Raw genomic sequence first — 57671 nt, 5'->3', positions numbered from 1 at the left:
GGCAGGCAGAACGCTGGATCTTCGACATCGCCCGCCGACTCGACCGGCTGTACCCGATCGCAGGGGTGCGCGTCGACCACCTGCACTTCCAGGACTACACCGCGCCGTTCGACGCGACCTACCAGCGGCACCGCATCACCCGTGAGAAGTCGTTGGCCGACCACGCGCTCTACATCCGGGCCGATGTCGACCGTGAACGAGCCGCGCAGGTCCTGCGCGGGCTGATCGATCGGACGGCGTCGCCGGCGACGGTGACCGGACCCAAGGAGGACACGATGGCAATGTCGGTCGAGGACACCGGAGTCGAACCCGGCGACGGACCCCTCACGGGCACTCGCGGCTACATCCTGCAGACCGCCCGCAGGCACTACGCGAACCTGATCGATGCCTGGCACTACGGAGGTCGCCCGGCGGACGCCTGGGCGTGCGCCGAGCTCGCGGTCGCCCAGGGCGTCTGGGAACACCCCCTGCAGCGGGCACGGGAATACATCCCCGGCTTGGAGGCCCGCCCGCTGCACGATGCCGGGACGTTCTGGTTCACCGCGCTGCTCGAGCAGCGTTACCCGGAGATCCGCGCGGAGATCGAGTCGGTACTCAACCGACCGGACGACCCCGTACAGCGGACCACCGATGACAACGCTCTCATCCTGGCCGGCGATTGGAAGCAGGCGCACCTGTTCCGGGACGGCGCTTGGCAGGAGGATGTCGCCCGGCATTTCCCCGTCACGAGGGCGATCCTGGACGGCATCCCTGAAGTGACGACATTCAGTCCCGGAGTCATCACCGTCTCCCGGGTGGTGCCCGGCACCCACATCATGGCGCACTGCGGGCCCACCAACGCCACCCTGCGCATCCATCTGCCGCTCATCGTGCCGCCGGGCGTCTGGATCCGGGTGGCCGACGAGAAGCTGACCTGGGAAGAAGGGCGATGCCTGGTGTTCGACGACTCGTTCGAGCACGAGGTCGGGCACGAGGGCGACACCGACCGGATCGTCCTCATCCTCGACACGCTGCATCCGGACCTGGCCGGTCAGCACTCCCAGCGGCTGCTGCAGCGGCGCTTGACCACCGAGGAGCAGATGGTGGCTTTCCTCAGGGACGGCGGATTCGCCGAGGTGCGGCGAGAAGGAGACGACCTGGTGTTCGAGCCGGAGCCCGCACTGCGCGATCTGATCCTGCGGTACATGGAGAACACCGGCGTCACCGGTGCTGAGTTGCGGGGCGACGCCGTTCGCTGGCACCGCCCGGCCGGCGCGGAGCTGGGGTGACGAGGCCGCCCCACCCACCGGGGACGTCGTACACACGGACGCAGCGAAGGGTGCGTACCGCCTACAGCAACCTCATCGACGGCTGGTTCGCAGCCGGGGAGGAGCAGCCGGCGCGCGCTTGCGTAGATCTGGCCGTCCAGCAGGGAGTGTGGGAGCAACCGCTGCAGCGGGATCGGGACCATGTGGACGGACTGACAGCACAACCGCTGCCTGATCCCGGGCAGTTCTGGTTCGTCCACCACCTCGAACGGCACTTTGCCGAGATCAGCGCCGAGATCAGGGCGGTGCTGGGTGGGGTCGACGACCCGGTACGGCCGACGGTCGAGGACGACTGGCTGCTGCGGGCCGGCTCCTGGCAACAGGCGTACCTGTTCCGGGAAGGAGAGTGGCAGGAGGACGTGTGTGCACGGCTACCGGTGACGCAGGCGATCCTGGCCGAGATCCCCGAGATGACGACGCTGAGCCCCGGGGTGATCCTGCTGTCGCGGCTGGCACCGGGTACGCACATCATGCCGCACTGCGGTTCCACCAACGCGGTCCTGCGCGTCCACCTCCCGATCATCCCGGCCGAGGGGGCATCGATCCGCGTCGGAACCGAGACGTCGACGTGGGAAGAGGGCAGATGCCTGGTCTTCGACGACTCCTTCGAGCACGAGGTCTGGCACCGGGGAGAGGAGGATCGTGTCGTCCTGATCATGGACGTGCTCCACCCGGGCGTGGATGCCGCGCACCGGGCGGCCCTGCTGGCCAACCGGCCAACGGTCCAGCAGCGCGTCACCGCCTTCCTCCGGGACCGCGGTCTGGCCGAGGTCCGCGTGGTGGACGGCCGGCTGCAGTGCACGGCCGACGGATCAACGGCGCACAAGGTCGGCCGGTATCTCGACGTGCTCGGCGTTCCGGGGGTGAGGGTCTCGGCGGACGGTTCCTGGCGCCCGTTCCGGGCCGGGGTGGGGGACTAGGCGCCGGTGTGTGGTCTGGTCTGCATCGTCTCGCCGGAGGGCGATCTCGCCTCGCAGGAGCTGGAGCCGGCGCTCCGGGCCCTGCACCATCGGGGGCCTGACGGCACCGGTTCCTGGATCTCCTCCTGTCGCCGCGTGGCGATGGGGCACACGCGACTGGCGGTGATGGATCCCGACGGTGGGGCCCAGCCCATGCACGGCTCCGACGGCCGGCTGCACCTGGTCGCCAACGGTGAGTTCTACGGTCACGAGGTCATCAGGGCAAGCCTCCGGCGCGACGGACACGGGTTCTCGAGCCGGAGCGACAGCGAGATCGCGCTTCACCTGTGGGCGCGCGACGGCGCCGGCGCATTGCCGGAGCTCCGTGGCGAGTTCGCCTTCGCGATCTGGGACCAGGCTCGCGGTGAACTCATCGCCGCCCGGGACCGATTCGGGATCAAGCCCCTCTTCTACGCCCGGCACGCCGGCCGGGTGCTCCTCGCGTCCGAGGTGGGGGCGCTCTTCGAAGCCGGGGTCCCACGGCGATGGGATCGCGGGGCTCTGGCGGAGCACCTGGTGCTCTGCCACCCGCCGGACGGCACGCTCTTCGACGGCGTCCGGCAGGTTCCCCCCGGATGCTGGTTGTGGACCGACGGTCGCGACATTCGTATCCGGAGGTACTGGGACCTCGACTGGCCGACCGAGGACGAGCTGACGAAGGACGTCGACCGGTCGGGGCACCTCGCAGCGGTGCGTGACGCCGTGGTGGACGCCGTTGACGTACGGCTGCGGGCGGACGTCCCGGTGGCCCATCACCTCAGTGGCGGGCTCGACTCCGGAGCGATCGTCGCGCTGGCGGCGCGGCACGGCGCGCCCCGCACCTTTGCGGTCCGATTCGACGACCCCCACTTCGACGAGGGAGCCGCCGCGGAAGCGACGGCGCGTGCGGTGGGCGCCAGGCACTCAGAGGTCCTGGTCGATGCCGGCAGCTCCGCCGGGCGGATGGGGGACATCGTTGCCAAGGGGCAGATGATCCCTGAGAACGCGCACGGCATAGCCCGCCTGCTGCAGAGCGAGGCGATCCGGGCTGCGGGATTCCGGGTCGTGCTGGCGGGCGAGGGAGGGGACGAGATGTTCGCCGGATACCCGCAGACACAGCGGGACCTCCGGCTCAGCACTGTTCCCGGTGACGTTGTGCGAGACGACACCGTGCGGCGCCGCCTCGCCGCGTCCCCGGCCGGGCGTCCGCTCCTCGACATCGCTGACCGAATGGGATTCCTGCCGGGGTTCGTCCTGGACCGCTATCTCGGCGTGGGGGCACCTATCCAAGGGCTGCTCGCACCGGACTTCGCGGCAGAGGTTCTCGCGGCCCAGCCATGCCGCGACATGTTCGCGGACCCGCACGTCCAGAGCCAGCTGTACGGGCGCAGCCCGTTCCACCGGGGGAGCTACCTCTTCGCCAAGACCTGGCTCGCCAACTATCTGCTCGCTGCCGAGCGCCTGGACATGTCGTGCGGCCTCGAGGTGCGGCTTCCGTTTCTCGATCACCGGCTCCACGATGTGGTCCGGCGAACCCCCCTCGCCTGGTTCTCCGGCGGAGTGGACAGCAAGCCCCTGCTCCGGGCCGCCCTGCGGAACGACCTGCCGGCTGTCCTTCAGGCCGGAACGAAGCGGCCCTTCCTGGCCCCGCCGGCCGTGTCCGACGATGCGACGCTCAGCCGAATCCGGGAGGTTGTGGACGGCGGCGCCCTGGACGACCTGGGTTTCTTCCGCCCGAGGCAGGTCCGGGATCTGCTCGAGGACGTGAGGGCTCTACCGCCCGGGCGGCGAGCCGGCCACGAGCGGGTGGTCCAGGTCCTGATGGGGATCGTCGGCCTCACCGACCAGTTCGCGCTCACCGGCTGACGCCGCGGCGGCCTCCACGGCGTCAGCCATGCCGAGGACCGTCGGCGCCGTCATCAGGGCGTAGAGCCCCACGCCGGTCCCCGTCCGGTCCGTCAGCCGAGCGGCCAGGCGAGCGGCGTCCAGGGAGTTCCCACCGAGACGGAAGAAGTTGTCCGACGGCTCCGGTAGGCGGTCCAGTCCGAGGACCTCGGCGACGGCGCGCTGGACTGCCGCCGTCGTACTCGATCCTGGGGAGTGGAAGGCCACGGGACCCGGCCGGTCCTGCACGAAGGCGCGCGGAAGCGGGGGCAGTGGGAGCCCGCCGACCGGCCGTCCGTCATCTGTGGCGGCTGCGCCGAGCAGGGCTGTGAGAGCGCCCTCCAGCGCCACCGTGGAGCACCCCTCGAACATGACGTCGTCCATCTGGATCCTTGCGCCGAGGGGCCCGACCCCCCGGTCGAACACCTCCAGCCACACGTCCGCCTCCGACGTGCCGTGCGAGGAGGGCAACGGCGGAGGAGGAGCAGGGGCCACCGAGTACAGCCGGGGCGCTGCGGCCGGGGTGTTGTGCAGTGACAGTCCCAGTTGCCGCATCGGGCTCGGCTCCCGGTCACGCCCTGGGTCGGTGATCGCCACGAGATCGGCGAACGGCAGGTCAGCGTGATCCAACGCATCAAGGACGACGGCGTTCGACCGTCGGACGAGTTCGCCGAACGACGGGTCGCCGGAGAGGTCAATGCGGAGCACCAGGCACTCGGTGAACAGGCCGACCGTGCGCTCAGCGGCCCGTCCCCTCCGGCCCGCGGTGACCGAGACCATCGTGATGTCGGATTGACCGGTCCACCGAGCGATGACGGCCCCGAATCCGGCAACCAGGACAGGGAACAACGTGGTGCGGCAGCGGCGGGCGAGACCGCGGAGTGCATCGGACGTCGAGAGGTCCAGGGAGAACTCGTGGACATGCGCCGACAGGTTCGGGCGGTCGGGACGGGGACCGTCGGCAGGCAGGGCGACCGGCTGCACGCCGGCCAGGCGCTCGCTCCACCACGGGCGGGAACCCTGGCCGTGACGTTCCTTCCGCCGGCCGGCCAGTTCGGCGGGCTGCGACGGGGCAGGTGGAAGTCCGGCCGGACGGCCGGCGACCGCAGCCTCGAGAAGGGTGCAGAACTCCTCGATGACCAGCGAGACGGACCACAGGTCCGCGATCAGGTGGTGGAGCGTCAACGCCAGGACGTGGTCTGACGCGGACAACCGGATGACGAGCACGCGCCATACCGGGCCCGTCGCCACGTCGAAAGGCCGGCGCGCGCCTGCGCCGATCAGGGCGCCCAGTCGCTCCTCCGACAGGTGCCCGCCCAGCGAAGTCAGGTCGACGACCGTCACGGGGAGCGGCTCCGGTGCCCTCTCCCGGATGGACTGCCGCGCCACGCCGTCCCGGACGGGGAACGCTGTCCGCAGGCTGTCGTGTCGTTCGGAGAGCACCGCCCACGCATCCCGCACTGCCGCGAGCGACAGCGACCCGACGAGCCGGACCACCGTCGGGTCGTCGGAAGACTCCGACTCAGGCTGCAACCGGTCGATGAGCCACTGCCGCTCCTGCTCACCGGTGAGCGGGTGCTCGGTCACTGCCGTTTGCTCAACAGCACACCAGGAAGCGCGAGGTGATCCAGGCCGGTCTGCAGCAGGGTCCCGAGGGCGTCGGCGGGTGTCTCGTCGATCGGGCAGCCGCGCGTGTTCAGGCTCGTGCTGAGCAGCATCGGCAGCCCCGTCAGGTCGTGGAAGCTGTCCAGCACCGTGTGGAAGCCGGGGCTGTCCTCGCTCGTCACGGTCTGGATCCGCGACGTGCCGTCGACGTGGGTGATGGCGGGGACGCCTTCCTTCAGGACCGGGCAGGCCCGGAGCATGAACGGGCTGTCGGTGAGGCCGAACCAACGCTCCGAGTGCTCCGCCAGCACTGCCGGGGCGAAGGGCCGGAACGGCTCGCGGAACTTGATTTCGGCGTTGAGCCGGGTAGCGACCCCGGGGTCACGGGGGTCGGCCAGGATGCTCCGGTGCCCGAGTGCCCGCGGGCCGATCTCACCCGCGCCCTCGAACCAGCCCACCGTGGCACCGCCGGCGATCAGCTCGGCGGCCGCCCGGCCGACGTCGCGGTGCTCCGTGGCAGTGACTCGTCCGCCGTGGGTGGACAGCGCCTCGCGCACCGCTGTCGTGACGTCGGTGGCGCTGGGTCGGGCCGTTCCGTACATGAGCTCGGCGTTCGGCGGTCGGCGTCGCGGGTTGCCCAGGACGTGGTGCCAGTGCCAGAGGGCGGCCCCGATCGCCGTCCCGTCGTCGCCGCACGCCGGATGCAGGTGTAGCCGCTCGAACCACGACGATGAGAAGCAGGCCTGGTTGGCGACGGCGTTCAGGGCCGTTCCTCCGGCCAGGCAGAGGTTGGGCGGCACCCCGTTGCGCCGTGCGACCTCGGCGAGGTCGGCGAGCACGGCGTCGAGTTGGCGCTCCAGGCCGATCTGCACCGCGTAGGCCAGCGAGGCGTTCAGCTCGGCAGCGCCGACGAGGACGGGCACCGGGTGGGCGTCGGCGAGCCGCGTGAGGTCCTCGTACGTGCGGACCGCCGTCCAGTCCGCGGCGTCGATGGCATCGCTGCGACCGTAGGGCGCCAGGCCCATCACCTTGCCCGCGCCGACGATGCTGGACCCGAAGAGCTCCACCGACACTGACGTGTAGCCGACGTTCGCGGTGAACCAGTCGTCGTAACCCCGGCGGAGTTCGTACAGGCGACCACCGCGGCCGACGAACGCGCGGCAGCCGGTGGGGTCGATGGCGAGGCACATCGCAGCGTCGAAGGGAGAGGTGTAGAAGGGTGCAGCTGCATGAATGAGGTGGTGGTCCGGGTTGACCGTGCAGGGGATCACCTGGTCCCGGATGCGGACCCGGTCGGCCAGCTGGTTGACCCAGAACTCCAGCCAGGTCTCCTTGAGGTCCGAACCGTGCAGGTGCTCGACGTCCGGGCTGTCCATCGAGTGCAAGTTGCAGAGCAGGACGTGGCCGACGTCCCTCAGCTCGACGCCGGCGTCGGCCAGGACGGCGTCGAGGTCTTCCTCCCGGAGCCCGGGGTGCTTCTTCAGGCGCGACCGACGCTCGGTGCACACGTACCCCGTCAGCACGCCGTCGACGAGGACGACCGCGGAGCCGTCGTGGTTGAAGTTGATCGCGAGGACGACGCGCACATCTCCGGCGGCGGTCGGCTGCTGCCCCCTCGAGCTCACGCGCGCAGGACCTGGAGGCCGGTCCCGGTCGTGGACGACACATGCCGGATGTAGGCGGAATGGATGGTCGTGGGGTCGAGCCGCAGGCCGTCGGGCTCCTCGATGAAGCGGGCACCGAAATCGGCCAGCATGTCCATCCAGCGCCGGACGTAGGGAGTCGACCGGAGCTCGGCGAAGTCCAACCCGGTGAGTCGACCGAAGCGCTCGTACGACAAGCCGCCGCGGGTCATGAGGGCGCCGCCGACGGGGGCGATGAGGTGCTGTGGATCCTCGAGCGAGAAGTGGTGGTCGAAGCTGAAGGGAAGCGGGTCGCTGACGTAGTCGGCGTACCGGTGGCTCTCGTTGCGCAGGAGATGGTGGCCGATCGTGGACTCCGCACCGCTGCCGAAACCGATCTTGTCGCCGGTCAACTCGTACTTGTACCGGCCGTCGAGGTCCTCGAAGCCAGGCTCCTTGACCCAGTAGGAGTGGCAGTACTCCTGGTAGCCGGCCGACGAGAGCCGGCGCATGGCCAGCTCGTACGCCTCGACCATGTGCATCGCCGTCGCCGACGCGAGGGTCGCCCTTTCTGTCTGCATCGCCATGACCGTGCCCGGAGTGGCGCGGTACGAGTACACGGACAGGTGCGGCGGCTCCAGCTCCAGAACCCGGTCGAAGGTGCGGTCGAGGACGGCGAGCTCTTCACCGGGGAAGCCGGTGATGACGTCCAGGTTGACGTTGTCTATCCCTCCTGACCGGAGGAGCTCCACCGCGGTGCCGATCTGCTCACCGCTGTGTGCCCGCCCTGAGCGCCGGAGCTGTGCCGGGTCGAAGGACTGCGCCCCGATGCTGACCCGGTCCACTCCGAAGCTGCGCAATGCCGACACCTTCTCGGCAGTCAGATCGTTCGGCGTGGTCTCCACCGACCACTGGCCGACACCGGAGAGGTCGAACGACGTGTGCAACGCCTCGGCCACCGAGAGGAGCTCCTCGACGTCCAGTCTGGTCGGAGTTCCGCCGCCCCAGTAGACGACGGTCGGCTGATAGCCCATGCCGGTGAGCACGGGGCCCCAGAAGGCGATCTCGCGCCGGAGCGCGGCCACGTAGGGGGAGCGCTCCTGCCGCGAACTGCGGAGGCGCCCGACGGGTACCTCGCTCACCCAGTCACAGAAGTGGCACTTCGACGCGCAGAAGGGAATGTGCACGTACAGCGCCAGGGGTCGGGGAGCGCCGCTGCTGACGTCGTCGATCGCTTGGACGAGCTGCTCGAGCGGCATGGGGCCCTCCTCTGCCACAGCAGCCAGCGACCTGACATCAGCAGGCTTCCTGCGGTCCCGGCGACCCTATCGAAACAGGCCTGCCTGTCATATCGTTCGCGCCATGTTCGGGTCCCCGGCGCGCCTGGCACGGGTTCTACTCGTTGCTGCGAGCGCTGCCGAGTGACGTCCGCCGGAGCCTCTGGCATGCCCCTTCTGCTCGAGCTCCGCGACCTTCTCGATGCCCTGGCCATCGCCGGCGCGACCGTCCGGGCAGATGACGGGCGACTTCGGTGCTCGGCCCCCCGCGGCGCGCTCACCCACGAACTCGTCATGCGGCTGCGAGATCGGCGTGCGGAGCTGCTCGCACACCTCGCACGGCCGGACGAGGAGGAGGCGCCGCTGGCTCCGGCGCAGGAGGCACTCTGGCGGCAGCACCACCTCCGCCCCGGCGACTCCGCCTACAACATTCCGCTGGAGCTGGCGCTCGACGGGCCACTGTCCCCGGAGGCGCTGAGGGCCGCCCTGCGCACGGTGGCCGTCGCACAACCCGCTCTCCGGACCGTGTACGCCGTCGTGAGCGGCCGCCCTCGCCAGCGGGTGCTGCCCCCCTCGCCGGTTCCTCTGCGACTGGTGGACCTCAGCTGTCTTCCGCCGGAGCTGGCGGCATCTGCTGTCGGCCGGCTGGCCGCTGCAGAAGCCGTCCGACCCTTCGACCTCGCGTCATCGCCCCCGTGGCGCGCCACGCTCGTGCGGCTGGGGCCCGCCACGCACCGCCTGCTCCTGACCCGTCACCACGTCGCCGCCGACGGCTGGTCGTTCGGCATCCTCGCCACGGCGCTGGCCACGGCCGTCCGCTCTCATGGCGAGGGCGCGCCGTCCAGGGTGGCGTCACCTGCCTGGCGGTTCGCCGACCACGCGCGGGTTCAACAGGGCGCCGCGGAGTCCGGACAGTGGTCGGACGGCGCCCGCGAGATCGCCGGGAGCCTCGGGCGTGATCTCACTATCGCCTGCGTGCCCGACGGGCGTCCCAGGCCTGGCAGCGCCGTGGGAACCGTGACCGTGACGGCCGACCACCGCCGGACCGCGGCTGTGCAAGCCATCGCCCGGAGCGCCGGGACGACGACCTTCGCCGTGTGGGCCGCGGCCTTCGGCATCGCGCTCGGGCAGGCGTCGGACCAGGAATCGGTCGTCGTCGGAACCCCGGTCAGCGGGCGGGCACATCCCGCGGCCGAACCGCTTGTCGGTTGCTTCGCGGGTCTGCTGCCGCTCCCGCTGGTCGGCGGACGTCGCTCATCGCTGCGGGACGCGGTACGGCAGGCGCACGCGAGCACGGCGCGGCTCCTCCGCCACCAGGACATTCCCTTCGAGGCCGTCGCGGACGCGGCCAGGGCGGCGGGCCGGCCGATCGGCGGCGCCAACGGGATCCGGGCTGTGCTGACCTTCCAGAACACACCGTCGGCCGCCTTCGAACTTCCCGGCGTCGCCGTCCGGACACTCGACCCCACGTCGCTCGCCGCCAAATTCCCGCTGGCTGTGACGATCACTCCGGTGAACGGCCCTGACGGCCCGGCTGCGTCACTGGTCGCGGAATACGCGACGGATCTCCTCGGTACGGCAGTTGTCGAAGAACTCCTCCAGACCATGTTCGACGCCCTGGACGCGATGCAGGCGACACCCGACCAGCCGTTCGACGCAGTCACCGAGGGCCGAAGCGCTGTGCAGCTGGTGCCACTGGAGCCGCCGCGGGCGGGGGAGACGCTCGCCGACCGGTTCCGCGACGTCGTCGCGAGTCGGCCCGATGCCGTCGCGATCTCCGATCGAGACGGCCAGGTGACCTACCGGGAGCTGTACCGCCGTGCCCGCGCGGTGGCCGCGCGGCTGGCCGGCGCCGGAGCGGCTCCTGGCACCCTCGTGGCCGTGCAGGGCGGGCACGGAGCCCCGCTGGTCGCGGCGGTCGTAGGCGTCGCGATGGCCGGTGCCGTCTGCGTCCCGCTCGACCCGGAGGATCCGCCGGGGCGGGTCGAGCAGGTGATCACCGATGCCGGTGTCGACGTCGTCCTGACCGACCGGGAGAGCGCGCGCGCCCTCGAGTGGTTCGAGGGGCCCGCCGTCCGGATGGACGAGCCGGGTGGGTCCGCCCCGCCGGGGCCCGTTCGACCCATGTGGCGGACGTCCGCCGATGAGCTCGCCTACGTCATCCACACGTCGGGCTCGACCGGCGCCCCGAAGGGCGTCATGGTGCCCCAGGTCAACGTGCTGCAACTGCTGCGCGCGGCCACGGCAATCTGTGACGTCGGGGCCGGCGACGTCTGGTCGATGAACCATTCCCTGGCCTTCGACTTCTCCGTCTGGGAACTCTGGGGCGCTCTGCTGACCGGCGCCCGGCTCGTGCCGGTAGCTCGCGCAGTGGCCCGTGACCCTGCTCGACTGCGCCGGACGCTGGCGGTGCACAGCGTCACCGTGCACAGCGCCACTCCGACCGCCCTGTCGATGCTCAGCGACGGCGCGCCCGACGAGTGGTGGAGGAGGACCGCGCTGAGACTGGTCGTGCTCGGGGGCGAGAGATGTCTGCCGTCGGATTTCGCTGCCTGGCTGACGGGCACCCGGGCCGGGCCGGCGCTGCTGAACATGTACGGGATCACCGAGACGACCGTGCACGTGACCCACCGGTTCCTCTCCTCCGCGGACGCGGCCTCAGGTGCCAGTCCCATCGGACGTCCGCTGCCCGGCGTGGACGCCGCCGTGGACATGCGGAGCGGCGAGCTGCTGGTCGGAGGCTGGGGAACGGCCCGCGGCTACCTGCACCGTCCGGGATGGACCGCCGATCGCTTCCGTCCCGGGGGTGCCGTCCCTGGCGCCCGGCGCTACCGCACCGGCGACCGGGTCCGCGCGGCGGTCGACGGGCTGCACTACCTGGGGCGCACCGACCAACAGGTGAAGATCCGGGGGCATCGCGTCGAGCCGGACGAGGTCGCCGCGGTGATGTCCGGCCATCCCGACCTCGCTGGGGCGGCCGCTGTCGTCCGTGACCGCGCCGGTACGGCCGAACTGCTGGGGTGCCTCGTCCCGGCCGCGGGCCGCACGTGCCCCAGCCCTCGCGAGATGCGGCGATTCCTCGCCGAGCGGCTCCCGGCCCACATGATCCCCGCAGGTTTCGCCAAGGTCGAGCGGTTGCCGGTCACGCGCAACGGGAAGCTCAACCGCGAGGCCCTGCCCAGGACGGCCGACGTCGCCGAGGTGACGGATCCGCCGACGACGCCGACCGAGCGCCGCCTCGCCGCTCTCTGGTGCGAGATCCTCGACGTACCGGAGATCGGCCGGCACGACGACTTCTTCTCCCTCGGTGGGGACAGCCTTCAGGCGACGCGGCTGCACGCCCGGGTCGAGCCCACGTTCGGGGTCGAGCTCCCGCTCGGAGGCCTCTACAAGGCGTTCGACGTCGCGACGATCGCCGCCGCCATCGATGCCGCCGCCACCGCTGTCCCCGGTACACCCGCACGGGTGCGGACCGCGCAGCGATGACGCTCGTGGTGGAGGCGCCTGCAGGCGCGGATCCGGACGAGGGCCATGAACTCAGCGATGCGCAGCGACGCCTCTGGCTGCTGACCGAGTTGGGTCACACCGTCGGGACCACCCTCGTGATGGCCGTGCGGCTCAGGGGCCCGCTCGACGTACCGGCGCTGCGCGCGGCCTTCGGGGAGGTGGTCCGCCGACACGGCGCCCTCCGGACCGCGGTCGTATCGGGGCCGGGCGGACCGGTTGGCGTCCGGGCACGAGATGTGGAGATGGCTGTCCGGCTGGTCGACCTGCGCGGGCTCGGAGCGGTCGACGCGGAGCAGGTGAGGGAGCGACTGCTGGGAGCGCACGTCCAGCGGCCGTTCGACCGGTCCCGCCCGCCGGCCCTGCGGGTGGACCTGGCCATGGTCGGCGCCCATGACCACCTTGCCGTCATCGCGGCAGACCACATCGCGGTCGACGGCTGGTCGTTGGGGGTGCTGGCACAAGAGGTGTCTGCGCTGTACCGGTCGTACCGCGCGGGGTCGCCTGCCCGGCTGCCCCGACCACCGGTGGCAATGGACCCGCCCCCCGGCGGTTCCGGCCACGCCGACCCGGGTGCCCCGTCCTGGCTCGACCGCGTGTGTGCTCCCTCGAAGGACACCCTGCCGGTGGCACCGGCCCGCACAGCCGGGCCGCCTGGATCCGCGGCGGTTCATCGTGTCGTCCTGCCGCCCAGGCTCGCCACCGCGCTGGACGAGGCGCGACGCCGTCAGGGGGCCAGCGTCTTCACGGCCGTTCTCGCCGCCTGGGCAGGCGTCGTCCATCGGCTGGACCGCCGCCGATCCATGACGGTGGCGACACTGACCTCGGGGCGTGATGATCCTGAGCGCGAGCGCGTCGTCGGCCACCTGGGGAACGTGGTTCCGCTCCGGCTGGACATGGCTCCGGACGACTCCCTCAGCGAGCTGTGGCGCAGGGTCCGGGAGACCTCCGCCGAAGCGCTCGCACACCGCGCGGTGCCCTATGAGCTGGTCGCCCAGCGACGACGGGCGGCCGGCGCCACCCCGGTCCCGGCGGTCTGCGTATCGGGGATGGCCCCGCCGCCCGTTCTCGACCTGCCGGAGCTGGAGGTCTCCCTCGTGCACGCGCCACCGGGGGCGGCGCGCTTCGACCTGACGATCGAGGTGGGTGACCCGCGCACGGGCCTCAACGTGGCGCTGCACTACGACAGCAACGTCCTCGACGACGCCACGGTCACGGTCCTCGGCCGGTACTTGCGCACCGCACTGCGTGAGCTCTGCCAGAACCCCGCCGCGGAAATCGGCCGGCTGACCCTCGGCGTGGCCGGTCGAGAAGCCGCGGCCGCCAACACGGAAGACGCAAGCACCCTCCACGGTCTGTTCGAGCAGCAGGTGGCCCGGACGCCCGATGCCGTCGCGCTCAGTTCCGGCGGTCAGGCGTTGACCTATCGGACCCTGAACGAGCGGGCGAACCGGGTGGCACATGCGCTCCTAGGCCGCGGGGTCGGCAGGGAGGACCGCGTAGCGCTGCACCTGCCGCGTGGGCTCGACGCGGCGACGGTCCAACTCGGTGTCCTGAAGGCAGGCGCGGCCTGGGTGCCGGTCGATCCGGCCGATCCGCCGGAACGCCGCCGACTGCTGATGGCCGAGGCCGGCGTCCGCTACGTGGTGTCGGCCGCCCCCGCCCCTCCGGGAGACGACCTCGACTCGCTCGTCGCCGAGGACCTGTGCCGGTCCGAGGGCCGGTGCGACGACCCCCGGCTCCCTGCCCATCCGCTGCAGGCCGCGTACCTGATGTTCACGTCGGGGAGCACGGGACCGCCCAAGGCCGTGGTCGGTCTCCACGGCGCCACGGTGGCCAGGTTGCGCTGGATGTGGACGGCCCATCCGTACGGCCCAGGGGAGCGGGCGTCCCTGAGGGCGGCGCCGGTCTTCGTCGACGCGGTCGCCGAGCTCTTCGGTCCGCTGCTGGCCGGCGTGCCGACCGAGATCCTCGACGCTGAATCGGCCCTGGACCCCAGGAGTCTGATAGCCACCCTGAGCCGGGCCGAGGTGAGCAGGGTCCTCGTGGTGCCGACCTTGCTCGCCGCGCTTCTCGAGCACTTGCCGGCCGACCGGCTGGCTCTACCAGCCGTCACGCACTGGACGACCAGCGGTGAGCGTCTGCAGCCGGCGCTGCTCGATCGGCTCGTCCAGGCGAGCCCGACGGCGCGGGTGCTGAACCTGTACGGCAGCACCGAGGTGGCCGGGGATGCCACCGCTGCCGTGCTGACGCCGGGGTTGCCCATCACCATCGGTACCCCGATCGCTGGTGCCTACGTCGAGGTGCACGACCCCGCCGGCTTCCCTCTGCCGGAGCTCGCCGTAGGTGAGCTCCACGTCGGTGGCGCGGTGCTGGCCCGCGGCTATCACGCGGACCCCTCCCGGACCGCCGCACGGTTCGTGCCCACCGCGGCTGGAGGACGGGCCTTCCGTACCGGCGACCTCGTTCGGCATGGGCTGGCCGGCCTCGACTTCCTGGGTCGATGCGATGCGCAGCTGAAGATCCGTGGCGTCAGGATCGAGCCCGGCGAGGTGGAGTCCGCGCTGGTCGGGCACCCGGACGTCGCGGAGGCGTGCGTGACCGCCATGCCAGACGGCTCCGGCGCTCTGGGGCTGATCGCACACGTGGTGCCGGTTGCGACGGCGGACCGTGCGCGGCTGGCGGAACGGGTGCGCGGCCATGCCAGGGCTCGACTGCCCGCCGTCGCCGTCCCCGTCGTTCTCATCTCCGACGACCCCCTGCCGCGGACCCGTACCGGAAAGCTCGACCGGCTGGCGCTGGGGCGACGAGACCCCGACATCCCGCTACGGTCCGAGGCACCCTTCGACGGCCCTGCCGAGGAGGCGGTCGCCGCGGCCTTCGACTCGCTGCTCCCGGCACGCTGCCGTGGCGCCGACAGCGACTTCTTCGAGCTCGGTGGCCACTCACTGCTGGCTGTTGACCTGATAGAGCGGCTTGCCGACGACCTCGGCGCCCGTCTCACCCTGCGGCAGCTGTTCGACGCCCCGACCGTGCGTGGAGTCGCGGCCCTGGTCAGCGCGGCGGCCCCGCAAGAAGGTCGTCCCCGGGAACGCCGGCTCGAGGCACGGCCGGACGACTGGTACCGCCCGTTTCCCCTTACAGCAGTGCAACGGGCCTACTGGATCGGCCGGGACGGCGCACTCGCCCTCGGCGGCGTGGCGACCCACGGCTATCTCGAGATCGCCGTCGACGATCCGGACGTCACCCGCCTCGAGGAAGCGATCAACGTCCTCGTCGACCGGCATCACTCCCTGCGGACCATCGTGCTGCCGAGCGGCGAGCAGCAGGTGCTGCGCGCCGTTCCGCGGTATCGGATCCCTGTGCGCCGCGCGGTCGCCGGCGACTGGGACGACGTCGTCTCCGGCGTCCGCGCGGAGATGTCCCACCAGGTTCTCCCCGCGGATCAGTGGCCGCTGTTCGACGTCCGGCTCACCTGCCGGGCCGACGGTGTCGCTCGCCTGCACGTGAGTCTCGACGCGCTCATCGCGGATGCACACAGCGCGGCCCTGCTGACCGACGAGCTGGCTCTCCTCTACCGCCGCCCCGACGCTCGGCTGCCCGAGCTGACGGTGACGTTCCGCGACGCCGTCGTCGCCGGCCTCGCCGCACCCCGCGAGTCCGACAGGGAGCACTGGCAGCGGCGAGCCGCGCAGCTCCCGGATGCGCCCGAACTCCCTCTCACCGGCCACGCGGATGGCCGCACACCCGTGTTCCGCCGTCGCTCGAGGACGCTGGACCCGGTCACCTGGCAGGCGCTGCAGGAAGGGGCGCGGCGTGTCGGGGTCACGCCGACCGCCGTGCTGCTGACCGCCTATGCCGAGGCACTGCGGGCGTGGGCGCGGCACCCTCGGTTCACCCTCGTCCTCACCCTCTTCCATCGACCGGCGAGCCATCCCGACCTGTCCAAGGTCGTCGGTGACTTCACCGCGCTTCTTCCGTTCGCCATGGACGTGCCGACTGGCGCCACGTTCCGGACGCAGGTCCGCAGAGTTCACCAGCGACTGTGGGAGGACCTCGACCGCGACCCGGCGGGTGGTGTCGAGGTCCTCACGCAGCGCGCTGCCTCCGGGGCAGCGCGTGGCTTCCCGGTCGTCTTCACGAGCACCCTCGGTCTGCCGGTGGTCGGCCGCGACCGTGAGCGGGTGGCACCGCTCGGCACGATGGTCCACAGCGTGTCCCAGACACCGCAGGTCTATCTCGACCACCAGGTCGGCGAGGGTCCCGACGGGCTATTGCTGAACTGGGATGCCGTCGACGCCCAGTTCCCGCCCGGGATGCTCGACGAGATGCTGGGCGCCTACGTCGGCCTCCTGACGTCGCTGGCCGATGGGGCCGCACGCTGGGACGAGCCGGCGGATCAGTTCGTGCCGGCCGCTCAGCTGGGCGCCCGCACCGTCGAGTCCGCCGAGGACCAGCCCGGCCTGAGACTGCCGGACCTCTTCTCCGGCGCGCTGACGGCCGGGCCGGACCGGGTCGCCGTCATGGCCGGTGGCGTGCAGATCTCCTATCGGGAGTTGGCCCGCCGGGCCGGCAACCTAGGGCGGAGGCTGACGAACGTCGGCGTTGGCCCCGGGGTCCTGGTAGGCGTGTCGGCACAGAAGGGGTGGCCGCAGGTCGTCGGCGTCCTCGCGGTCACCGGCATCGGCGGGGCGTACGTCCCGCTCGATCCCGACCTACCGGATGCGCGGCTGGTCCTGCTGCTGCAGCGGACCGGCGCCACCCATGTCCTCGCCGACCGCAGGACCGCGGCGCGGCTCGCCGACCTTCCGCCCGTCGCCGGCGGGGACGTCACGGTGCACGACCTGGAGGACGCCGGGCCTCAGGCGGTGCGTCATCCCCGCTACCGGCGGAGCGACCGGGATCTGGCCTACGTGATCTACACCTCCGGATCGACCGGTGCCCCGAAGGGCGTCATGATCGACCATCGGGGTGCCGTGAACACGGTCCTCGACATCAACCGCCGTTTCGGCGTCGGCGACCGGGATCGTGTGCTGGGGCTGTCATCTCTCAGTTTCGACCTTTCCGTGTGGGACGTTTTCGGCACGTCGGCGGCGGGCGCCTGTCTCGTCCTGCCCGACCCCGACCGCACCCATGATCCGGCGCACTGGCTGCAGACTGCCTCGGCCGGCGGCGTCACCGTTTGGAACTCCGTGCCGGCCCTGGCCGGCCTGGCGGTCGACCGGGCCGAGGCGATGCGGGAGTCCGGGCTGGAAGGCCTACGGCTCGCGATGTTCAGCGGTGACTGGATTCCGGTCGAGCTGGGCGGCCGCCTGCGGGCGCGAGCCTCCCAGGTCTCCGTTATCGGCCTCGGCGGCGCCACGGAGGCCTCGATCTGGTCGGTCCACCACCCGCTCGGCGACGAACCGGCCGACGGCGCGGCGTGGACCTCAGTGCCCTATGGGCGCCCTCTCACCGGCCAGCACCTGACCGTGGTCGACGCCGAGGGCAGGCAGCGCCCGGACTGGAGTGCCGGTGAGCTCGTCATCGGCGGCCGGGGCGTGGCCCTCGGCTACTGGCGCGAGCCCGGGCTGACGGCGAACCGCTTCGTGCCCTTTCCACCCGTTCCGGGGGTCGACGGCACACGTGTCTACCGGACCGGTGACGTGGCCCGGTTCCGTCCGGGTGGCGTGCTGGAGTTCCTGGGCCGCGAGGACGGGCAGGTGAAGATCAACGGATTCCGCGTGGAGCTCGCGGAGATCGACCGCGCGCTGGCCCTCGTCGAGGGCGTCGCGCAGGCCGCCACGGTGGTACTGGGACCGCAGCGCGGGGACCGCCGGCTGGCTGCCGCGGTCGTCGGCGTCGAAGGGTCCGCCGTACAGCCGGGAGAGGTGCGGCGCGCGCTGCAGGCAGTCTTGCCGTCGCACCAGGTCCCGCGCCGGATCGCCGTCCTCGAGGGTCTGCCGCTCGGGCCCAATGGAAAGGTCGATCGGCGCTCGCTGGCCGTCGTACTGGACGGCGGTCCCGCTGCCGATGCCGGGTCGGTGCCGGACGGGCCGATCAGGGCGCCGGCCGAGCTGGTGGAGGAGTTGTCCCGTATGTGGGCCGTCGTGCTCGACGTCCCGACCGTAGCGCCGCACGAGAACTTCTTCGCCGCCGGAGGGACCTCTCTCGTCGCGGTCCGGCTGCTGACCCTCGTTGGCGACCTCTTCGGTGTGCGCATCCCCATGACCCGGCTCCTGGAGCACCCGACGGTGGCCGAGTTGGCCGAGGCGGTGGCGGACGCCCGCGGCCACGAGCACCCGGAGGGTCCCGCGTCGTCGGGAAGCACCCGAGGTGCCGAACTCCTGGCCGACCCCGCGGCTCGGCACGAGCCCTTTCCCCTCACGGCTGTCCAGCAGGCGTACTGGATGGGTCGGCGGAGCGGCCTGGCACTCGGCGGCGTCGCAACGCACAGCTATGTCGAGCTCGACGTCGTCGAACTGGACGCCGACCGGCTCGAGTCGGCCGTCAACGCAGTGGTCGCGCGACACGAAGCGCTCCGCACGGTGTTCCGGGATGACGGGAACCAGCAGGTGCTGACACAGGTCCCGCCCTACCGGGTGCTCCGCGTCCCCCCGGGGAGCCCGGAGTCGGCCGCGGCTCTGCGGGGACGGATGTCCCACCAGGTGCACGACCCCGCACGGTGGCCGTTGTTCGAGATCGCTGTCAGCGGCGGTGACCACGGCCGGCCCCGACTGCACGTGAGCGTGGATCTGCTCATCGCCGACGCCTGGAGCTTCCGGATCCTGCAGCGCGACCTGCTGGCGGCCTATCACGGCCAGGCAGCAGAGGAGCCGCCCGGCTGCTCGTTCCGTGACTATGTGCTGGCGATCGAGCGCGCGCGGGCCGACGGAGCGTTTCGGCAGGCCCGGCGGTACTGGGAGGATCGGGCCGGCGAGCTGCCCGGCCCCCCTGCCCTGCCGCAGCAGCACGGGCTACCGGACGGTGACACGGGGTCCGCTGCCAGGTTCGAGCGTTTCGCCCACCGCCTCGGCGCCGCGGCTTGGGAAAAGTTGCGACGGGCGGCGGCGGTCAACGAGGTGACGCCGTCGGGGCTGCTCTGCGCAGCGCTCGCGGACGTGCTCGCGATGTGGACCCAGCACCCTTCGTTCCTTCTGAACCTGACGACGTTCGACCGGCGGCCGCTCCACGACGACGTGGACGGCGTCGTCGGCGACTTCACGAGCACCAGCCTCCTGGCGGTTGATGCCTCGGGATCGACGTTCCGGGAACGCGCTCGGCACCTCCAGGCGCAGGTGTTCCAGGACCTGGAGCACCGCGAGTTCAGCGGGGTCGAGGTGCTGAGACTTCTCCGACGCGACCCGGCGCGGCGCACGGAGGTACAGGCCCCGGTGGTCTTCACCAGCATGCTCGTGCCGGGGCAGCCCGCGGGTGCTCGGGAGGTGGCGCCTCCCGCATGGGACGCGACCGTCGCCTACGCGATCAGCCAGACTCCGCAGGTCCGGCTGGACGTCCAGGTCTCGGAGCACGGCGGTGAACTGTTCGTGACCTGGGACCACCTCGTCGATGCCTTCCCGGACGGGTTGGTGCGTTCCATGTTCGACGGTTATACGCGGGTGATCGACGCGTTGGCCGGTGAGACAGATCCAGCCATGGACTACTGGGAGGTCGCCCCCGCATGGACGTCGTGAGATCAGCAGCCGAGATCATGCTGCCGGAGGCCCGGAACCCTCAGACCGGCTTTCCGGGCCAGGTGCGCGGCCCGGCCACCACCGTGGGGGAGCTGCTCCTGGCGGCCGCCCGGGAGCACGGTGACCGTCCCGCGGTGATCGCCGCCCGGCGCGATCTGACCCACCGAGAGCTCGTCCTGACGGCCTCAGCGCTGGCCTCGCAGATCGCCGCGCCGGCTCCCGTGGGGATATGCGTCGAGCCCGGGTGGGAGCAGGTGGTGGCGGTCGCCGCCGCCGCCATGGCGGGTTCGCCCTGGTTCGTCCTCGATCCGTCCGCGCCCCGGAGTGCGCACTGGCACCGCCTCGCCGAGCTGGGCTCCACCACGGTGCTCACCCAGTCCTGGTTGGCGACGCGCACGGAGTGGCCGGAAGGAACGGCCGTGCTGGAGATCGACCGGGTCATTCCCGTGACGGAACTGCCGGCGCGTGCCGGCGGCCGCCCGGAGTCGCCGGCGTGCTTCATCGCCGACGAGGTGGGCGTCGGCGGCGACCTGGCGACCGTGAGCCACGACGGCGTCGTCGCGCCGCTGCTGGATCTCGGCCGGCGGCTGGAACTCGGCGCCGACGATCGACTTCTGGCCGTCTCCCTGCTGGGGGACGCACTCGGCGCATCTCAGCTCTACCTTCCCCTGCTGACCGGCGGTGCGGTGGTGGTGCCCGACGACATCGATCTGCGGACGCCGGCGGCCTGGGTCGAGCTGATGCGCGCCCACCACGTCACGGTGTGGCACGCGGCGCCCGGTCTGACCGCACTTCTCGCCGAACACCTGGTGCAGCGAGGGGATGACCGACCGGATGGGCTCCGTGCCGCCGTGCTCGGTGGTGAGCCGGTCCAGGCGGCTCTCGTCCGGTGGCTTCGGCGGGGCGTGGGCACCGACCTGACCGTCGTCGGGGTCGAGGGCGGCGGCCCTGCGGGCCTCTGGATCACGTGGCAGGCGGCAGGCGAGTCCGACGGCCGGCAGGGCGTCCTCCCGGCGGGCACGACACTGGGCGAGGGTCGGGCAGTGGTGCTCGGGGAGACACTCGACGTCTGTCCGACGTGGGTGCCCGGCAGGCTCCACGTTGGGCCGCATGGTGACGGGACCCTGGTCGCGACCCGCTGGACGGCCCGCCAGGTGACCGGGGGAGTCCTCGAGATCCTCGGCGACGACTCGACAAGGGTGACGGTCTCCGGCCATGCACTGAACCTGCGCGAGGTGGAGTCGGCGATCGCGACGCACGAGGACGTCTTGGCTGCCGCTGTCGTCCCGGCCGGGGACAACACCACGGCATACGTGAAGGCGGCGCCGGGTCGAACGCTGACCGGTGCAGCTGTCCTGGACCACCTCCGCGGGAGGATGTCGCCCTATCTGCTTCCGGGACGTCTCGAGCTCGTCGGCGCATTTCCGCTGGACCGATGGGGGCGCATCGACCGCCAGGTGCTCGCACGGCAGGCGGCCCCAGCCGAGATACCGCCGGCCCGAGTCGCGCCGACGTCCCCTGCGCGTGGCGCGCCGCCGGCGGACCTCGTACGGCAGGCCTGTGCACTGGCCGCGCGGATCCTGGGTGTGGCAGACGTCGAGCCGGACCTCAACCTGCTCGACGTGGGCGCCAGCTCCGTGCAGCTCGTCCAGCTCGCAGTCCAGGCGGAAGCCGAGCTCGGCATCCAGGCCGATGTGGAGGAGCTACTGCGGTTCCCCTCCGTCGGGGTCCTAGTCAGCTTCGCTGCGGACACGGCTGATGCGGGGAGTACGCCTGACGAGCCCGACCGGGAACGTCCGGAGCTCATCGTCGACCCGGTCGCGCGTTCGGTGTTCACCGACAACCGGCCGGGCCTTCGTCAGGACATGGACGAGGCTCCCGGGGTGGCGCTGCCTGACCCGACGGGCGACCCGGCGGCGCTCGCACGCCGGCGTACCCGTCGGCGTTTCGCCCGCACACCGGTGCCCGTCGAACGACTCGCGGAGCTGCTCGGTTGCCTCCGGCGGGTCGACGGGCTGATCGGAGGAACGGGCGCCCCCCGGCACGCGTACCCGTCGGCCGGAAGCCTCTACCCCGTGCGGGTCTACCTGACCGTGCCCGAGGGGCGCGTCGAGGGGGTCGAACAGGGTGCCTACTACTACCACCCGGACGATCACCGGCTGGTCCGGGTGGGGCCCTCGGTGCCACCGGAGGCCGCCCATGCGTGGGTCAATCGCGAGGCCGCTCGGTCCTCGGCGTTCGCCCTCTATCTGGTGGCGCACCTCCCGGCCATCGAACCGCTCTACGGAGCGCGTGCTCGCGACTACTGCCTCTTCGAGGCGGGAGCGATCACTCAGCTGCTCATGGGTGTAGCGGTCGGTGCGGACCTCGGCCTCTGCCCGGTCGGCGAACTGGACGGCGGTTCCGTCGGTGGGTCGCTCGGCCTGGGGGCGTCGGACGAGATCGTCCACACCCTTCTGGGGGGCACTCCCGCAGAGGATGACGAGAGCCAGGCGGGGATGCTCGGCCGGCTCGCCGGCCTCCGAGGCGGCGGTCGATGACCGCGCGCGGGCCCGGGGCGGCTCGGCGACGGACGGTCGGTACGGACACGGCCGGCTGGGTCACCCCGGTCTCGGATGACCGGCTCCCCTTGCGTGTGGAGCCGGTCGTGGGGCTCGATCTCGCCGGGTGGGCCCGGGACAACGCGGCGACCGTGGACGGGTGGCTCGACCGACACGGCGCGGTCCTCTTCAGCGGCTTCACGTTCACCGGGGCCGGCGGCCCCGCGCCCGAGCTGGATCCGGTCGCATTCGCCGGCGTCCTTGACGGTGTGCTGGGGGGTACGCCGGCCGCCTACATGGAGCGGTCCTCTCCCCGGAGGGAGCTTGCCCGCGGCGTCTTCACGTCGACGGAGCAGCCTGCCGACCAGCCGATCTTCCTGCACAACGAGAACGCCTACCAGCGGAGTCTCCCGACGCGTCTGGCGTTCGGCTGTGTCGTCGCTGCCACCAGCGCCGGGGCAACGCCGCTGGCCGATTGCCGCCAGGTCCTCGACCACCTGCCGTCGGCGGTCGTCGACCGTTTCCGATCGGCCGGGGTCCGATACACCCGTGTCTTCGGTAATGGGGTCGGCCTCTCGTGGCAGGAGTCCTTCGGCACCGACGATCCGCAGGAAGTGGAGCGGTACTGCGCGGCGGAGGACATCGCCACGAGCTGGCGCTCGGCGGACGTCCTCCGCACAGAGCAGGTGCGGCCGGCATTGTCGGAGCACCCCCGGACGGGCGAGGAGGTATGGCTGAACCACGTGGGGTTGTTCGGGCCGCACGGCACACCACCGGCCGTCCGGGCGGCCCTGGTCGACCGCCTGGGCGCCGAGAACCTGCCACTGCAGGTGTCCTACGGCGACGGCGCGCCCATCGAGGACGACGTTCACGCCCACATCCGGGACGCGTACGCCGCGGCCACCGTCGCCCGCCCGTGGCGGGCCGGCGACGTCCTCGTGGTCGACAATCTTCTCGTCGCCCACGGGCGCGAGCCGTTCGAAGGTGACCGCCTGGTCCTCGTGGGCATGGCCGGCCAGTTCCAGCCCGAGTCGGTTGCGGCGTGACCGTGCAGGCAACGTATCGCCTCCGGACGCGCGCACTGCTGATCACCGGCGTGATCGACGAGGATCGACTTCTCCAGTCGGCCGCCGAAGTGCTGTCAGCGCTGCCGGTGCCGGGGCCAGGGATCCTGGTGACGGCCGGCCGCCCACCGAACGACGCCGGTCACGCGACAGGAGCGAGCGGCGCCGCGGACCGCCGTCGAGCAGCTGGACGAACTCTGGCGGCAGGCACGGGGGACCCCTGCGTCCAGGCGGTGCGGCTGAGTCCTGACGAGCTCGTGCTCGCCGTCAGCGTCGACCCCCGATGGCTCGACGCGCGCTCGGTCTACCTGGTTCTCGGCGCGGTGATGCAGGCGTACTTCGGACGGTTCCGGCCAACCGATTATCCGTCGTTCGAGAGGCTGTCCCGCGACGGCCGGTTGCCTGCGGGCACGCCCGCGCCGACCCGGTTGTCGGCGTGGCAGCGGCGCCTGGACCGCTGGCCGGCCGGACCGTGCCCGGGCGAAGGCGCAGGACCGCGAGCGACCGCGCGGCTGACCATCGGACCCGACCGATGGATCCGGCTGAACCAGGTCACGCACCACTCGGGCAACACGGGGTCGATCGCCGTGATAGCCCTTCTGTCGTGGTGGTTCCGGGTTCGGGCACCGCGACCGCGGACGCCGGTGTACGCGAGCACCCTCGATCTGAGGGAGTACCTCGGGCTCGGGACCGCGATTGGCCCGCTGACCGACCGCATCGTGTTCGACGTCGATGAGAGCGGTCTGAGCGGCATGACGTTCGCCGAGCTGGTCGCCCGGACTCACGCCGGGCTCCTCGACGCGGTTGTGCGCTATGTCCCCTTCAGCCGGCTCCCGCAGCCTGTGCTGTCCCCGGGCGGACGGGTCCCGTGGGACGTCGTCGTCCACTACTGCCGCAGCCCACCGTCGAGCGCACGTACCCGTGGCGAGGACTCGCTCGCGACGCGCGGGATGTCGATCGAGCTGTTCGACGAAGCGAACCTCGCCGCGGCGGATCTCGGGCACGACCCCACGGCGAGCCTGGAGCTCGACGTCACCGAGGACGCAGAGGGGATCGCCATCCTGATGGATGCCGACTGCCGGGTGCTCTCTGCCGAGCAGCTGCAGGAACTGGCGGCCGATCTGGACACGATGTCCGGCGCCGTGGCTCATGATCCAGACATTCCGATGACCCGACTCGCACGGAGGTGACGCGGTGTTCGACACCGACGAGGAAGAGGACACCACGGTGTACCTCGTGGTTCTCAACGACGAGGAGCAGTACTCCATCTGGCCTGCCGATCGCGAGCTGCCCGCTGGCTGGCGCTCGGAGGGGACGTCGGGCCTGAAAGACGTGTGCCTGACGCACATCGACCGGGTGTGGACCGACATGCGCCCGGCGAGCCTTCGGCGGTTCATGGAACAGGCGGAGCGCGATCGGGCAGCCGGAGTCGCCCCTGAGGTGGAGGAATGGCAGGACGATCAGCCGCCCCTCGTCGAGCGTCTGTCGGCAGGCGACCACCCCGTGGAGATCAGCCTCCGCCCGGAACGCACCGGTCCGGCACTGCGGGACGCCATCACGGCCGGGTACGTGTTCATCCGGTTCACCGACACCCGCGGTGGGACGGAGCTCGGGGTCCAGCTGGAACCAGGGCTCTGTTCTCTCGACGGTGCGGACTTCGATGCGTCGACCGGGTCCATCGAGCTCGCGGGCGACCTCGTCCTGGACTTCGTCCCGGTCCGTTGCACCGCCCGGATCGACCTCGCCACGATGGAGGGACAGGGCCGACTCGCCATCACCGACGCCGGTACCTCGTGATCGAGGCCGGGCGGTCGACGGTGCGCCGCGTGGCCGTCTTCGCACGGCTGTGGGAGCCGGGGCTCGGCGATCTCATGCAGCGCAACATCCTGCTGCACGTGATCCGCCGGGCGCACCCGGAAGCCTCGCTCACGCTGGTGCTGAGTCGGACGCCCGCCGGTCGCTTCGCCGAGTTCCTGGCGGCCCATACCTACGCCACCGAGGTCTTGGAGTGCCCCGACTACGGGAACGACCGGCCGGAGGAATGGCAGAGGTTCATGACGGAGCTGAGCGAGCGCCGGTTCGACGTGTGCGTCGTGGACCCGGACAGCCGCGGGCTGGGGGGAGAGGCCGCGGACCGAGCCGGTGTGCCGGTGCGGATCGGTTACGCCGTCGGCCACACGGGGCAGGCAGGACTCACGACGGCCATCCGCATCCCCCGCCCGACGTTCGGGGCCCCCGACCTGCTGGACTACGCGGTGTCGCTCCGACAGGCCCTGGGCCTGCCCGCGATCGGTCCGTCGGAGGTTCTCCCGCCCCCCAGGTATCGACGCGCCGACGGCCCGGTGTCGACCAGCCCGGTCGTAGCTCTGCATCCCGGAGGGGCTCCGCACTGGAACCGTCGGTGGCCTCGGTCCTCCTTCGTCGACCTCGCGGTGGGTTTGGCGGATGTCGCGGGATCACTCCTCCTGGTCGGCAGCGGAGAGGAACAGAGCGAGCTAGAGGACCTGGGCGCGGCCGTGACGCGGAGAGCGCCCGGGTTGGAGATCGCGATCAGCGCCGGGGACAGCCTGAATCGACTGGCCACGCTGCTGGCTCAGGCCCACGTCCTGGTGGGCAGTGACTCTGCCCCGGCCCACCTGGCGGCCGCCCTGCGCGTTCCGACTGTCGTCCTCTATGGCCCTACGGCGACCGAGTTCATGTGGGCGCGCGTGTATCCCCGGCACCACGGGATCAACCTGCGCTACGGCTGCCAGCAGGTTCGCAATCTGCCCCGGGGTCCCGGCACCGACACGATGCCCTGCGCCCACGGGTGCACCTATCCCTACCTGGGACCTGATGGTCCCTACCCGCGGTGCCTGACCGACATCCCGGTCGATCGGGTCCTCACGGCTGCCCGCCACCACCTGCCGGCGCCGGCACTCCTCAGCATGGAAGGCGGTGTGCGGTCGTGATCAACATCTTCCAGCCGACGCTGGGTGCCGCAGAACTGGCGGCCGTAGGAGAGGTCTTCAACAGTAACTGGCTCGGTCGGGGGCGGCGGACGGCGGACTTCGAGAAAGCGTTCGCCGGGCACATCGGCGTCGACCCCGCGCAAGTCGTGTCCACCAACTCGTGCACGGAGGCGCTCTTCCTCATCATGGAGATGCTGGAACTGGGCCCGGGTGACGAGGTTGTGCTCCCCAGCATCAGTTTCGTGGGGGCGGCCAACGCCATCGCCGCACGGGGCGCCCGACCCGTGTTCTGCGATGTCGACCCCCACACGTTGAACCCGACGCCGGACCACGTCCGCGCCGTTCTCACTCCGGCCACCGCTGCGGTGCTCGTACTGCACTACGGCGGTCGGCCGGGTGCGATCGCGGACATCGCCACGTTGTGCCGTGAGGTGGGCCTGCCGCTCATCGAGGACACCGCGTGCGCCGTGGCGTCTGCTGCCGACGGCCACGCCGCTGGGACCTTCGGCGACTTCGCGGCCTGGAGCTTCGACGCCATGAAGATCCTGGTCACCGGTGACGGCGGCATGCTGTACGCCCGCGATTCAGACCGGGTCCGCGATGCGGCCAGCCGGCTCTACCTGGGTATGCGGGAAGCGAGCGGGCTTGCTCAGGCCATGGCGACCGATTCCGCCGCCCCGCAGCGGTGGTGGGAGTTCGAGCTGGACGGGTTCGGGCGTCGCTCGATCACCAATGACATCGCCTCGGCGATCGGACTGGTCCAGCTGGCGCGCCTGCCCGAGTTCCTGCAGCGGCGTAGCGAGATCGCGACCTGCTACGACGAGCAGCTCGCGGGGCTGCCCGTCCGGCTGCCGCCGCCCCTGCCAGAGGGCCACACGACCTCCCACTTCTTCTACTGGATCGGCCTGCCGGCCGGCGTGCGGGACGTCGTCGCCAACCGCTTGCTCCGCCGGGGCGTCTACACGACCTTCCGCTACCACCCCCTCCATACGGTGGCGGCCTACGAGCACCAGGCGGGCCCGCTGGCGGGGGCGGAACAGGCAGCGGAGGAGACGTTGTGCCTACCGATGCACCAGGGGCTCGACTCCGAGGCAGTCGGTCGTGTCGTGTCGGAAGTGCGTGAAGCAGTCCTCGCGGAGGTGTCGTCATGACAGAGGTGAGGCCAAGGGAGGTCCTCCTCGGAGGGGCCGACGTCGAAGTCCGTCGCCGGTACGCGGAGCTGGTCGACGTGCTCTTGCGCGAGGGGCGAGGGGAGGCCGCTCGTTCCGTCGCGGACCTGGCCGTCTCGCACGGCGTGTGGAGCCACCCCCTGCAACGCCCGGTCGACTTCCATCCCGGGCTGGAGCCGAGGCCCGTGTACGACGCAACACAGATGTGGTTCGTCGCCCACCTGGAGTCCTGGTTCCCGGCGATTCGAGCGGAGGTCGACGCACGGCTGCGCGACGCCGGATCCCCGGACGGATCGGCCGGCTTCGCCCCTGTGGACGAGCCACTCCTGTCAGCGGGCCGGTGGGACCAGGTGGTCCTCTACGAGGCCGGGCGACGTCAGGAGGAAGCCTGTGCGATGTTCCCCGTCACGGCTGCCGCCGTCGCAGAGATCCCGGAGGCGACCACGATGGGCCCCGGCGTAGTGACGCTCTCCCTGATGCAGCCGGGCAGTCGAGTCCGTCCGCACTGCGGCCGGACGAACGCCCAGCTGCGGGTCCACCTCGGGGTCCGCGTCCCGGGAGGGGCCTCGATGCGCGTCGGAGACGAATGGGTGACCTGGGAAGAGGGGCGGTGCCTCGTCTTCGACGACTCCTTCGAGCACGAGGTCCGGCACGAGGGGGACAAGCCGCGCCTGATCCTCCTCATCGACGTCCTCCATCCCGACCTCACCGAGGACGGCCGACGACGAGTTCTGGGCCGACGGGCAACCGTCGAGCAGCAGGTGGCCGCCTTCATGCTCGAGAACGATCTCGACGCCGTCGAGTCCGGCGCGAACGGCGTCGTGATGCGGCCCTCAGCAGGAAGTTCTGCGCTGATCCGCCGGTACATGGTCGAGACCGGCGCAACTGCCGTCAGGCGGGACGCCTCGGGCATCCGATTCGACCGGCAGCCAACCCCCCCCGATGCGACGCCGGCGGACGGGCCCGACGATCGACTGTCCGAGGCGGTGCGGGCCGCCTGGATGGAGGTTCTCGAGCGCACGGACATCGGGTGGGACGACGACTTCTTCGAACTCGGCGGCAATTCACTGCACGCGGTACGCATCGTGGCCCGACTGAGCGAGGATCTGCACGTGGAACTCTCGGTGCGGGCCGTCCTCGAGCACGCGTCGCCACGTGCGATGGCGGCGTACGTCCCTACCGTGCTCGGTGACGCACAGGCCCGACCGTGCTGATGCGTCGGCGCGTACCTGTACGACTGCAGCTCAACTCGGTCGAGTGCGGCGCTGCCTGCCTGTCGATGGTGCTGTCGTACCACGGGCGCCCGACGTCCGTCGCCCAGTGCCGCGAGCACTGCGACGCCGGGCGTGGCGGGGTCGACGCTGCCACGATCGCTCAGGCCGGCCGCGAGATGGGACTGGTGGTCAAGGGCTATCGGGGTCGGCCCGAGGTCCTGGAGAAGTCACGCCTGCCCGCGATCGCGCACTGGGAGGACCACCACTTCGTCGTGGTCGAGCGGCGTACCCGCCGCGGGGTCGACATCGTCGACCCAGGCTGGGGACGCCGACGGCTGAGCAACGCTGAGTTCGAGGAGGGACTGTCCGAGGCGATCCTCGTGATGAGCCCCGGCCCCGACTTCGAACACGACGCTCAACGCGAGCCCTCGACGGCGCGGCTGCTGGCGGGCGGCATCCTGAGGTTCCCCGGCATCCGGATGGTCCTGGCGCAGGTGCTGCTGGTGACCCTTCTTCTCCAGGTCTTCGGGCTCGCACTGCCGATCGCGACGAAACTGATCGTGGACGAGGTGTTCGGGGCGAGCCGGGATGATCTCGTCACCGTGCTCGGCGGCGCGCTCCTCGTGACTGTCGCAGCTCAGATCGTGAGCAGCTATCTGCGCTCGCTGCTCCTGCTGTACCTGCAGGGGCGCCTCGACGTGCATCTGCTGTCCCGGTTCGCCGATCATCTGTACCGCTTGCCGTTGCCCTACTTCCACCAGCGAACGACCGGCGACATCACCATGCGCATGGCCAGCATCGGTGTCCTGCGGGAACTGGTGGCGAACCAGACTGTCGCCGCCACGCTCGATGCCGTACTGATGGTCACCTACGTGGCGCTGATGTTCTGGTTCAGTCCCCTCCTGGCCACCGTCGTGGTCGTACTGCTGATCGTCCAGGCCGCGCTCTTCCTGACCGTGACCGGCAAGGGCCGCGATCTCATGGCGCGCAATGTGGCCGCGCAGGTGCGGGTCCAGGAGTACATGGTGCAGACGGTCGGGGGCATCTCCACGGTGAAGGCGACGGGTGCCGAGCCCCATGTCGCCGCGGCGATGACCGACCGCATCCTGCGCTGGACGGGGACGACCCTCCGGCGCAACCAGTTCGCGGCGGCGCTCGAGAACGCCTCCACTGCCCTGCAGACCTTCACGCCTCTCGTCGTCCTCTGGTTGGGGGCGTGGCTGGTCCTGGAGGGACAGCTGACCATAGGCACCCTGCTCGGCTTCACGTGGCTAGCAGCGGCGGTTCTTGCTCCACTGATGACCTTGATGAGCAACTGGCAGCGCTTCCAGGCGGCCGGGATCCAGCTCGAGCGCCTCGGTGACGTACTGCGCGCCGATCCGGAGCCGAACGGCGGGCTGGTCCTGGAGCCCGGGCCGGGCGGTGCGGTGATCGACCTGCGTGCTGTTGAGTTCCGCTACGACCGGCGGGGGGCTCCGGCCGTCTCCGGTGTCGACGTGCGGATCGAGGCAGGCACTCGGGTCGCCGTCGTAGGTAGCAGCGGGGCAGGCAAGACGACGCTGGCCATGATGCTGCTCGGGCTCTACCAGCCCACCTCCGGCACGGTCCTGATCGATGGCGTCCCCGTTCCCGAGCTCGATGTCCGTGCTCTGCGCGGCCAGATGGGGGCCGTGCTGCAGGATCCGTTCACGATCCGCGGCACCATCCGCGAGAACATCACCCTGGCCCACCCCGACGCGAGCGACGCGGACGTGGAGCGGGCGGCGCGGACGGCGGAGATCGACCAGGAGGTCGCGATGCTGCCGCAGGGGTTCGGCACCGAGTTGGCCGAGCACGGCGTCGGGCTCTCGGGCGGACAGCTCCAGCGACTGGCCATCGCTCGGGCGCTCGTCGGCCGGCCGTCGGTCCTCATCCTGGACGAGGCCACCAGCCACCTCGACGGCGAGACCGAACGCCGGATCGTCGACAACCTGCGTTCCCTGGACTGCACGCAGATCGTGATCGCGCACCGCCTGAGCACTATCGAGGACGCCGACCTGATCCTCGTCATGGACGGCGGCCGCATCGTGGAGAGCGGTGTCCACGACGAGTTGCTCCGTCGGTGCGGTCGCTACTCCGAACTCGTCGCCGCACAGCTGTTCGCCTCACCCGGCGAGCCGTCGACCGACCACGAGGAGGGCACCGAACGCGATCATGCGAGCGCGGGAGCACTCTGATCCCGCATCGAGGCAACTCGTCCCATCACCAGGAGGAAGCCATGTCCCTGCTCAGCGCCGTACCAGCCCTGCCCGCCGCCGACATCAAGCGCGCGGTACAGCACTACGTCGACAAGTTCGGGTTCGAAGCCCGCTACGTCGACGACGACTACGGCGTGGTCGGCCGTGACCGCGTCGAGATCCACCTGTGGCCGGCGAACAAGCCGGACACGGCCGGGGCCGAGCCGTTCATCGCCGGTACCGCTTCCTGCCGTATCGAGGTCGAGGACGTGGAGGGGCTCTACTCGGAGCTTCGGGCCAAGGAAGTCATCCACGAGAACGGTGCTCTCGACGACGGACCATGGGGTCGGGAGTTCACCACGCTCGACGCCGACTGCAACGCGGTGACGTTCTACCAGTCCGAGCGGCAGGGGCCGTCCTGACGTGATCCGGCGACGCAGCCCGGAGGACGTGCCGGCACCGGCGCAGAGCGTGTCGCAGGAGTGGTTCACCTCGCTGTTCGCAGACAAGGCCGACCCCTGGGATCTGGCCACGAAATGGCACGACCGCCGCAAGTTCGGCGTGACCGTCGCGAGCCTGCCCCGGCAGCGTTACCGCTCGGGTTTCGAACCAGGCTGTGCCAACGGTGAGCTGACCCGGCTGCTCGCTCCGCGCTGCGCCGCCCTGCTCGCCGTCGACTTCGTGGAGTCGGCGGTCGAGGCGGCCTCGGAGGCGACCCGGGACCTGCCTCACGTCCGCGTGCAGCACGCGCGACTTCCCGAAGATTTGCCCGCCGAGCGCTTCGACCTGGTGGTGGTGAGCGAGCTCCTCTACTACCTCTCGGCTGCGGACATGGCGGTCCTCGTGGACGGCCTCGTCGATCGGCTGGAGCCGGGTGGGGATCTGGTGGCGGTGCACTGCAGGGACGACCGTAGGCGGGTGTACGACGGCGCCAACGTCCATGCGGCCTTAAGACGCCCCCGAACTCTGGAGCCGTTGGTCCACTACGAGGATGAAGCCTTCGTGCTCGATGTGTCGCGGCGCAGGTCCTCCGTCGGTCCGGTCCGGCGCTGGCTCGGAACCAGAGGAGGTGCTTGCTCGGCGTAGCCGGGGTTCTTGCGGCGCAGGGCTCCGGCCAGGTTGCCGGCCAGCTCTCCGATCGTGAGGTGCGTCCAGTCCTGGACCAGGTCCTGCAGGTCTACCCGCACATCGAGCGCGTCCCCGACGAGAACGGCGATCTCGATGGCTCCCAGCGAATCGACCTCGAGTTCGCCGAACAGAGCGTCCGCCGCGATCTCATTAGCTTCCAGGCCGCACACCTCTGTGATCGCGGAGGTCAGCGCCCCCAGGACCGTGTCCGTGTCGAGTGCGATGGTCATGAGAGGGGCCCTTCCGGGGTTCGGGCTCGGGCGACGAGCCGTGTGGTCGACCGGTCGGGAACCAGGTCGAGAATGCAGATCTGGACGCCGAGACCCATGAGCATGTCGGCTTCGGGAAGCGTCTCGATGGAGTAGTCCCCACCCTTGACGAAGACGTGGGGACGCACGGCGTGAACAGCAGCCATCGGGGACACACCCGGAAACGAGGTCGCGTGGTCCACGCACTGCAGCGCCCGAAGGACGCGCAGACGCCCAGCGATGTCGACGACAGGCCGGTCGGGACCCTTGAGTGCCCGGACGCCGTCATCGTCGTTGACGGCCACGACCAGCACGTCGCCTAGTTCCCTCGCCCTGGTGAGGAGAGCGACGTGCCCTTCGTGGAGGAGGTCGAAGCAGCCACCCGCGAACACGATGCGGGCGCCGCGCCGGTGCTGGTGGGCGGCCCATTCGGCCAGGTCATCGAGCTCGCCGCAGCGGGCCGGAAGCGCTCGCGCCGTCGTGCGGACGGACGCGTCTGCCTCTCCCGCGACGGCTGTCCCCATACCCGTCACGGCGGTCGCGGTGGCCGCCGTCGCGGTAGCCGTCGCTGCTTCGACGGCTGACACGACATCGCTGCCACGAACCAGGGCCATGGTGGCGCTGGCGATGAAGACGTCCCCCGAGCCGACCGCCTCACCGTCGACGCCACGAGGGGCGGCGACGCGTAACGGCGCGCCCCCCTTCCTCACCAGGACGGCCCCGCGCTGACCCAGGGTGACGGCGACGGCGTCGGCGCCCGTCGCCGCCAGCAGCGCCGACGTCACATCGCCGAAGTCGCGACCGTTCGCTTCGGGGTCGAACCCCGGAGCGATCCGTCGCGCCTGAGCCTCGTCGCAGGTGACCAGGGTGGGGCGCAGCGGGCGCCAGCGTTCCAGCCGCCGAGCGTCCACCGTGACGAGCGGTGGCCGGCCCACAATGCGTCGAGCCGCACGATCACTCAGGGTGCCGTAGCCGTAGTCGCTGATCAGTAGAGCCTCGGAATCAGGTGGCAGTGCCGTCCACCCGTCGTCGGCGAGCCGGTGTTCCGATGAGGCGTCGTCCAGGCCGCTGTCCAGCCGCAGCACCAGCTCATGGCCGTGGACGACCCGCGCCTTGACGGCGGTCGGGTGTGGGCGGACATCGACCCTTCGAGTGTCGACGCGGTGACTGGCCAGGATGCGCAGCAGTTCGTCCCCGGCCGGGTCGGACCCCACCGTCGCCACGAGCTCGGCCCGTCCGCCCAGCGCACTGACGTTCACCGCCGCGTTGGCGGCACCGCCCGCCGACGCGTCCATTGAGCCGACCGAGAACGACGGGACCGTCGACCTCCGGCCTCGGCCCGAGCCGGTCGTCCGGATGTACCGATCCAGGATGGCGTCTCCGACCACGACGACGCGTGGACCCGTACTTCGGGCGGCGCTCGTCATGCGCGGGCGCCCGACCGTCGGAGGACTGCGGCGACCCGCGGCCTCCGCAGTTCCTGCGCCCAGGCGAGGGGCGTGGCATCGAACATGCCGTCACGCGCATCCGACACCGCTCCGGCGGACAGCAGGAAGGCGGCAAGATCGGGATCGTCCCGCTCGACCGCCCGATGCAGAAGGGTCTTTCCGGAACGGGAACCGCGCTCGTCAATCATTCCGGGGTTCGCCTGCAACAGCACCGCTGCGTCGTGGCGGCGGTCCAGGTCCCACAGAGCGAGCAGGTTGGGCGTCGCACCGAGCTGCAGCAGCCGATCCGCCGAGCCGTGTTGGCCCGTCATCGCGGCGAACTGCAGCGGTGACATGCCGTTCGTCAGCGGTGCGTCGATGTCGCCCGGCGGTGGACCGATCCGATCGACCTCGCCCAGACCGATCGCCTCTGCGAACTCGACCTCCGCCGGCTGCGGCCCGCTCCGGAGGACCGCAGCGGAGAACCACCACGTCTGCCCGAAACCGAGGCTTCTGAAGCCGATGGCTCGCCACAGCGGGGCGGTGTGGTCGGCAGCGTTGAGCACGATGTACCGGGCCCCCAGGTCGAGGGCGAACCGGAGGAAGAAGTCCGCGCGGCTCAGGCCGGGTCCGCGCATGCGTGCGCTCTGCACGAAGACCGCGTCGTGGAACCCGACGACCCCGAGGTCGCCGTCGGTGACGTTGATCGAGATCTGACCGACCGGCCGGCCGTCACGCCACTGGATCGCGTGCCACACCCGGCGCGGGCGTGCCTCGGTCATGCGCTGCCAGGCCTCGGAGGAATCGGGGTGGTAACAGTGCAGATCAGGCTCGACGTGATCGTCGAAGACGTCGGGCGTGGTGAAGTCCGTGACCCGAGCGACGTCCTCCGCAGACGGCGGTTCCGGTGCGGCCGAGCAGTCCCGCACCATCCAGTGCGGACGTCCGCCACGTCGGGCCCCACGGGCGCCCAGCCATGCGTCGAGCAACGGCCTGTGCGACTCGTGGGTCGCCCAGACGCTGAGCGTCTCGGCCCCGGTCCGCCCTGCCAGGTCGATCAGCCGCAGCAGTCCCTCGCGCGTGTGCGGTCGGGGTGCAGACAGAAGGCTTCCCACGACATGCGACTGGTCACCCTCGATGCGCGCTGCCCGGACGTCCCCCAGGCCGTCGTCCGACAGAACGTGACCACCCGAGGCGTCCGCCTGCCGCTGCGCCCAGACGAGGTGGTTGTGGGCACAGGCCTGGACCAGGAGTTCATCGGTCGCTTCTTCTTGGAGAAGCTGCACCTGATCCTCCACTCGGCCGGTCAGCCGTCGCGCCTTCGACCGAACCGTCGAGGCCATACGCCTAGCTTTCGGCACATGATCCATGGGCCGTCCTTCCGGCGCTAGGTTGTTCCGACCCCATGTCGGCCTGAGGCGGAGTGTCGCTGTGTTTTCTCGGATAGCAGTCCTCGTCCACCGCCGGCCCGTGGTCATCCTGCTCGTGTCGCTGGTGCTCACGGTGGTGGCGCTGACCTTCGGGGCGACGGTCGCAGAACGGCTAAATCCACTGGGCTTCGACGATCCGGCGTCCGAGAGCGCACGGGCCGACGCCGAACTGGCAGAACAGGGATGGCTCGAGAACGACCTCGTCGTCCTCGTACATGGCCCCGCGGCATCGGCTGCAGATGTCGCGGACGTGGTCGGAAGACAGGCGCTCGTCGAACGAGTGGACGTGCGGCCGCGGCTGCAGGAGGGATCTGCCTACGTCGTCGCATCCTTCAGTCCGTCGACGGACAACCTGGAGAAGCAGGAGATCGCCGAACGGATCGAGGCGGCGCTGGGCGACCGGGAAGGGATTGCGGTAGGGGGGCAGGCGCCGTCCTTCGCCCAGCTCAACGGCACCATCCAGGCAGATCTGGTGCGAGCCGAGCTGTTCGCCTTTCCGTTGCTGTTCGTGCTGGCGCTGCTGATGTTCCGCAGCGTCGTGGCGGCCACGCTGCCTCTCGTGGTGGGGGCGCTCTCCGTCATCGGCACGCTCTTCGTGCTCCGGCTGCTCAGCGAGGTCGTAGGGATCTCGGTGCTGTCCCTGAACCTGGTCACGGCGCTGGGCTTCGGTCTCGCCATCGACTACAGCTTGTTCATGGTGGCCCGGTTCCGCGAGGAGCTCGCCCGGTGGGGCCCGGGTCTGCCGGCCCTCCGGGCGACCATGCTGACGGCGGGGCGCACGGTGTTCTTCTCGTCCCTCACGGTGGCCGCGGCCCTGGCCTCGTTGCTGGTCTTCCCCCAGCAGTTCCTCTACTCCATCGGCATCGGTGGCGTCCTCGTATCCTTGCTCGCCGCTGCGGTGTCCCTCGTGGTCCTGCCTGCACTTCTCGCCGTGGCGGGAACGAAGGTCGACGCGCTCGCACCGAGGTGGCTGCGTCGCCGAGCCGCCGAAGACGCGCGGCCCGTGACAGCGGGCATCTGGTACCGCACGGCGCGGTTCGTGCAGCGATGGCCCGGCATGGTGGCCGTCGCCAGCGCCGCGGTGCTCGTCGTGCTGGCGATGCCGGCGCTGGATCTGCGGTTCACCGCGGTGGATAGCAGTGTGCTTCCGGCCGACAGCGGCGCGCGTCAGGTGTACGAGGCGCTCGAGGCCGATGGCAGCCTGCAGGCATCCACCCCGGTCACGGTGTTCGTCGCCGAGGCCGACGCCGCCCCGGGAATCGCGGCGCAGGCCGCAGAGATTCCGGGGGCAGCTGTGGCGGCCCCCCCGACGGAGCTAGGCGATGGTGGCGCGGTCGTCCAGGTGATCTCCGACGCGCCGGTCTTCGGCGAGCGCAGCGAACAGCTGGTGAGCGCTCTCCGAAGCACCCCGAGCGACTCAGAGGTGCTGGTGGCCGGGCCGACAGCGGAGTTCGTCGACCTCAAGGCCAGCATGGTCGACCATCTCCCGTTGGTGGCCCTGATCATCATCCTGTCCACGATCATTGCCGTGTTCCTGATGACCGGCTCCGTCGTCCTCGGGGTGAAGGCGCTGGTCATGAACTTCCTGACCCTCGGGGCCGTCTTCGGAGTGCTCGTCTTCGTGTTTCAGGAGGGCCGGCTGGAGTCGTTGCTCCGGTACACGGGGCAAGGGGCGCTGGAGTCCACCATTCCGTTGATCCTCTTCGCGGGCGTGTTCGGGCTCTCGACCGACTACAGCGTCTTCCTGCTCGCGCGCATCAAGGAAGCGCGAGACGAGGGGCTGCCCGACGGTGAAGCGGTGGCCATGGGACAGGCGCGGACGGGGCGCCTGATCACCTCGGCGGCGGTCCTGTTCGCCGTGTCGGTCGGGGCGTTCGGGACGTCGCACATCGTGGGCATCAAGGAGATGACGATCGGGATCGCCTTCGGCGTCCTGCTCGATGCAACGATCGTCCGTGCCTATCTGGTGCCGGCCCTCATGCAGCTGCTGCACGGCTGGAACTGGTGGTCCCCACGACCGCTCACCGCGCTGCACCGGAGGTTCGGTCTCTCGGAGGCAATCAACTCGTCCGACCGCGACCCGGCTTCAGCACTTCCCGCGCGATGACCACCCGCTGGATCTGCGACGTCCCCTCGTAGATCTGCATGATCTTGGCGTCGCGCATCAACTTTTCCACCTTGTTGCTGGTCATCACGCCATGGCCACCGAAGACCTGCACGGCGTCGAGCGCAATCTCCATGGCGGCATCGGCGGCGAACCGCTTTGCGTGTGACGACGCGAGCTTGGCGCGCTTGCCCGTGTCGAGAAGGTGGGCCGCTCGCCAGGTCAGGAGCCGGGCGGCCTCGACATTGGTCGCCATGTCGGCGATGAGGAACTGCACCCCCTGGTGCATGGCTATCGGCACGCCGAACTGCACCCGTGTGCGGGCGTAGTCGCGGGCGAACTCGAAGGCGGCTCGTGCGATTCCGACGGCGACCGCGGCGACTCCCGGCCGCGTCCGGTCAAGGGTGGCCATCGCGATGTCGAAGCCCTTGTTCTCCGCGCCCAGCAACCGCGACGCCGGCACCGGTGTGTCCACGAAAGTGACCGTGGCGGTGTCGGAGGAACGTTGGCCGAGCTTGCTCTCCGGTGGACCGACGTGCACGCCCTCGGAGTCCCGGTCGACGACGAACGCGGAGATCCCCAGCGAGCCCGCGTCGGGCGACGTCTTCGCGAAGACCGTGAACCAGCGGGCACGCGAGGCATTGGTGATGAAGCACTTCGCGCCATTGAGCACGTAGGTGTCCCCGCGCCGCTCCGCCGTCGTCCGCATGCTCGCCACGTCGGACCCGGCCTCCGGCTCGGTGAGGCAGAAGGACGCGATGAGGGGAGCCTCGGTCAGGGCTCCGACGTACTCGCGCTTCAACTCCTCCGAGCCCGCGAAGAGCACCGGCGCGGCGGCCAGGCCGTTCCCCATGAGGGTCGTCGCCAGCCCGGAGCACCCCCAGCCGAGCTCTTCGGCGACGAGACATCCGTCGAAGGCGCCCAGGCCGGGACCGCCGTACTCGAGGGGCACGTGCGAGTTCATCAACCCCACCTCCCAGGCCTTGAGAATCAGCTTCTCCGGCCACGCCGGCGCCACGTCCAGGTCCCAGGCGACGGGCCTGATCTCGTGCGCCGCGAACTCCCGGGCCAAGCCGCGGACACTGCGCTGCTCGTCCGAGAGACCGAAATCCACCATCGACGCGCCCCTCTTTCCGCACACTCCGTCAGGACGTCGAGACAGATCGAACTGGTCTATCCGGTCTCGATCGTGGCTAGTATGCGGCCGACGGGCGGCTCGCCCGGCCGATCGCCAGCGGGGAGCCCTGATGACGACCGCATTCATGGATGGCCTTCCGGCAGCGGTGCGCGACCTCGGCGCCGTGCAACTTCTGGATCTCCCGGCCGACGAACGCGCGGATCGGCTGACGGACGCGCTTTGTGCCTTCTACGACTTCCTGGCCGGGGACGACGACTCGGATGAGGACGAGGACGCGCTGCCGCATCCGGACCACCCGCTGATGCTCGAGTCGGCCATCGCGGCGGAGATGAACGTCGCTCTGGACGGCTGGCTGGGCGTGACGGTGCCGATCGAGTCGTTGCTCCTGGACGGACTCAGCCCCCGTTCCCTCGCCGAGCGGCTGCTGGTAGAGCTGGCGGCCGGCGGGGTTCGGCGGGGCGGTCCGTTGGTTCCGCCGCTCCTGCCCGATCCTGGCTCCCGGCAGGAGTCGTTCCCACTCTCGGACATCCAGCAGGCATATTGGATCGGTCGAGACCCCATGTTCGAACTCGGGGACGTCTCCGCCCTGCTCTACGTCGAGCTCAGGGTGCGCGACTTCGACGTGCAGCGGGCCGAACGGGCCCTCGAGCTCGTGGTGACGCGGCACGACATGCTGCGTTCAGTGGTCAGCCGCGCCGGGACCCAGCAAGTCCTGCCCGCGATCGACGTGCCGCGGATCGACGTCACGGATCTCCGGCACCTCGACGTGGAGGCCCGTGCGACGGCGGTAGCCGCCGCGCGCCGGCGACTGACCGGCAGACGGACCCGCCCCGAGCTCCCGGAACCCTTCGAGATCCAGCTCCTGCAGCTGGACGACGCGCACGCCTGCCTGATGATGAGCGTCGACATGGTCAAGCTCGACGCCTGGAGCGTCCAGCTGCTGCTGGCGGAGTGGTTCCAGGTCTACGACGACCCCGCCACGGTCCTCCCGCCGCTGGAGTTAACCTTCCGCGACTACGTCCGCTGGACGGGCGAGGTTCGCGAATCGGCCGCCTTCGAGGCGGCGAAGGCCTACTGGGTGGACCGACTTCCCTCCCTTCCTCCCGCCCCGGAACTGCCCTTGGTCACTTCCCTCGACGAGGTGGCCAGGCCGACCTTCGCCGCTCGAAGTGCCCGGCTGCCCCAGGACCGGTGGGCGGTGTTGAAGGAGCGGGCGGCCGCCGAAGGGCTGACGCCCTCGATGCTCCTGTGCGCGGCCTACACCGAGGTGCTGGCCGCGTGGAGCAGGCACCGCCGCTTCACCGTCAGCGTGGCCGGTGGTCGGCCACCGGCGCACACCGACCTGCCGAGGGTGCTCGGGCCGTTCGCGCGACCGACCATGCTCGAGGTCGACCTGACGGCGGAGACCAGCTTCCGCGAACGCGCCAGGGCCGTGCAGCGTCAGTTCTCCCGGGACATGGAGCATCGTCAGTTCGGTGGGCTCGACGTCCTCCGTGCGCTGGCCGCCAGTCGCGGCCGTACGCGCGCCACGATGCCGGTGATCTTCACCAGCGTCCTTCCGCAGGGCGGCGAAGGAGGGCTGCCGCGACCGGAGTGGCTCGAGGCCGATCCGTACGTCGTCTGGGGGATGCCGCAGCTGCTGCTGGAGAACCAGATGCTCGAGGTGGACGGCGACCTAATGATCACCTGGGTCAACGTCGAGGAGGCGTTCGCCCCCGGCGTCGTCGAGGCCATGTTCGCGGCCTATCAGGACCTCCTGGAGCGGGCCGTGGTCGACCAGGACCTGTGGTCGGGCGAGCTGTCCACGCTGCTCCCGACGGACCAGGCGGGTCGCCGGGAGTCGGTGAATGCGACCGCCGCTCCGGTCCCCCAGGGCCTCCTGCACGACCCTTTCGCGGCACAGGTGGCCGCCCGCCCCGATGCGCCGGCGGTCCTGAGCGACCGAAGGAACCTCAGCTATGCCGAGCTCGACCGGCAGGCCGACGTCGTCGCGGCTGCGCTCATGCGGCGCGGAGTTTCCCGCGGGGAGCTCGTCGGAGTCTGCATGGACCGCGGCTGGGAGCAGATCGCGGCCGTACTAGGAGTGCTCCGGGCCGGTGCCGCGTACCTTCCGCTCGATCCTGAGCTGCCAGCCATGCGGCTGGAGCACTTGCTCGAGCGGGGCCTCGTCAACGTGACGCTCGTGCAGCCGGAAGTCCGGGATCGCGTCGCCTGGCCCCAGGCAGGCGAGCGGCTCGTCGTCCGATACGAGGACCGCGGTCCAGAGGAACGGCCCAACGTGCGGGTGGCGCCGGACGACCTCGCCTACGTCATCTTCACCTCCGGCTCGACCGGCGTCCCCAAGGGCGTGATGATCGAGCACCGCAGCGCGGCCAACACCGTCCTCGACATCATCGGCCGGTTCGATATCGGCGTGGACGATCGCGTCCTGGCCTTGTCATCGCTGAACTTCGACCTGTCCGTGCAGGACATCTTCGGCACACTCGCCGCCGGGGCTGCCATCGTGCTGCCGGACGCAGGCACCGGACCCGACGTGGCGCACTGGTGGAAGCTGCTCGACAGTCGAAGCGTCACCGTCTGGAACTCCGTACCCGCGTTGATGCAGGTGCTCCTCGACCATCCGCACCGACCCGAGACATCCGGCGCGGGGGGGTCCCTGCGACTGGTCATGCTCAGCGGCGACTGGATCCCGGTCGGTCTGCCCGGCCGGGTGCGTGAGGCATTCCCGTCAGCGCGGGTCATCAGCCTGGGCGGTGCTACCGAAGCAGCGATCTGGTCGGTCTTCCATCCCGTGACGGAGGAGGACGCGGGGCGACGCAGCGTCCCGTACGGCAGGCCCCTCACCAATCAGCGTCTGCACGTCCTCGACGACCGTCTCGAGTTCCGTCCCGATCTCGTGGCGGGTGACCTCTACATCGCGGGGGAGGGCCTGGCCCGTGGGTACTGGCGGGACCCCGAGCGCACGGACGCGGCGTTCCTGACACACCCCGGAACGGGAGAGCGGCTGTACCGGACCGGCGACCTGGCCCGGTACCTGCCCTCTGGGGACCTGGAGTTCCTCGGGCGCGAGGACGCACAGGTGAAGATCAACGGCCACCGGATCGAGCTGGGCGAGATCGAGACCGCGCTGGAAGCGCACCCGGCGGTGCGTTCGGCCGTCGCGTCAGCGCACGGTGATATGGCCACGGGGCGTTCCCTGGGTGCGCACGTGGTGTTGCACGACAAGTCGATCACCCCGGCCGCCCTCCAGGACTTCATAGCCCAGCGGATCCCGGCCTACGCCGTGCCCTCGCACATCGCCGTGCTGGACGAGTTGCCGCTCACGCCGAACGGAAAGGTCGACCGCGCGGCCCTCGATCGTCCCGGGCCGGAGGCGGTTGCCGAGGTGGCTCCGCCGGCGTTCGACTCGCCGGTTGCTCCCGTCCTCGCCTCCATCCTGGAGGAACTGCTCGAACGTCCGGTCGGGCTCAATGACGACATCTACACGCTGGGCGCCAACTCGCTCGTCGCCGTCCAGCTCGTCGCGCGGGCCGAGGACGTTGGCATCCGGCTGTGTGCCGCAGACGTGTTGGCCAACCCCTCGGCCGCGCTGCTCGCCGTGGCCTCTCAGGTCGGTCCGGACATGACGGGAGCGATGTGACCGCGCAGTCGCTGTTCGCTCCGCCAGCACTCCGCTTCGGTTCATCGACGCTCCCGGCGCTGCTGCGGCGTGCTGCTGCGTCCGACCGCGGCTACACGGTTCTCCGACAGGGGGAGGCCGATCGACGCCTGTCCTTTGCGGAGCTGTCGCGCAAGGCAGCGGGGGCTGCAGCGGCTCTCAGGCAGCAAGGGATGCAACGGGGGGACCGCGTCTGCCTCCTGGCCCCGACGTCGGCGGAGTTGCTGGTAGCGATCTGGGGGGTGTGGGCCGGCGGCGGTGTCGTCGTCGTGCTGTCCCTGCCGACCCGGCTGTCCGAACTGGACGGCTACGCCACCGAACTGACCCAGCGGCTCGAGCAGGCGGGGGCGTCGGTCCTCGTGGTCGCAGACGAGTTCGCCGACATGTTGCCGTCCTCGTTCGGCGATGTTCGAGTGCAGACGCTGGCTGAGCTGGACATCGGGGAGGGGCCGGAGGCCGTCGAGGCGGTCACCGAGGCCGATCTGGCGGTCCTGCAGTTCACCTCCGGCACGACGGCGCGGTCGCGTGCGGTCGCACTCACGCATGGGCAGCTGCTGTCCAACGTGTCGGCCCTCAGTGATGCGCTCGCGCTCTCACCCGCCGACCGAGGGGCGTCGTGGTTGCCGCTCTTCCATGACATGGGTCTGATCATCATGGTCGTCGCAGTAGCCCACCCCGGCGATCTGGTCCTGATCCCCACCGAGGACTTCGCCCGCCGCCCCGGTTGCTGGATGGACGCGGTCTCCCGCTTCAGGGCGACGGTCACCGTGTCACCGAGCACCGGGTACGCGCTGGCGGCCAAAGACCTTCGCTGGCGTCCCAGGGACCTGGACCTGTCGGCGCTCCGCATCGCGGGTAACGGCGCCGAGCCCATCGATCCCGCAGTCCTCGACACGTTCGCCAAGGCTGCCGGTGCCTATGGAATGAGCCGGGCGGCTCTCTGCCCGATGTACGGGCTGGCCGAGGTCACGTTGGCGGCGACCGTCGTGCGGCCGGACACGGGGATGCGCGAGCTGTCGGTCTGCCGTGACGAGCTGGAGTCCGCCCGTTCGGTCCGGATGGTGGAGCCCGGCGAGCCCGGTTCCCGCCGGCTCGTTGCCTGCGGCACCCCGGTACCAGGAACGACGATCGAGATCAGGGACGGCGACGACGCTCTTCCTCCCGGCCGGGTAGGAGAGATCTATGTCCACAGCCCCTCGACGATGTCCGCCTACTGGCGAGACCCCGAGGGAACTGCGGACGTTCTGCACCAGGGCTGGCTCCGTACCGGGGACCTCGGCTTCATGGATGGCGACGACCTCGTGGTCTGTGGCCGATCAAAGGACATGATCATCGTCGGCGGACGCAATCTCTACCCGGAGGACTACGAGCAGCTCGCAGCCGGCCGTGCGGGGGTCCGGCGGGGAAACGTCGTAGCGTTCGGCCTGCCGGAGAGCGAGCGCATGGTCGTCGTGGCGGAGTCCCGGCTCGCGCCGGACGAGGCACGCCGTCTTGCTCAGGAACTGCTCGTGGACATGACCAGGGAGCTGTCGCATGCTCCCGAGGAGGTACTGATCGTGCAGTCCGGTGCGCTACCGAAGACGTCCTCGGGCAAGGTGCAGCGGGATCGATGTCGGCAGCGGTACAGAGCCTCTGAGCTGCCAGTGACCGCGTCGGCGACGCGGACATGACCGCCGGTGAGGCGCCTGCCGTGGACGTCGTCGTGGTCGGTGCCGGTCAGGCGGGGCTGGCCGTCGGCCACCACCTCCAGCGCCAGGGACTGTCCTTCGTCATCCTCGAGAGCGGCGACTGTGTGGGCGGCTCGTGGCTGAGACGTTGGGACTCACTGACGCTGTTCACCCCCACCCGGTTCAGCAGCCTTCCTGGTCGACCCTTCCCAGGAGACCCGGACGGTTATCCGCGCAGCGCCGAGGTGGCGGCGTACCTGCAGGACTATGCGTCGGCCAACGCGCTCCCCGTACGCCTGTCGACGTCGGTGGAGAAGGTCGAGAAGCGTGGCCGGTTCGTCCTGCACACCAACCACGGCGTCGTCGACGCGGCTGTCGTCGTGGTAACGACGGGGGCGTTCCAGCTGCCGCGGGTACCGGCGTTTTCCGCCGGCCTCGCACCGTCCGTGCGGCAGCTGCACACTTCCGACTACCGGAACACGCAGCAGCTGCCCAGCGGGCGGGTCCTGGTGGTCGGCACGGGGAACTCCGGACTGCAGGTCGCGGCCGAGCTGGCGGCCACGCACGAGGTCCACCTCTCGGCCGGCTCGAAGCAGATGGCCCTGCCGCGGCGCGTACTCGGGAAGGACATCTTCTGGTGGCTGGACCGGCTGGGCTTCACACGCGCCTCGCTGGAGAAAATGCCGAAGTGGCTCGCGGGGGACGGGGACGTACTGGTGGGGCAGACCGTCAAGGGGACGGCACGGCGCGCCGGCCTGACACTTCACCCGCGGACAACGGGCGCCGCCGCGGACCGGGTGGCCTTCGAGGACGGCACGGATCTCCAGGTGGACGCGGTGGTCTGGGCGACCGGATACCGATCTGACTACTCCTGGCTGCCCGTCGCGGCGACCGACGACGAGGGCCGGCCGGAACACCGCCGGGGAGTCACTCCGGTCGAGGGCTTGTTCTTCGTGGGCCTGGAGAACCAGTACTCGTCGGCGTCCTCCCTCTTGGGCTGGGTGCAGCACGACGCAGGGTTCATCGCTGATCAGGCGCGGACCGTCGTCGACGGGGGTGTGTCCGCGCCAGGACAGCCGTCTGCACCGTCGGCCGACTGAGCTTCCGTTCCACCGGCCGGAACAGTGGTCAGCCGCGCCGCGTAGAGCTCCCCGTACACCGGGAAGACGGTCGGGAACTGGCGGCGGTCAAGGGCCGATGCATCTGCCTCGATCGCTGCACCGTGGTCCGGTTGCGATACCGGCCAGCGGAAGCCCAGGACATGCACGCCTGAACTCCACCTCCTCACCGGAAGGAGCATCCGGTGGCGAGCCCACGGCCGTGACACGGGCAGCTCGATCACGGCGGCTCCATCGACGCACACTCCGACGGAGCCGCCCGCGGCGGCATGGGGCGTCCGGTACTCCACCTCCAGGTACACCACCACGTCCAGGTCTGCGGGCGCGGCCGGCTCGAAGGGGAGGGTGGTGACGGTGCAACACGACGCCAGGTGCGCGCGTGCGGGAGCCCAGTTGGCTTGGAGGTGTCCCTCGGGCGCGGCCAGCGCCAGGAGATCGAGCTCCAGCAGCGGTGATCCGGAGGTGCGGCCCCTCCCGCACACATCCTCGAGGGATGACCGCAGCAACCAGAGATCGGGCCATTCCGCGGACGAGCCGACGAGTACCGGCAAGAAGCGGGCGAAGGTAGGCCGAGCGGCCAATCGCGCGAAGGCGGGGTGCGTCCAGGCGGGCTGCGGCGCTGCGAGCAGATCGCGGACGTCGTCCAGCAGGCCCCCGATTCCCGGATCCGCCCTGAGCGCGGCGTGAAGGTGCTCCCGGACGACGTAGGCCGGCTGTCCCTGGAGGGCGAGCTGCGCGGCCCCCCGAGCGTGGCCGAACGCTTGGACTTCCATGGGGAGGCCAGAGCCGGGCGTGGGCTGCACGCCGTCGCCCAGAACGGCACCGGCCAGGGCGGCCGTGGCACGCTCGATGCCCACGTCGGTCAGGTGACAGAAGTCCAGGAAGCACGCCGGGTCCGGAAGATCCGGGAGGTCCGGATCGGCGAGGACCAATCGCATGTCCACACAGGTGAAGCCGTGGTCGTCGGCGGCGCTCCGTAGCAAGTCCTGCACCTCGACCGTGACGCGTGGCGTGCTCCTGACCAGCAGACCGACGACAGCGTCGCGCGACTGTTCCAACGCCCGACGCGCGGCCGGACCGTCCTGCAGCCTCATCGCGGCTCTGCCCGCCAGCCAGCCGGGCACCGGGCTGCAGCCTTGGTCCAGGTCGATCATCCGTCCGGCGAGCGCTGCCACGTCGCCGGCGCGGTCCTCGTCCAGCGCTCGTTCGGCGGCTCGACGCAGCTCGTGCCAGCCTTGCATGGATGCCTCCGCCAAGACCGGCGTCTCGATGTCTGTCGGCGGCGCGAAGCCCTGCAGGTCGTACTCGGGGATGGCGATGACCACCGACGCCCCGGTGGCTTTCTGGGCCAGGACGAGCAGGTCGAGGTACTCGCGGGCGTCCTGGAGGGCTGCCTGGATGAAGGCGGAGCGCATCCCGGCATACCCCCCGGTCCGCAGCGCGTCCGCGAGGTGCCCCGCCAGTGCGGGGTCTGCGTCGATCGCGCCGTCGGGACCGGCCGGAGGCGAGAGCATCCAGTTGTTGCCCGCGAAGGACACGATGACAGCGGGGTCCAGCGTCGGGAGACAGCGCGCGGCGGAGATCAGGTCTTCACCGTTGGCGCCGACCTTGGCCAGGTCGACGCATTGGTAGTCACCTACCTCGTCAAGGTGCCGCTGCAGCACGGCTGTCGGCGACAGCGCAGCTTCGAAGGGCCAACCACGGGCGGTGGACTCGCCGAGGAGAACCACACGGCGAGCCGTGCCCTGCGGAGGTACGTAGTCGATCGGGGACCAGTCAGGGGAGGCACTGCCGAGGCCGACGTCCAGCGCGTCGTCGCGCCGCAGGGCCACGCCGTCGGGTGTCTCTTCCAGCCGCCAGGGCCCTACAGCGGCGACGGCCGGTGACGGAAGGGCCGGAGACGTCGAGCGGGCGGCTCCCACCGGCGGACCGTAGCAGTCAAGAGCCGCCAGGTTCGACCGTTCTGCTGGCATGATCCGGGCGTGCGGCGCACCCACACCCGGCAGGCCACGGTTGGCGGTAGCGCCCCGTCCATCTCGGCCATCGCCGGGCAGCAGCTCACGGTGCCGGCGCTGGTTCGCGCCCGGGCGGCGGAGTCGCCAGACGCCGTGGCCGTCGAGCACGGCGGGCAGGCGATCAGCTACTCGACCCTGATGCGCGCTGCCGACAGCTGGACGTCTCGTCTCGCCACGGCGGGTGTGCGGGCCGGCGACCGGGTCGCAGTTCGGATGGGCCGCAGCCCCGAGTTGGTCGCCGTGCTACTCGGCATCATGGGCCGCGGCGCGGCTTACGTCCCCCTCGATCCCGCCTATCCCGAGCAGCGCCTGCAACTCATGCTGGATGACGCCGATGTGGTTGCTGTCGTGGGGGATCGCGACTTCGACGACCCCCGTCGGCGGGTCCTTCACGTAGGGGAGCCCCTGCGACCCCGTGTCCCGGTCGTCGGTCGATGTGCGATCAGCGAGGACGTGGCATACGTGCTGTACACGTCCGGTTCGACCGGCCGGCCCAAGGGGGTGGAACTCACCCACGCCGGGGCGACCGACATGCTGCTGTGGGCGGCGCAGGTATTCGGTGATGACCTGGGCCGTGTGTTGGCCTCGACCTCGATCTGCTTCGACTGTTCGATTCTGGAGATCTTCGGGCCACTCACCGTCGGCGGGACGACGGTCCTGGGCGACGGTCCGCTCGCGATCGGCTCCGCGTCGTCGGCGACGGGTGTGCGGTTGCTGCACAGCGTTCCATCGGTGATCGACGAGCTTCTTCGCCACGACAGCCTTCCGCCTACGGTCCGCACTGCGATCGTCGGCGGCGAGGCAGTGTGGGCTGGGCTCGTCCGCACGGTCTACGAGCGCAGCGCTATCGCCAAGCTGGTGAACCTCTACGGGCCGACGGAATACACCAGCTACGCGACCATGGCTGTGCTGGATCCCGAGCTCGAGGGGGAACCGCCCATCGGACGCCCCGTCGCGAACACCCGGATCGAGCTCCTCGACCCCTCGGGTGCACCTGTCCCGAGCGGTGCCGCGGGGGAAATCTTCATCTCCGGCGCCGGACTCGCCCGCGGGTACCTGCACAGTCCCGGGCAGACGGCCGAGCGATTCGTGCCGGCAGCCGGCGCTGTAGGGCAGCGGGCATACCGGACCGGCGACCTGGGTCAGTGGTCCGCAGGCCAACTCCGATTCGGAGGGCGCGTCGACGACCAGGTGAAAGTACGGGGAGTCCGCATCGAGCCGGTCGAGGTCGAACGGGCCCTGCTCGCCCACCCCAGCATTCGCGAGGCCGTGGTCCTGTCGAGCACCGCGCAGTCGTGCAGTGCCGACGACGGACCGCCGGAGATCCGTCTGACGGCCCACCTGGTCGCCGGCACCGACATCTCCACCGATCCCGCGAGTCTGCGCCGGTTCCTCGGGGAGAGGCTTCCGTCCGCGATGCTGCCTGCGGCGTATGTCTTCGCGCAGAGGCTGCCCCGGCTGCCGAACGGCAAGATCGACCGCTCGCTCCTGCGGCCTGTTGTGACGCCCGTCCGCGCGCCCACTGTCCGCGCTCCTTACTCCGACACCGAGGGCTTGCTGGTCCGGCTGTGGGGCGAGACGCTCGCCGTCGAGGCCGTGGATCCGGATGCCGATCTCTTCGATCTCGGCGGACACTCGCTCACAGCGCTGGCTGTCCGAGAACGCCTGCAACGCAGGCTGGGCACCACGCTTCCGGCCGCGCTGTTCTTCGAGCACGCGACAATCGCCACGCTGGCGACGGCCATCGATCGGGTGATGGCTGCGACGACGATCGGCCGGGCCTCGGAATCAGGCCGCCAGGTCGCTGAGGTGGCGGCGCTCTCTGCCACGCAACGCGCGCTGGTCCATCGCGAGGGCCCGTCGCTGATGCTCGTCACCCGGGTCACGGGCCGGCTCCAGGTCCCCGCGATGCTGGATGCCTTGCGCACACTCCAGCGCCGGCACACCCTCCTTCGGTCCGTCCTGGTACAGACACCCAGTGGCTCGGGTTGGCGAGCGGGGCCTGACCGAGCGCCACTGGTCGTGGATGTCACGTCGGCGGGACTGTCCGTCGAGCGCCTGACAGAACGTGCGATCGCATCGGTCGTGGACCGCCCTTGGACGCTGGACAGGGAGCCGCCGGCCAGGTGGGTCGTCGTCCGGCGCGGACCAACCGATCATCTCCTCGTGGTGGCCCTGCACCCGGCCGCCGCGGACACCTGGTCCGTCGAGTCGCTAGGGCATCAGGCGCTCGAGCTGTACGCGGCGTCCATTCACTCGCGGCCTGCAGGCCCCGGCCGGTTCGTGCAGTACTCAGAACTCGCCGCGGAGCGGTACGAACGAGTGGCGGCGGACGAACTCGCGCGGCAACGGGGCTTCTGGACGGACGAACTGGGCGACGCGCCGGCGCTGGAGCCCCCTGGCCACGCCGTCCGCTCGGAACGGCCCGGCCCGGCCCTCATCGAGGAGTTCACCCTGCCCGCGGCGTCGGTGGCGACGATCCATGACCTGGCACGGAAGGCGCGGGCCACTCCACAGATCGTTGCTGTGGCGCTGCACGCGGTTGCGCTTCACGCGTGGACGGGCCAGAACGAGTTCGTGGTCGGTTGTCCGACGTCTGGCCGGCCCTTGCCCGAGCACTCCACCGTTGTGGGGCCCGCAGGCGATGCCGTTCCGGTCCGTTGCCGTGTGCGGTCCGGGCAGACGCTTGGGGAGGTCCTCGAGCAGGTGCGCGACAGGGCCCTCGCGGGCTACGGGGCTGACGCTGTGCCCTTCGTCGAACTCGCCGCATCGGGGCCGCGGGACCCTGCCCGGCACCCGGTGTATCAGACGAGCGTGGTCCTGCTCGCCCGTCCGTCGTTACTCGACCCCGGCTACAGCGCGGAGATCGCGGGACGGCAGCCGATCGGTGCGGTCGAACTGGAGCCACTGGGGGAGCGACCCACCGTCACGGCGCTGGATCTCGAGCTCGGGTTGTATCCGCACGGCAGCGGGATCGAGTGCACGTCGCTCTCCCGCAGCGACGCCGTGAGCAGGTCAGACCTGCGCCGCTATGGTCACCAGTTCCGCGGACTAGTCGCTGCGGCAGCACACCACCCGGAGCGGACTGTAGGGGAGTGGGCGGCCGTACTCCGACACGACAGCGAATGGCTGCCGCCTCCCGTTCGGGACTGAACCGGCCGTCCCGCCTGCCGGTCAGCTCAGCGAGGTGAGCAGCTCCTCGCAGGCGGACTGGCAACGCCTGCACACGTCGGCACATACCCGACAGTGATCCATCTCCGTGTGCTGCCCGCAGGCGTCTGCGCACGTTCGGCACGCCACAACGCAGGCCTCGAGCATGGCGCGGGTGAGGTTCGCGTCGTAGCCCGTGTGTCGGGAGAGCACGCGGCCGGTCGTGCTGCACACGTCCGCGCAGTCGAGGTTGCCGCGGATGTATGTGGTCAGCTGGGCCACCGAGTCCTCGCTCAGACAGGCGTCCGCGCATGCCGTGCACGCCTGCGCGCACTCGTAGCAAGCCTCGATGGACCGCTGCAGCATCGCAGCGTCGACGCCCCCGAGGTCCTTCGGATAGCTGGCCAACATCTCGCCTGCGACAGTCATGTCCGCTCCTTCTCTGAGGGTAGAGCTCAGGACTTGCCCCTGGCACCGGGCGATGACGGCCTACCCTGCCGGAGCTGGGCCTTAACAGAGGCCGAAGACCTCATCTGCTGGATGCACATCGCGGTCGGTGCCTTGGCAGCGTCAGTCGCGCGGGCCACCATGGTCACATGTTCGCGCTGCCTGCTGTCGTCGCGGCCTTTCCGGGTCTGCGTCGCTGCGGATGCTGCGGCGGGGTGTATTCGTGGCGGCGAGTTCGCGGGCTGGCCGCCACACCCGGCTCGGGAATCTGTCACGAGTGCGCCGCCTTCGCCCACCCCGCCCGGAATCGTTGAGCGAGGCGTCTTCGTGCGAGTGGAGCTGCTGTTCTTCGACGGCTGTCCGCATTGGCGGCTGGCCGACCAGCGGCTACGGGAAGCTCTGGTGCAGGCCGGCCGGGACGAGGTGCAGGTGGAGTACCGCCAGGTCACCACGCCCGAGCAGGCGGAAAGAGCCGGGTTCCGGGGTTCGCCGACGGTGCTGGTCGACGGACAGGATCCGTTCGCGGACCGCAGCGCACCGGTGGGGCTGTCGTGCAGGGTCTTCCGGACGGAGGCCGGACTGGCCGGTTCGCCCACGGTCGAGCAGTTGCTCGCGGTGCTGTCCTGACGCTTCCTAGGCCATCGCCCCAATAGGGCGGAGCCCCCGTCATCTGTGGTCGAGCGCGAGACGCTCCTTGCCGCTACCGCAGCCTGACCATGCCGCCCGACGAGTCAACTGAAGAGGGGCAGTCCTCAGCGCTCGCGCTCGGCTTCGCAGGACGCGCAGTCTCTGGAGCGCCGGCTGACTCGGCTGCATCGACCGCTGGGTGACGCCTGGATACCGAGAAACCATCTTTGAGATCTTCCAACGAAATACCAAGGAACTGACGAACGGGGAGGGGCGCCGGTTAACCCGGCGACCCTCCCGCGCTTACCCGCGTCGGGTCGAGCCTCGCTTATGCTTGCTGCGCTTCCTGGGCGAGCTCTCCCGACCCTTGTGGCTCTTGCTGCCCTTGTCGCGAGCCAGGACGACGGCAGTTGCGGCTGCGATGACCGTTGTTACGACCGGCGTCAAGTCGAGCGACATTTCTAGTGACATGTTCGTCCCGTCAGATGACGGAAGCGGCCCGCGCTCGCTTCACCTGGAGGCATCGCCCCCTCAACTCCACAACCCGGTGGCTTCACGGGAGTGAGTGGGGGCCTGGCGCGGGCGACAGGACCCCACACGCGTATCTCAACCTGATCCAGTGGGGGCGAGCCAGGTAAGCCGACGATACCTCGCTGTCACCGGGCGAGGGCCGCCGCCGTCTCGCGCGGCTCCAAGCAGACCTGGCCCATTTTTCCTAGGCATCATGGTCGGCAGCGCGTCCCGCCCTGCCCGAATGGCCATAAGGGCTGCCTCCGTCGGACGCGGCCTCGGACGCGGCCTCGGCCGTGGCCGCGATCGACCGTCGTGCCGGTCCAGCAGTCTGGGCCCTGCAGCGACTGGGGACCCGCAATTTCATATCGCTCCTGCGCAACTGGTGGAGCACTGCTGCCTCGGGCCCTAAGCGCGCTTAATGGGCCGATGGGCGCAATCGCCACCGCCTACCCAGCGCCCCCTCCCGCCGACCACCGGGCTGTCGGCGAATGGGACCTGTGGGGGAGCGGACTCGCGAGCGCGTGCTGCGCCAATGAGCGTTGGACGGCTAGGTGAACTGACACACAGCGTCCATCTCAACCCAGTCCTTGACGGGCGGGCGCGGTGGCGGGGACCGGGCGCGGGCTATAAACCCCGCTTGACGTCCTCACGCAACGCCTTGCGGATCGCCCATAGGCGTCGGGCGAGCTCTTCGCGCCCCCGCTCTTCGTGAGGCTGGCGTTCGTGTTCGACGCTGTGCAGCCCGGCCCCTAGCGAGTCGCTGATCATGGCGATCTCGTCGTCCGAGAGCGCCCCGGACTTCACCAGCCGGGCCAGGTGTGCGATTGCGTTACCGGCGGCGAGCAGGTCGTCCAAGGAGACCTCGCTCCTCGAATCGAGACCGTGGCGCCCGCTGAGTAGCTCGTCGTCCATGTCGTCAACCTACTTCGCCAGGCTCGCTCATCCGTTCAGCCCGCCACCGGCCCACCGTCTTCATGCATGTGGTTCTCGTCTGCCTCGGTGACCAGGACCGGGTTGTCGAAGGCGCCTGCATCGAAGAGGCGACGCAGCAGCCGCTGCAGATCGGTCGCACGGCACCTGGGCAGGTCGTCGGGATGGATGACCACACAGCCGTCGTCGGACGGGTGCCACGCACAGCCGGCGAACCACCAGTCTTGTCCCTCAGGGTCCGCCCGAACGGTGGAGCGTAAGTCGGCTGCGGGTCGGGATGCCACGCGGCCATTGTTAGGTGCCTGGGGCCTCTGTCTGGACTCCATGGGTCGGCAAGCGCCGGTGCGATGCCCGACGCCTGGGGTGCCTGCCACGAGCGGCTACCAGCCGGTCGTCGGTGGTTTGCGTCAGGTCAGTTGGACGACAGGCGGTGGTGGGTGTCGGCGAAGTTCACCCCGGCCGCCTGGATGTCGTAGATCTGCTGGCCCTCGACGGCGACGGGGTCGGGGAGGTCGGTGACGGTGAGGACCTCGGGTCCTCCGAACTCGGTGAGCTGCACAGCGCGCATGCCCTGACCCTAGGTGGCCTCGCGAGGTCGAGCTCCTGGCGGCCGCGGGTCGGACCTGACCCGTCTCACGCGAGAACGCAACGGTGGACGAGACCGTGAAGCCGGCTGACCGCCCGGCGGTGCTCGAACTGTGGAGCGGACGCGGGCCTCCTGCCGACTCGGGAAGGGCGAGCGAGCCCACACACGCAGGCCGCTTGTGCGACGTGCCGTCACGATCCCGGCGGGCATCCACCCGCCAGGCGCGACAGCCGAGGCAGGACCTCCCGGACGAGCCGCGACCCGTCATCAGCGACCCGCCAGACGAGGCCGAGTCCGATGCCGAGTCCGGGGTCCTGCATCGGCACCAGCGTCAGGCCCGGTTGCGTGAACACCTGCTCGGTCACGCCGGACATGACGGTCAGCGCGACCCCGCGGCCGTGCCGCACCAGGTGCGCCAGGCGCACGAGGTCCGGGTCGGGCAGGTGTTCCACGATCGCCCCGAGGTCGGTGAGCCACCGGCTCAGCCGCTCCATCGTGGCCGGCTGCACCGCCCTGCTCAGCTGCAGCACCCGCCGCCCGGCCAGGTCCGCGGGGTCCAGTCCCGCGCGTCGGGCGAGCTCGTCGTGCGAGGGCACGACCACGGCCCACCGGTAGCGGGCCAGCGGCAGCACGAGGACGTCGGGATCGTCCACCGGCAGGTGTGCCACGGCGAGGTCCAGCTCCCTCCTCCGCAGGGCCGCGAGCAGACCCACTGACGAGTCGAACTCGACGTCCACGGGGACGCCCGGGTACAACTCGGCGAGGACGGAGGCCAGCTGGTCCACCACGTCCGACGGCGCCAGGCTCGGCGAGCCGATGCGGATGCGCGGCGCCGCCAGCTCCTGGCCGAGGGCGCGGCCGCAGGTCGTGAAGGAGGCCCAGTCGTCGAGCAGCCGCCGAGCCGCCGGGAGCAGCTCCGTGCCGGCGCCGGTGAGTTCCACCCGGTGGTGGCTGCGGGCGAACAGCTGGACACCCAGCTCGCGTTCGAGCTCCAGGACCGTCCGGCTGACGGGGGAGGGGGAGAGCTGCAGCCGGGTCGCTGCACGACCGAAGTGGAGTTCCTCGGCGACCGTGACGAAGGCCTGCAGGTGACGGAGCTCCATCAGCGGGAGTCTCCGGTGCGGCGGATGTCCGGTCAATCAGCGCGGTCGGGCGTCCGGCGCAGAGCCGATCGCGAGGCCGCACGGTCGAGCACGCGAGCGGGCTCGACCCGGAGCTGGCCGGCGTCACCGCAGCTCGTTGCGTGCGGCGCAACGCGGCCGTGCCGGATCGACGCTGGTCAGGCGCCTGTCCCAGCGTGACGGTGGGCAGACCGGCGGTGCAGTGGCGCCCGCCCCAGCACGGGAGTCCGCATGACCAGCTCGACGCGCTCCAGCAGCCCCGATCTGCTCACCGACCTGCGCGTGGTCGACCTGACCTCTGCGGCGGGGCGTCTGACCACCCGACTCCTGGCCGACCTGGGCGCTGACGTCGTCCGGGTGGACCACGGCGACGTGGACGCGACCGACCTGCACCGGTTGGCCTTCGACGCGAACAAGCGCAGCGTCCGGCTCGATCCGTCGGACGACGGGGACCGTCAGCGGCTGCTCCGGTTGATCGCCACCGCCGGGATCCTGGTCGAGGACGGCCGACCCGGGGAGCTGGCTGCCGCGGGCCTGACCGAGCACGTGCTGCAGCAGGTCAACCCGCGGTTGGTCGTGCTGTCGCTGTCGGCGTTCGGCCAGGACGGGCCCTACCGTGACTGGGCGGGCACCGAGTGGGTGCAGCTCGCTCTCGGAGGCGTCCTGGCCCGCTCCGGGCTGCCGGGCATCCCGCCCGTGCTGCCGCCGGGCGAGCTCGCCACCCAGTCGGCTGCGGTGCAGGGCGCCTGGGCGGCCCTGGTGGGCTGGTACCACGCCGCCGTCACCGGCGCCGGGGAGCACGTGGACGTCTCCGTGCTCGAGGCGACGGCCGGCGTGCTCGACCCGGGGTTCGGCATGGGCGGCAGTGCGACCGGCGGTGTGCCGGCGAAGGACGGCCCGCGAGGACGCCCGGACGCCCGCCACCTGTACCCGGTCTTCGCCTGCGCCGACGGGCACGTGCGGATCTGCCTGCTGGCGCCGCGGCAGTGGCGGGGCATGCGCGCCTGGCTGGGCGAGCCCGAGGAGTTCGCCGACCCGGCGCTGGAGCAGCTCGGCAAGCGGTTCGCTGCAGCCGGGCAGATCTACCCCTACATCGCGGAGCGGTTCGCCGGCCGTACCCGCGAGGAGCTCATGGCCGCCGGCATGGAGCACGGCTTCCCGATCGCCGGGCTGCTCACGCTGCACGAGGTGTTGCAGACGGATCACTTCTCCGAGGTGGCCGCTCTGGTGGATGTCCCGGTCGAGGGTCTCGGCACGATCCGGCTGCCCAACGGCTTCGTGACGGTCGACGGCGAGCGTGCCGGGCTGCGGCACCCGGCGCCGCTGCCGGGCGCCGACGACGCGCTGCTCGACGACCTGACCGCCGCCACGGTGGCGAGCACCGGGTCACGCTCGGAGGCGGCGGCGAGCCCGCTGCAGGGCCTGCGGGTGCTCGACCTCGGCGTCATCGTGGTCGGTGCCGAGACCGGCCGGCTGCTCGCGGACATGGGGGCCGAGGTCGTCAAGATCGAGTCGGCGGCGTTCCCGGACGGCGCCCGGCAGTCGTTCGTCCCCGGTCCGATCTCGGCGACGTTCGCCTACGGCCATCGCGGCAAGCTCAGCCTCGGCCTGGACCTGCGCTCGGACGAGGGCAAGGACCTCTTCCGCCGGCTCGTGCGGGTGTCCGACGTCGTCCTGTCGAACTTCAAGCCCGGCACGATGGAGTCCCTCGGCTTCTCCCACGAGGCGCTGGCTGCGATCAACCCCGGCATCGTCACCGCGGAGAGCAGCGCCTTCGGGCCCAGCGGGCCGTGGAGCCGGCGGATGGGATACGGCCCACTGGTCCGGGCCAGCGCCGGGCTGACCGACCTGTGGGCCTACCCCGACCGGCCGGACAGCTGGAGTGACGCCTCCACCATCTACCCCGACCACACCGCTGCCAGGATCCAGGCGCTGACCGTGCTGGCCGCCCTCGCCCGCCGCCGCCGCACCGGCCGCGGCGCGCACATCTCCTCCAGCCAGGCCGACACCATCCTGGGGCAGCTGGCGCCCGCCCTGGCCCGGGAGTCCCTCGCCCCGGGGTCGGTTCGGTGCACCGGGAACGTCGGGGCGGGTGATGCCCCGCGCGGCATCCACCCGTGCGCCGGGGACGACGAGTGGCTGGTCGTCGACGTGCGGGGTGACGCCGACTGGGCGTGCCTGGCCGCTGTCGTCGGCCGCCCCGAGCTCGCCGTCGACCCGCGGTTCGCCACGGCCCGGGACCGCGTGCTGCACCGCGCCGAGGTGGACGAGCTGGTCGGCGCCTGGACCGCGCTGCACCCGCCCCGCGAGGCGATGACGCTGCTGCAGGCCGGCGGTGTGCCGGCCGGTGCGATGCTCCGGGTGCCCGATCTGCCGGAGGACCCGCAGCTGCAGGCCCGCGGGTTCCTGGCCGTCCAGCCCCAACCGCAGCTCGGCGGGCCGCTGCTGGCCGAGGCGCGGCACGCCCACTTCGGCGTCGTGCCCGATCCGGAGCTCCGGCCCGGTCCGCTGCTGTTCGAGCACACCCGGGACGTCGCCCACCGGGTGCTGGGCCTGGATGCGCACGAGATCGAGCGGCTCGCCGCGGCCGGCGTGCTGCAGGTGGCGGACGTCGTCCCCGCGATGGTGGGCTGACGCCGCACGCCGATCCGCATCTCGGTCGCCCCGGCCGTCGGACGGCCGAGCCGGCTGTCCGACCGCACCCTCCGCCGATCCCCTGGAGCACCTGTGAGCGTTGCCCACCTCGACCCGTCCACCCCCGTCCTCGTCGGCGTCGGCCAGTCCTCCGAGCGCATCGACCAGCCGGGCTACCGCGGGATGTCGGCCGTGGAGCTCGCCGCGGCAGCAGCCGGTCAGGCCCTCGCCGACACCGGTCTGGACCCCCGAGCCGTCGCCCCTGCGGTGGACACCGTGGCGGGGGTGCGGCAGTTCGAGATCTCCACGCCCGGTGCGCGGGCGCCGCTGGGCAGGTCGGACAACTACCCGCGGTCCGTGGCGCGTCGCCTGGGCGCCGCCCCACGCCGGGCGGTGCTGGAGGTGGGCGGCGGGCAGTCCCCGCAACACCTGGTCAACGAGTTCGCGGCGACGATCGCCGCCGGCCACGCCGAGGTCGTCCTCCTGTTCGGCTCGGAGGCCATCTCCACCACCCGTCACCTGTCCGCGGCGCAGGACCGCCCCGACTTCACCGAGCACGTCGACGGGGACCTGGAGGACCGGGGATACGGGCTCGACGGCCTGATCTCGCGGTACGCGACCGAGCACGGCCTGACCGGAGCGCCGGAGACGTACGCGTTGTTCGACAACGCCCGCCGTGCTCGGCTGGGTCTGTCCCGCGCGGACCACGCCCGGTCGATGGGGGAGCTGTTCGCACCGTTCACCCGCGTCGCGGCGGAGAACCCGC

36 protein-coding genes (2 of these 36 running past the window's edge) are annotated in these 57671 nt (G+C 70.8%); 23 read left to right on the top strand and 13 right to left on the bottom strand.

Features of this window, described 5'->3' with window-relative positions; translation table 11 throughout:
- The 3 genes in view from G1H19_RS10095 to asnB are tightly spaced (at most 50 nt apart) and all read left to right on the top strand, a layout consistent with a single transcriptional unit that may run on beyond the window.
- On the top strand, positions 1–1268 hold the 3' portion of the coding sequence (locus G1H19_RS10095; protein WP_162392260.1) for an aspartyl/asparaginyl beta-hydroxylase domain-containing protein. Its footprint begins 661 nt before the window's first position; only the last 1268 of its 1929 coding nucleotides appear in the window; the start codon falls outside the window, past its left edge; the stop codon is at positions 1266–1268.
- 50 nt (positions 1269–1318) lie between these two features.
- Positions 1319–2227 (top strand): aspartyl/asparaginyl beta-hydroxylase domain-containing protein, encoded by a 909-nt coding sequence (locus tag G1H19_RS10090; RefSeq protein WP_162392259.1) that lies wholly within the window; start codon positions 1319–1321, stop codon positions 2225–2227.
- Positions 2228–2233: 6 nt separating this feature from the next.
- A complete protein-coding gene (gene asnB / locus G1H19_RS10085; protein WP_152727617.1) occupies positions 2234–4111 on the top strand; it encodes an asparagine synthase (glutamine-hydrolyzing) in 1878 nt (625 codons plus the stop codon).
- On the opposite strand, the gene G1H19_RS10080 is transcribed toward asnB, so the two are convergent.
- From G1H19_RS10080 to G1H19_RS10070, 3 genes are read right to left on the bottom strand one after another with little or no spacing between them, the layout of a single operon-like run.
- Positions 4019–5716 carry a condensation domain-containing protein gene (locus G1H19_RS10080; RefSeq protein ID WP_162392258.1) on the bottom strand — a complete coding sequence of 566 codons (1698 nt, stop codon included), beginning with the start codon at positions 5714–5716 and terminating at the stop codon, positions 4019–4021. The genes asnB and G1H19_RS10080 overlap by 93 nt on opposite strands.
- Positions 5713–7359 carry a carbamoyltransferase C-terminal domain-containing protein gene (locus tag G1H19_RS24495; protein WP_202925741.1) on the bottom strand — a complete coding sequence of 549 codons (1647 nt, stop codon included), beginning with the start codon at positions 7357–7359 and terminating at the stop codon, positions 5713–5715. Before G1H19_RS24495 ends, G1H19_RS10080 begins: the two co-directional genes overlap by 4 nt.
- The gene (locus G1H19_RS10070; protein WP_152727620.1) at positions 7356–8615 is read right to left on the bottom strand and encodes a coproporphyrinogen-III oxidase family protein; all 1260 of its coding nucleotides are present in this window, start codon (positions 8613–8615) and stop codon (positions 7356–7358) included. Before G1H19_RS10070 ends, G1H19_RS24495 begins: the two co-directional genes overlap by 4 nt.
- On the opposite strand from G1H19_RS10070, the gene G1H19_RS10065 reads away from it, so the two are divergent.
- From G1H19_RS10065 to G1H19_RS10010, 12 genes are all read left to right on the top strand, one after another.
- Positions 8592–12119 (top strand): non-ribosomal peptide synthetase, encoded by a 3528-nt coding sequence (locus G1H19_RS10065; RefSeq protein ID WP_152727621.1) that lies wholly within the window; start codon positions 8592–8594, stop codon positions 12117–12119. The genes G1H19_RS10070 and G1H19_RS10065 overlap by 24 nt on opposite strands.
- Positions 12116–19810 (top strand): non-ribosomal peptide synthetase, encoded by a 7695-nt coding sequence (locus G1H19_RS10060; protein WP_152727622.1) that lies wholly within the window; start codon positions 12116–12118, stop codon positions 19808–19810. The genes G1H19_RS10065 and G1H19_RS10060 overlap by 4 nt, the downstream gene beginning before the upstream one ends.
- The gene (locus G1H19_RS10055) at positions 19798–22350 is read left to right on the top strand and encodes an AMP-binding protein (RefSeq protein WP_152727623.1); all 2553 of its coding nucleotides are present in this window, start codon (positions 19798–19800) and stop codon (positions 22348–22350) included. Before G1H19_RS10060 ends, G1H19_RS10055 begins: the two co-directional genes overlap by 13 nt.
- A gap of 107 nt (positions 22351–22457) precedes the next feature.
- Positions 22458–23396 (top strand): TauD/TfdA family dioxygenase, encoded by a 939-nt coding sequence (locus G1H19_RS10050; RefSeq protein WP_202925740.1) that lies wholly within the window; start codon positions 22458–22460, stop codon positions 23394–23396.
- Positions 23393–24604, top strand: coding sequence for a hypothetical protein (locus G1H19_RS10045; RefSeq protein ID WP_152727625.1), 1212 nt, complete (start codon positions 23393–23395; stop codon positions 24602–24604). The genes G1H19_RS10050 and G1H19_RS10045 overlap by 4 nt, the downstream gene beginning before the upstream one ends.
- Positions 24605–24608: 4 nt before the next feature.
- Positions 24609–25211 carry an MbtH family protein gene (locus G1H19_RS23140; protein WP_162392256.1) on the top strand — a complete coding sequence of 201 codons (603 nt, stop codon included), beginning with the start codon at positions 24609–24611 and terminating at the stop codon, positions 25209–25211.
- Positions 25212–25240: 29 nt separating this feature from the next.
- Positions 25241–26365, top strand: a complete 1125-nt coding sequence (locus G1H19_RS10035) for a glycosyltransferase family 9 protein (protein ID WP_152727626.1) — start codon at positions 25241–25243, stop codon at positions 26363–26365.
- Positions 26362–27516, top strand: coding sequence for a DegT/DnrJ/EryC1/StrS family aminotransferase (locus G1H19_RS10030; RefSeq protein WP_162392255.1), 1155 nt, complete (start codon positions 26362–26364; stop codon positions 27514–27516). Before G1H19_RS10035 ends, G1H19_RS10030 begins: the two co-directional genes overlap by 4 nt.
- The gene (locus G1H19_RS10025) at positions 27513–28748 is read left to right on the top strand and encodes an aspartyl/asparaginyl beta-hydroxylase domain-containing protein (protein ID WP_162392254.1); all 1236 of its coding nucleotides are present in this window, start codon (positions 27513–27515) and stop codon (positions 28746–28748) included. Before G1H19_RS10030 ends, G1H19_RS10025 begins: the two co-directional genes overlap by 4 nt.
- Positions 28748–30964 (top strand): peptidase domain-containing ABC transporter, encoded by a 2217-nt coding sequence (locus G1H19_RS10020; RefSeq protein WP_235909352.1) that lies wholly within the window; start codon positions 28748–28750, stop codon positions 30962–30964. The genes G1H19_RS10025 and G1H19_RS10020 overlap by 1 nt, the downstream gene beginning before the upstream one ends.
- A gap of 41 nt (positions 30965–31005) precedes the next feature.
- Positions 31006–31386 (top strand): VOC family protein, encoded by a 381-nt coding sequence (locus tag G1H19_RS10015; protein WP_152727628.1) that lies wholly within the window; start codon positions 31006–31008, stop codon positions 31384–31386.
- A gap of 1 nt (position 31387) precedes the next feature.
- Complete coding sequence (locus G1H19_RS10010; protein WP_202925739.1) at positions 31388–32050, top strand: class I SAM-dependent methyltransferase; 663 nt, start codon at positions 31388–31390, stop codon at positions 32048–32050.
- Here G1H19_RS10010 and G1H19_RS10005 read toward each other — a convergent pair.
- The 3 genes from G1H19_RS10005 to G1H19_RS09995 are packed head-to-tail and all read right to left on the bottom strand — an operon-like array spanning position 31948 to position 35137.
- Positions 31948–32322: an acyl carrier protein gene (locus G1H19_RS10005; protein WP_152727629.1), complete on the bottom strand. Its 375-nt coding sequence runs from the start codon at positions 32320–32322 to the stop codon at positions 31948–31950. The two genes, G1H19_RS10010 and G1H19_RS10005, sit on opposite strands and share 103 nt — an antisense overlap.
- Complete coding sequence (locus G1H19_RS10000; RefSeq protein WP_152727630.1) at positions 32319–33767, bottom strand: PfkB family carbohydrate kinase; 1449 nt, start codon at positions 33765–33767, stop codon at positions 32319–32321. The genes G1H19_RS10005 and G1H19_RS10000 overlap by 4 nt, the downstream gene beginning before the upstream one ends.
- Positions 33764–35137, bottom strand: a complete 1374-nt coding sequence (locus tag G1H19_RS09995) for a hypothetical protein (RefSeq protein ID WP_152727631.1) — start codon at positions 35135–35137, stop codon at positions 33764–33766. Before G1H19_RS09995 ends, G1H19_RS10000 begins: the two co-directional genes overlap by 4 nt.
- 100 nt (positions 35138–35237) lie before the next feature.
- Between G1H19_RS09995 and G1H19_RS09990 the strand changes: the two genes are divergently transcribed.
- Entirely contained in the window at positions 35238–37304 is a 2067-nt protein-coding gene (locus tag G1H19_RS09990; protein WP_162392253.1) for an MMPL family transporter, read from the top strand.
- Here the strand turns inward: G1H19_RS09990 and G1H19_RS09985 are convergent.
- Positions 37258–38418, bottom strand: coding sequence for an acyl-CoA dehydrogenase family protein (locus tag G1H19_RS09985; protein WP_152727633.1), 1161 nt, complete (start codon positions 38416–38418; stop codon positions 37258–37260). The genes G1H19_RS09990 and G1H19_RS09985 overlap by 47 nt on opposite strands.
- A 130-nt stretch (positions 38419–38548) precedes the next feature.
- Between G1H19_RS09985 and G1H19_RS09980 the strand changes: the two genes are divergently transcribed.
- From G1H19_RS09980 to G1H19_RS09970, 3 genes are read left to right on the top strand one after another with little or no spacing between them, the layout of a single operon-like run.
- Positions 38549–42079: a non-ribosomal peptide synthetase gene (locus G1H19_RS09980; RefSeq protein ID WP_152727634.1), complete on the top strand. Its 3531-nt coding sequence runs from the start codon at positions 38549–38551 to the stop codon at positions 42077–42079.
- On the top strand, positions 42076–43767 hold the full coding sequence (locus G1H19_RS09975; protein ID WP_152727635.1) for an AMP-binding protein: 1692 nt from the start codon (positions 42076–42078) through the stop codon (positions 43765–43767). Before G1H19_RS09980 ends, G1H19_RS09975 begins: the two co-directional genes overlap by 4 nt.
- A 20-nt stretch (positions 43768–43787) precedes the next feature.
- Positions 43788–44864, top strand: coding sequence for a flavin-containing monooxygenase (locus tag G1H19_RS09970; RefSeq protein WP_162392252.1), 1077 nt, complete (start codon positions 43788–43790; stop codon positions 44862–44864).
- On the opposite strand, the gene G1H19_RS09965 is transcribed toward G1H19_RS09970, so the two are convergent.
- Positions 44795–46804: a hypothetical protein gene (locus G1H19_RS09965; protein ID WP_152727637.1), complete on the bottom strand. Its 2010-nt coding sequence runs from the start codon at positions 46802–46804 to the stop codon at positions 44795–44797. The genes G1H19_RS09970 and G1H19_RS09965 overlap by 70 nt on opposite strands.
- A gap of 60 nt (positions 46805–46864) precedes the next feature.
- On the opposite strand from G1H19_RS09965, the gene G1H19_RS09960 reads away from it, so the two are divergent.
- Complete coding sequence (locus G1H19_RS09960; RefSeq protein WP_152727638.1) at positions 46865–50050, top strand: non-ribosomal peptide synthetase; 3186 nt, start codon at positions 46865–46867, stop codon at positions 50048–50050.
- A gap of 21 nt (positions 50051–50071) precedes the next feature.
- On the opposite strand, the gene G1H19_RS09955 is transcribed toward G1H19_RS09960, so the two are convergent.
- Positions 50072–50476, bottom strand: coding sequence for a four-helix bundle copper-binding protein (locus G1H19_RS09955; RefSeq protein WP_152727639.1), 405 nt, complete (start codon positions 50474–50476; stop codon positions 50072–50074).
- Between the two features lie 351 nt (positions 50477–50827).
- Here G1H19_RS09955 and G1H19_RS09950 point away from each other — a divergent pair, with 351 nt between their 5' ends.
- A complete protein-coding gene (locus G1H19_RS09950) occupies positions 50828–51121 on the top strand; it encodes a thioredoxin family protein (protein WP_235927882.1) in 294 nt (97 codons plus the stop codon).
- Positions 51122–52258: 1137 nt separating this feature from the next.
- On the opposite strand, the gene G1H19_RS09945 is transcribed toward G1H19_RS09950, so the two are convergent.
- The 4 genes from G1H19_RS09945 to G1H19_RS09930 all read right to left on the bottom strand — a co-directional run bounded on the left by G1H19_RS09945 (position 52259) and on the right by G1H19_RS09930 (position 54253).
- Positions 52259–52546 carry a hypothetical protein gene (locus tag G1H19_RS09945; RefSeq protein WP_152727640.1) on the bottom strand — a complete coding sequence of 96 codons (288 nt, stop codon included), beginning with the start codon at positions 52544–52546 and terminating at the stop codon, positions 52259–52261.
- Between the two features lie 35 nt (positions 52547–52581).
- A complete protein-coding gene (locus tag G1H19_RS09940) occupies positions 52582–52740 on the bottom strand; it encodes a hypothetical protein (protein ID WP_162392250.1) in 159 nt (52 codons plus the stop codon).
- A gap of 236 nt (positions 52741–52976) precedes the next feature.
- A complete protein-coding gene (locus tag G1H19_RS09935; protein ID WP_152727641.1) occupies positions 52977–53132 on the bottom strand; it encodes a Zn-dependent oxidoreductase in 156 nt (51 codons plus the stop codon).
- 209 nt (positions 53133–53341) lie between these two features.
- Positions 53342–54253: a LysR family transcriptional regulator gene (locus G1H19_RS09930; RefSeq protein ID WP_152727642.1), complete on the bottom strand. Its 912-nt coding sequence runs from the start codon at positions 54251–54253 to the stop codon at positions 53342–53344.
- A gap of 249 nt (positions 54254–54502) precedes the next feature.
- Here G1H19_RS09930 and G1H19_RS09925 point away from each other — a divergent pair, with 249 nt between their 5' ends.
- Together G1H19_RS09925 and G1H19_RS23135 are read left to right on the top strand one after the other, a co-directional pair.
- Positions 54503–56905: a CaiB/BaiF CoA transferase family protein gene (locus G1H19_RS09925; protein WP_152727643.1), complete on the top strand. Its 2403-nt coding sequence runs from the start codon at positions 54503–54505 to the stop codon at positions 56903–56905.
- A gap of 93 nt (positions 56906–56998) precedes the next feature.
- On the top strand, positions 56999–57671 hold the start of the coding sequence (locus G1H19_RS23135) for an acetyl-CoA acetyltransferase (RefSeq protein WP_162392249.1). It continues 1703 nt past the right edge of the window; 673 of the gene's 2376 nt are visible here — the first part of the coding sequence; the start codon lies at positions 56999–57001; the stop codon falls past the right edge of the window.

The sequence above is a fragment of the Goekera deserti genome (genome assembly GCF_010685995.1).
Lineage (GTDB): Bacteria > Actinomycetota > Actinomycetes > Mycobacteriales > Geodermatophilaceae > Goekera > Goekera deserti.
The sequence above is the reverse complement of the archived record's forward strand: the minus strand, read 5'-3'. Positions and strand labels throughout refer to the sequence as shown.

Excerpts from the sequence above, each read along its gene's own strand:
- G1H19_RS09980 (WP_152727634.1), top strand. The coding sequence starts at position 38,549 with ATGACGACCGCATTCATGGATGGCCTTCCGGCAGCGGTGCGCGACCTC.
- G1H19_RS10000 (WP_152727630.1), bottom strand. The coding sequence starts at position 33,767 with ATGACGAGCGCCGCCCGAAGTACGGGTCCACGCGTCGTCGTGGTCGGA.
- G1H19_RS09955 (WP_152727639.1), bottom strand. The coding sequence starts at position 50,476 with ATGACTGTCGCAGGCGAGATGTTGGCCAGCTATCCGAAGGACCTCGGG.
- G1H19_RS09930 (WP_152727642.1), bottom strand. The coding sequence starts at position 54,253 with ATGGAGCTCCGTCACCTGCAGGCCTTCGTCACGGTCGCCGAGGAACTC.
- G1H19_RS10055 (WP_152727623.1), top strand. The coding sequence starts at position 19,798 with ATGGACGTCGTGAGATCAGCAGCCGAGATCATGCTGCCGGAGGCCCGG.
- G1H19_RS10015 (WP_152727628.1), top strand. The coding sequence starts at position 31,006 with ATGTCCCTGCTCAGCGCCGTACCAGCCCTGCCCGCCGCCGACATCAAG.
- G1H19_RS09935 (WP_152727641.1), bottom strand. The coding sequence starts at position 53,132 with ATGCGCGCTGTGCAGCTCACCGAGTTCGGAGGACCCGAGGTCCTCACC.
- G1H19_RS09995 (WP_152727631.1), bottom strand. The coding sequence starts at position 35,137 with ATGGATCATGTGCCGAAAGCTAGGCGTATGGCCTCGACGGTTCGGTCG.
- G1H19_RS10070 (WP_152727620.1), bottom strand. The coding sequence starts at position 8,615 with ATGCCGCTCGAGCAGCTCGTCCAAGCGATCGACGACGTCAGCAGCGGC.
- G1H19_RS10005 (WP_152727629.1), bottom strand. The coding sequence starts at position 32,322 with ATGACCATCGCACTCGACACGGACACGGTCCTGGGGGCGCTGACCTCC.
- G1H19_RS10020 (WP_235909352.1), top strand. The coding sequence starts at position 28,748 with ATGCGTCGGCGCGTACCTGTACGACTGCAGCTCAACTCGGTCGAGTGC.
- G1H19_RS09945 (WP_152727640.1), bottom strand. The coding sequence starts at position 52,546 with ATGGACGACGAGCTACTCAGCGGGCGCCACGGTCTCGATTCGAGGAGC.
- G1H19_RS09925 (WP_152727643.1), top strand. The coding sequence starts at position 54,503 with ATGACCAGCTCGACGCGCTCCAGCAGCCCCGATCTGCTCACCGACCTG.
- G1H19_RS09985 (WP_152727633.1), bottom strand. The coding sequence starts at position 38,418 with ATGGTGGATTTCGGTCTCTCGGACGAGCAGCGCAGTGTCCGCGGCTTG.
- G1H19_RS10025 (WP_162392254.1), top strand. The coding sequence starts at position 27,513 with ATGACAGAGGTGAGGCCAAGGGAGGTCCTCCTCGGAGGGGCCGACGTC.
- G1H19_RS10060 (WP_152727622.1), top strand. The coding sequence starts at position 12,116 with ATGACGCTCGTGGTGGAGGCGCCTGCAGGCGCGGATCCGGACGAGGGC.